Origin of the sequence: Streptomyces aureoversilis (assembly GCF_042657885.1) — a bacterium.
Taxonomy (GTDB): Bacteria; Actinomycetota; Actinomycetes; order Streptomycetales; family Streptomycetaceae; genus Streptomyces; species Streptomyces aureoversilis.
On sequence record NZ_JBHSKJ010000018.1, the window covers coordinates 1 to 56,493 of the forward strand.

Sequence of the window (56,493 nt, forward strand, 5' to 3'; positions counted from 1 at the left end):
CCTTCAGCGCCAGGTGCAGCATGACGATCGAGTCCTTGCCGCCGGAGAACAGCAGCACCGGCCGCTCGAACTCCCCCGCCACCTCACGGAAGACGTGCACCGCCTCCGACTCCAGCACCTCCAGGTGCGACAGGTCCCGCGGAAGGCCGCTCGCACACGTGTCCCCGGAGGGGTTCTGAGGTTCCATGCCGTCCATCCTGCCCGCGCTCATCCCTCGGCGAGCACGACCACGTGGTCCTCTTCGCCGAGGGTGAGGGCGGCGGCCTTGGGCGGGTTGAGGAAGACCCCGTAGAAGGGCGGCCGGTCGCTCAGCGCGCGGAGCCGGTAGCCGATGGCGGTCTCCCCGCACTGCCGGGCCGCCTCGATGACCGTCGTGAAGTTCGCCTCCGCACCCGGGCGCAGGTAGCGGGGCGCGGGCTTGAGGTAGATCTCGGAGCCGGCGGGGTCGAAGAGGTCGGCGAGCACGTCGTGGAGGTCGGGGTTCTCGGCCAGCTGGGTCAGCAGCAGGCAGACGAGCTTGGTGCTGACGATGAAGTCGTCGGCCTTGGTGACCTGGGCCACCTCGCGGTTGCCGTCGTCGTTCATCTCCGTGACGATCGAGTACGGGTCGCCCAGGCGGACCTCGATGTCGCGCAGGTGGAGCAGGGTGACCAGGGTGCGGTCGTCGGCGAGGTCGGGCGGGACGCTCTCGTCCGAGAGGACGATGACGTGCTGGTAGCCGCCCGGGCCGAGGGACTCCAGCGACCTCCTGCTGATGGGGTCGCAGGGCCGGTGACGGACCGTGAGGTTCTCCCGTGGGGTGCCGAGCGCCTCCACGGGCCAGCGCGGTGCGGCGATGTCGAGGACGGAGCCGGGCCGGACGAACTGGTCCAGCAGGCTGACGATCTTCGGGGCGCGGGAGTTCCAGCCGATGAGCAGGGTCCGGTCGGGGGCGGGCGCAGGGCCCGGGAGACAGGAGATGGCCGTGCGGACGACGGGGGCGCAGGTGTCGGCGAGACGGATGAGCAGGTCGTCCTCGGCGACGACGGCCACGCTGTCCCCGTCCTGGATCACGGTGTCCATCGGGGGGTTGACCAGCACCTCGCCGCCGGGCCTGCGCAGGCCGATGGGGATGCCGAGCTCGTAGGCGTGCAGCGCCTCGCCGTAGGTCGTGCCGGTCAGCGCCGGTTCGGGCCGCAGGTAGATCTCGTTGCCGACGAAGCTGAGCAGTTCGTCGCAGACCGCGGAGAGCCCCGCCTGCCGGTGCGACTGGACGACGAGCCGGACGGCGAAGTCCTCGGCGTCGACGACCAGGCCGGTCTCCCCCGCCGCGAGCCGCGCCACGGACAGGTTGTCCGAGTTCTGCACGGCCGCCACGACGTGGGGCCGGGAGCCGCGCCAGGTGCGGTTGTTCAGCAACAGCAGCACCTTGATGACGCTGGTGTCGCTGTCGTCCCCGCCGGGCGGCAGCACCATGACCGACCGGGCGGTGTCGGGGCTCACGAGCTCCAGGTCGGCCCGCTTGAGGGGGTTGCCGGAGCGGCAGATGACGTGCGTGCGGCCCGTGGCGGGGACGCGGGTGCGGATCTGGTCCTCCATCGTGACCTTGTCGCGGTCGGCGAGGATCACCACGCACGAGCGGCGCTTGCTCTGGTTGGCCTCGACCAGCTCGGCGACCACCGTGAAGACCTGTTCCGACCAGCCCAGGATGATGGTGTGCCCGCGCTCGACGAGCCGCGAGCGGCCCTTGCGCAGCTGCTGGAGGCGGATGTCCAGGCCGGTGGTCAGGACGCCGATGAGCGCGCTGACGATGAAGATGCCGCCGATGGTCACCAGCAGCATCAGGACCAGGAACGCCGGTCCCCCGGTGTCCCCGCCCATCGTGCCCGGGTCGAGGGTGCGCAGCATGCTCATCCAGGCCACGCCGGCCCAGCCGCCGTTGGCCTCGGTGTCCTCGTCGGTCCACAGCACCACCAGGACGGTGGTCGAGGCGATCAGCAGGAGCGAGGCCAGGGCGAGCCAGCCGATGAGGGCGGGGGTCCCGCGGTCCATGGTGGCGTCGAACCAGTACCGCAGCCGTTCCCGCAGCGTCGCGCGCGTCATGTCCCGCTCCCCCTCGCTCCGGACGGATCATCCCAGGCGGAGGACGTCCCGGTGGCAGAATGGGCGCGTGGACCTCCTTCCCCATTTCCACCGTGAGGTACGGGCGTTCGAGGCCGCGGCCCGCCGGACGGCCGCCGCCGGCGGAGCGCCGCCGGTGCCCTCCTGCCCCGGCTGGTCGGTGTCGGACCTGGTGGTGCACCTGGGCAGCGTGCACCGGGGCGTCGCGCACATCGTCGGGGACCGGCTCACGGGCCCGCCGGACGCCGCCGGCCCCGCCTTCTCCGCCGGGCTCCCCGAGGACACCTCGGACTGGCCGCGGCCGGAGAGCGCGCCCAACCACGGGCCGCTGCCGCAGAGCCTGGCCGACTGGTTCGCGGAGGGGGCGGCCGCGCTGGAGGCGCTGTTCCGCAGCCGCGCTCCGGAGGAGCCCGCGTGGACGTGGTCGCGGGAGCAGACCACCGGATTCTGGCTGCGGGTCCAGACCATCGAGGCGGCCGTGCACCGCTGGGACGCGGAGAACGCCCTGGGGACGCCCGGGCCGGTGGACGCCGCGCTCGCGGTGGAGGCCGTGGACCACTCGTTCGAGGTGATGGTGCCGTGGAGCCGCACCCGCACCGCCGCCCCGCCCGGCTCCGGGGAGCGGTACCGCTTCCGGCGGACGGACGGCGCCGGGGTGTGGACGGTGCGCTTCGACGGGGACGACGTCCGGTCGGGCGCCGGCAACGGAACCGGCACCGGCACCGGCACCGGCGAGCAGGAGGCCTGCGACGTCGAAGTGTCCGGTACGGCTTCGGAGCTGATGCTGTTCCTCTGGGGGCGGCTCCCCGCCGGCCGGCTCGCGGTGCGGGGCGACCGGGAGGTCCTGGACCGCTATGCCACGCTGGTTCCCCCGGTCTGAAAGCCGCGTGCGGGCCCCGTGTTCCTTGACCCCGCCCGGTGGTGGCTGATAGACCCCCGGATACCTGAACGAACGCCGGGGCTGCGGGAGTTGGACGATGGAGATCACCGACGATTTCGGTCTTCCGGTCGCCATGATCGGCGCCGGTGAGCTCGCCGCCGCCCCCTGGACCCGGGCCGACCCGAAGTCCGTGGCCGTCGTCCGGATGACCGACCCCCCGCCGGAGCTCCACGGCGAACTGTCCCGCCGCGGCTTCGTGCGCAAGCCGTCGACCGTCACGTGGCGGGCGGCCCTCGGCACCGGCGAGGAGGAGTTCCTGCGGCGCCTTCCCCGCAAGTCCCGGCAGCGCATCCACCAGGCGCGCCGGATGATCGCGCGGGACGGCCTGCGGGAGGTCGTCGAGGACCGGATATCGCCCGAGGGCCTCGACCTCTTCCTCGACCTCTACGAGGACCGGGTGGCGCGGATGCCGTACGGCGTGGCCTTCGCCCGCAGGCACCGGGAGACCATCCTGCACGGCCCGGAGAAGTACTTCGCCGTGTTCCTGTACCGGGGGGAGGCCCTGGAGGGCGGCACGCTCGCGCTGGAGTCCCCGGACGAGAGCGCGGTCAGGCTGCGCTGGTCCGCGGTCACCGAGGCGGCGCGGCGGGCGAGCCTCCCGCGCGCCCTCTACTGCGCGACGATGCGGGTGGCCCGCGAGAAGGGCTACGCGTGGGCCACGATGGGCGACGACCCCAACCTCTACGGCCACATCCCCCGCCCGGGGCTGTTCACCTTCAAGGCGAGCATGGCCTTCGAGGCGGTCCCCTCGCAGGACTTCGCGGATCCGGCGGGCTTCGACGAGGCCGATCTGGTGCTGTCGCTGGACGCACTGACGGACCCGGTGCTCATGCTCGGCTACGCGGACGACGGCAACGGCGGGCCGAGCGGGGGCGCGGACCCGGCGGGGCGCGGGCTGCGGGCCTTCCTGGTGAGCGGCTCGCAGGTGGACACCGAGCCGTACACCGCTCCGTTCCTGTCCGGCCCGCCCGTCGTGCGGCGGCTGCCGGGCGGGCTCAGGGGTTGATCCGGCCGCTGCCGCGGGCCCGCGTCGCGTCGCACCAGGCGGGACCGGTGCCGGTGCAGCGCCGGTACGGCGGGGCGGGGACGCCCCGGGCGCGCAGCCGGGCGCCGTCGTCGAGGTGGAAGTCGGGGCGGGGCCGGCTCTCGTCGTAGTAGCGGTGGAAGACGGGGGTGAGCGCGCCCGACATGGGCGGGACGATCCACGACCAGTCCGCCGGGCAGCTGCGGCCGGCAAGCTCCTCCCTGGCCAGGTGGCGCAGGAAGCGGGCGGATTCGGTGTGGTGGTCGGCGATGGTCACCCCGGCGGCGTCGAAGGAGTGCAGGACCGCGCGGTTGACCTCGACGAGCGCCTGGTCGCGCCAGAGGGTGCGGGTGCTGGAGGTGTCCAGGCCGAGCCTGCGGCCGACCTCCGGCAGGATGTCGTACCGGTCGGTGTCGCAGAGGTTGCGGACGCCGATCTCGGTGCCCATGTACCAGCCGTTGAAGGGGGCGGCGGAGTAGGAGATCCCGCCGATGCGCAGCCGCATGTGGGAGATGGCGGGGACGGCGTGCCAGCGCAGGCCGAGCTCCGCGAACCAGGGCAGGGCGGGGTGGCTCAGAGGGACCTCCAGCACGTCGTCCGGCGGGAGTTCGAACATCTGTAAGGCGTTCCCCCTGGTCTGGATGATCAGGGGCAGCACGTCGAAGCGGCCGCCGGCGCCCTCCCAGCCCAGCCGGGCCGCCAGTTCGGCCAGCCCGAACCCGCTGGGGTCGCCGGTGTAGCCGCCTTCGAAGCGCAGGTAGCCGGCGTAGCGCACGAGCTGCTCGTTCCATATGAGGACGGGCGGGCCCTCGGCGTCGTCCTGCGGGAAGACGGTGACGACCGGTCTGATCCGCCCGGCGTTGGTGGCCGTCCGTAAGTGGGCGAGGCACTCGGCGGCGACGTCCGCGGCGTTCGTGACGTGCCGGCGGTCGCGGACGCGCAGGCTCTGCCAGTAGAGCCTGCCGATGCAGCGGGCGGAGTTGCGCCAGGCGACCTTGGCGCCGAAGACGAGCTCTTCGGGGGTGTGGCGGTAGGTGCCGGTCTCGGCTATCTGCCGGCGTATCGCGATCAGCCGGGTGTGGAGGGCGGTGTCGTCCAGCCCGGACTCGTCGTGGAACTGCCGGACGAAACGTTCTGCTTCCCCCTGGTCCACCGCGGCCCGCGGGTGCCGCCCGTTTCGCTGATCGGTCGTCATCGAGCCCCCACCTTGCGCCGGCCGCGGCCGGCTCCGGCCCGGACGGCCGGGAAAAAGACCTTCGGACATGCGCGCCGGGACATCGTATGCGGCGGCCCCGCGGCGGCCAAGGAGTCTGCGGAAAGGCCTCCGCGCCGCCCCATCACCATGTCCGATGACCGCCAGACAGGCGGGCGCGGCGTGGGAACAATGACCACGTGCTCGACTTCGACAGCTACTACCGGGCCATGGCCAGCCGCGACGCGCGGTTCGACGGGTCCTTCTACGTCGCGGTGACCACCACCGGCGTCTACTGCCGCCCGGTGTGCGGTTCGCGGACGCCGAAGCCGGAGAACGTGCGCTTCTTCCGGATCGCCGCGGCCGCCGAGGCCGCGGGTTTCCGGGCGTGCCGCAGGTGCCGGCCCGAAGCGGCGCCCTCCTCCCCCGAGTGGAACGTGCGCGGCGACCTGGTGGCGCGGGCGCTGCGGCTCATCGCGGGCGGCGCGGTCGACGAGATCGGGGTGGCCGGGGTGGCCCGGCAGCTGGCGGTGAGCGAGCGCCACCTGCACCGGCAGCTGGTCGCGGAGGTCGGGGTCGGCCCCCTCGCCCTGGCGCTGAACCGCCGCACCCAGGTGGCCCGGCTGCTGATCGAGTCCAGTGCGCTGCTGCTGTCGGAAGTGGCCCTCGCCGCGGGCTACTCCAGCGTCCGGCAGTTCAACGACGGGATGCGCGCGGCCTTCGGCTGCTCGCCCACGGAGCTGCGCAGGGCCTGCGGGGCCCGGGCGGACCAGCGGGCGGGAGAGCGGGCCCCCGGCCGGTCCGGGCCGCTGGTGCTGCGCCTGCGCTACCGGCCGCCCTTCGACGGCGCGGGCATGCTGGCGTGGCTGCGGGAGCGGGCCGTGCCCGGCGTCGAGGAGACCGAGGGCAACCGCTACCGCCGTACGCTGCGCCTGCCGCGGGGCAGCGGCACCGCCGAACTCGACCTCACCGTCGCACCGGCCGCACGCGGCCGGACCGGGCAGCAGCACGTGACGCTGCGGCTCACGCTCGCCGACCTGCGCGACGTGACGGCCGCCGTACGGCGCTGCCGCGACCTGCTCGACCTCGACGCCGACCCCGCGGCGATCGGGGACGCCCTGCGCCCCGACCCGTGGATCGGCCCGCTGGTGCGGGCCGCGCCGGGGCTGCGGATGCCCGGGTGCGCGCACGGCTTCGAACCGGCGCTGCGGGTGGTCCTCGAACAGTTCGCCTCCCTGGCGGAGGTGCGCGCGGTCTGCACGCGGATGGCCGCGCACTGCGGCGAGCCGGTCACGGCGGCCGGCGAGGGCCGTCCCTGCCGGCTCTTCCCCTCCGCCGAGGCGCTGGCGGACGCCGACCCGGCCGCGTTCGGCCTCGCCGGGAGACCGGCGGCCGCCGTGCGGGCTCTCGCCGGTGCGGTGGCCGCGGAGAAGCTGTCCCTCGAACGGGACGCCGACCGGGAGGAGACCGCGGCGCGGCTGCGCGAGCTGCCCGGTGTGAGCGGGTGGGCCGTGCAGCGCATCGCGATGCACGCCCTGGGCGACCCCGACGCGTTCGCGCCGCAGGACCCGCAGGTGCGGGCCGCCGCGAAGGCCCTCGGCCTGGCCGGGGCCCGCGATACCGGCCGCCTGGCGGAGCACGCCCGCGCCTGGCAGCCGTGGCGCTCGTACGCGGCACTGCACCTGCGGGAGGCGGCGCCCCGGTAAGGGGCGCGGGGCGGTGTCGATCTGCGGCTCCGCCACGCGGGCGCGACCGGCCACGGACGGCCCGCAGCCGACTTCGCACACCGATTCGTACTTCCGGCGGAGCCTCGAGGAGATCGATGGAAGCTCACGGCATGCGCAGCTCGACGCTGCCCACACCGCTCGGCCCCTTCAGCCTGCTGACCGTCGGGGACGGAATCCTCGCCGCGGGGTTCACGGCTGAACCGAACGGCCTGCTGGCCGAGCTGCCCGCCCCGTGGCGCGACCGCGAGCCGGTGCCGGCGGAGGTGCCCGAGCCGTACGCGGCCGCGCTCGCCGCCTACTTCGGCGGCGAGGTCGAGGCGATCGACGCGCTGCCCGTCGTGCAGAGCGGCAGCGGCTTCCGGACGGCGGCCTGGCGGGAGATGCGCCGGGTGCGGCCCGGTACGACGGTCAGCTACCAGGAGCTGGCGGCGTCCGCGGGGAGGCCGGGTGCGGCGCGGGCCGCGGGCGCCGCGTGCGCGTACAACCTGGTGCCGCTGGTCGTCCCCTGTCACCGCGTCCGCCGCTCGGACGGCTCGCTCGGTGGCTATTACTACGGCCTCGCGGTCAAGCGGTGGCTGCTCGATCACGAGAAGGGTGCGGGCAGCCGGTGAACGCGTACTGGCGGGTGCTGAGGTCGGGGGACTTCGGGCGGCTGTGGCTGGGCGCGTCCGTGTCGCTGCTCGGCGACGGGATGACGTTCCTCGCGCTGGCGTGGCTGGTGCTCGACGAGGGCGGCACCGGGCGGCTGGGGCTGCTGGGGGTCTGCTTCACGGCGCCGGTCGTCGTGGGCGGCCTGCTCGTGGGGCCGCTGCTCGACCGGTTCGACAAGCGGACCCTGCTGATCGCGGACAGTGTGTTCCGGGCGGCGTGCGTGGCGTCGGTTCCCCTCGCGGCGGCCGCCGGCGGGGTGCCGGTGTGGCTGCCGTTCCTGGTGGCGGTGGTCTACGGCCTGCTCAAGATGGTGCCGCTCGCCGGTTTCCCCGCCGCGATCCCGCAGCTCGTCGGGGACCGCGACCTCGACACCGCGAACGCCCTGGAATCGCTGAGCTTCAGCGTGGCGACCGTCGTCGGACCGGCGGCGGCCGGCGTCCTGGTGGGGGCGATCGGCGCCCCCCAGGTGCTGCTCGTCGACGCGGCGTCCTATCTGGTCTTCGCGGCGCTGGTGGCGACCGTGCGCCGGCCGCTGTCGCCTCCCTCGCGGGCGGGGCGGCAGGCGGGGAAGCGGGCGCCGAAGGCGTCGCTGAGGAGCGTCGCGCGCGACCGGGTGATCGTTGCCACGACGGTCGCCTTCATGCTCTTCAACATCGCCGACGGGATGCTGATCCTGGTCGTCGGGCCGTGGCTGGCGAAGAACGAGCTGCACGGCGGCGCCCCGGTCCTGGGCGCGCTGACGGCGGCCCTGGCGGCCGGGGAGGTCCTCGGCGCGGCGGTGGCCGGCGGGGGCCGCCTCGGGCCCGCGTCGGTCCGGCTGATCGGGCTGGTCCAGACGGGGGCCGCGCTCGCCTTCCTCGCCGTGCTCGGAGCGCCCCTGGAACTCGTGGTCGGCGCCGGGTTCTTCGCGGTCGGCCTGCTGAGTGCGCCCATGACCGTATGGGCGCAGTCGCTGCGGATGCGGCGCATCCCGCCGGAGCTGCACGGGCGGGCGTTCGCCGGGCTGCGCACGCTGATGACGGGCACGGCGCCGCTCGGGGCGGTGGTCGCCGCCCCGCTGCTGGCGGGCGGCAACCTGACCGCCGCGGCCGTGACGATGGCCTGCTGCGCCGGGCTGCCGGGCCTCTATCTGCTGCTGTCCTCCACCGGCGACGGCCCCGTGCCCGCCGCTGCGACCGGGCCGGTGCCGGAGCGGGCCGACACCCGCTGAGGTGTCGCGCGCACCACCGTGTGCACCGGCGGACGGCGCCCGAGGAAGCCGCGCAGGGCGAACTCCCAGCCGTAGGCGCCCGCCAGGGGGAAGACCACGAGGTCCCCGGCGCGCAGCCGGCCGACCCGGATGCCGCGGGCGAGGATGTCCTCGGGCGTGCACAGGGGCCCGGCGAGGGCGACGGTGGTGTCGGTCAGGACGGGGCGGGGGCACGCGTACGGCCAGCGGTCGACGTCCACGACGGCGGCGTCGAGGGCGACTTCCAGGAGGGCGGGCAGCATGAAGTGGTTGATGCCGCCGGCGAGGACGGCGAACCGGCTGCCGGCCACCTCCTTCACGTCCGTCACCTGGGCCGCGTAGTAGCCGCTGTCCGCGACGAGCCAGCGCCCGGGTTCGAGGACCACGCGGACGCCCGGCGGAGGCGGGGCGGCGCGCAGCCGGGCGGCGAACCTGCCGAGGTCGAAGGGTGCCCCGCCGCGCGGAGCGACGCCGAGGCCGCCGCCCGCGTCGAGCACGCGCAGGGCGAAGCCGTGCTCGCGGGCGGCCCGTACGGCCCAGCGCAGCCGTGCCTGCACGTGGGCGGCGTGGGCGTCGGCGTCGAGGTTGTTGGACACCACGTGGAAGTGGTAGCCGACGAGGTCGAGTCCGGGCAGGGCGCGGGCGACGGCGGCCGCCTCCGGCAGTGCGTCCTCGCCGATGCCGAACTGGGTGGCGTGGCCGTCCATGCGCAGCGCGCCCTGCAGCGGTCCGGTGGCCGCGTTGACGCGGAGCACGACCGGGATGCGGCGGCCGGCCCGGTCGGCCGCGGCGGCGATCCGGTGGAGTTCGAGGGTGCTCTCGGCGCTGACGAAGTCCACGCCCGTCCGGGCCAGGGCCGTGAGCATGGCGTCGGTCTTGCCGGGCCCGGTGGCGATCAGGGCCCGTGCCGAGGCTGCGCGGGCCGCCGCGGCCTCGCCCTCGGAGGAGACGTCGAATCCGTCGGTTCCGGGGGCGAGCGCTTCGAGCACGGCCGGGAAGGAGTTGGCCTTCACGGCGTAGAAGACCTCCGCCCAGTCCGGGAGGCGGGCGCGCAGCAGCGCCGCCCTGCGGCCCGCCGCGGCCGGGTCGTGCACGTACGCGCACAGCGGCTCCGGCCCTGCCTCCTCCGCGAGCCGGCGCAGCCGTTCGGCGACGGGGCCGGGCAGGGCCGAGGAGGGCAGGGCCGGGCGGGCGCCGGTGCCCGGCGACCACTGCTGGGCGGGCCAGGGGACGGCCGCGGAGGGCTGCGCCGCGGGCTGGGTGGCGGCCATCAGAAGTACGTCTCCAGGGGGCCGGTGCGCCGGATGTCCAGGGTGGCGCAGTGGAAGGCGCCGCCGAAGGCCGTGTAGTGCTCGAACGTGCAGGGGACGGGGTCGAACCCCCACTGCTCGAAGGCCTTCAGGAGCGGTGTCTGGGACCGTTCGACGACCACGTGGTCCGGGTCGAGCATGAGCACGTTCAGGCTGCTCCACGCGCTCATCAGCCCCCGCTGCATGACCGGCGTGACGACCGGCTCCGGGGGGATGAGCACGTCCCAGGACCGGAAGACGGAAGGGAGCCCTTCCGGGTCGATGAACTCGGGGTTGACCAGGACCTTTCCGGGGGCCAGGGGCAGCAGGGAGGTGTCGATGTGCATGGCCCTCGGGTAGCGCGAGACGACCTCGTGGACGCGGTACCCCGGCCCGAGGTGCCGGCGCAGCCACTCCAGGCCGAGGGCGTTGGTGACGTGGCTGCGCTCCATGAACAGGTCCCGTCCGCAGCGCATGACGTCGGCCGCGTCGAAAACCGGTTCGGCCTCGGTGACCAGGTACGTCATCTCCTGATCCGGGGGCGGGATCTCGTAGCCGGGGCGGTACTGCGCGTCGAGGAGGCGGGGCTTGGGGGCGGCGGTCCAGCGGGCGCCGCGCTCGAAGTACTCGGTGAGCAGGCCGCGGTAGGGCCAGGTCTCGAAGTACCGGTTGCGGTCGGCCATCGGCACTTCGATGATCTCGTCCCCGACGACGAGCAGGAGGTCGCGCGGGTTCGCGGCGGAGATGCCGTTGGCGACCGCCCAGGCGGGGGTGGCGAACGGGCGGGAGGTGTCGGGCGGGTCGGGGCGGCGCACGGTGACGTGGGCGTCGTGGAGGATGCCGATGAGCTCCTCCAGGCCGCGCTGCGCCTCCTCCACCACGTCCCGGGGCATGCGGGTGCCGGCGGCGGCGCTGAGGTGCTCCTGTGCGGCGGGCGGTACGGAGATGCGGTCGAGCACCTCCCACGACGACGTCATCGCGCCGTCGACCCTGCCGACGACGACTTCCTCCAGCGGGTCCCATTCGTTGTGCGAGGAGACCACGGGCATGAGGGGGATTCCTTCCGTGAGGGGCGGCGGGAGGACGAGGACCGGGCTAGCGGGTCATGCAGTTCTCGTCGCTCTCGCGGCCGCCCCGGTAGGCGATCTCCCCCTTGATGACCTTGCGGTAGAAGCTCCAGTACGAGGTTTCGGTGACGAGGATCTTCTCCTGCATGGCGGCGTGCAGCTGCGGCACGTTCACCATGGGGACGCCCTGGTGGTAGTGGTGCGCGGTGTGCAGGTTGTTGTAGTTGGTGAGCCAGCGGGCGAAGCGCGAGGCGTGGATGGTCCGGGTGTTGCTCAGGACGTTGTCGTCGGTCTGGGTGTTCAGGCCGAAGTGCTCGGGCATCTCGATCAGGAAGTGCGCCGCCTCGCTCACGAGGAGGGCGGGGGCGAACCAGGCCAGGACGACGAACCAGTCGCGGGTCAGCACGCCGGCCGCGACCGCGCCGGCCAGCAGGACGAGCAGCAGGGCGTACTCGTTCTGGACGGCCCGTCCGGCGCGCGGCCGCTCGACGCCGGGGATGGGGCGCCGGGCGGCGCCGCGGCCCAGGTTGCGCAGGACGTCGGCGTAGCGGCCGGGGTGGAACGCGGCGAGGGCGAAGCCGTGCACGCTGTCGAGGCCGTGGAAGCGGTAGTTGAAGAACTCCTGGTTGCGGGGGGTGCCGAGGAAGGCGTGGTGCCGGAGGTGCTCGTACTTGTAGTGGGAGTACGAGCTGAACATGAACACCCCGCAGACGAATCCCCAGGTCCGGTTCGCCCACCGGGCGTGGAAGGCGTGCTCGTGGAGGCACTCGTGCTGGAGCTCCACCAGGTAGGCGTACATCACGCCGAGGACGAGGACGGCGGCCGCGCAGGTGACGGGGTTGCGGAATTCCAGCAGGGCCGTCCAGCAGACCACGATCACGGCGAAGGCGACGGCGACCTTGGCCAGGAAGCGGCGCGGGCGGCGTTCGAAGTACGACGCCGGCAGGCCGCGCCGGGTGTCGGCGCCGCGGACCGGCGCCAGGGCCACGTCGTGGGAGCCGTCGAGGTTGAGCTGTTCGCCTTCGTGGGGAGCCGTGCGGGACATGGCTGTTCCTCCTTCTTCTGTCTTCTGCTTCTTCCGGTTGCCGGGGGTGCGGGCGCTCCGCGGGTTACGGATGCGCGGGAACGATCAGCCGGCCGGCCGTCAGCGCCGTGGTCACGCAGGGGGCCTGTGCGTAGGACTCCCGGCCGATCGGGTCGCGGGCGAGGGCCGGACGGGCCGGGGAACAGGCGGCACCGGCCTCCCGCAGGAGTGCGGCGGGCGCGCCCCTCACCCGCAGGAGTCCGCTCCCCCGGGCCTCCTCCCCGCCGTCCACCAGGCAGTACGCCGCGAGCCAGTCGGGGCGGCCGTCGGCGGAGCGGCCGCAGGGGGTGAGGGAGTCGAGGAGGAGGGCGCGCCCGGGGAAGGCCGTACGGGGGAAGTGGCCGCCCGGTGTGGCCGGGGGTCGGGTGCCGGTGCCGAAGGTGCCGTGCGGCACCAGCCAGCGGTCCGGTTCGGCCAGCAGCTCGCACGCCCGGCAGAGGTCGGCGTGCCGGCGGCCGGTCGCGGTGACGAGCCCGCGGAGGGGGAAGTCGTGCGGCGGGTAGGGGGAGGAGCATCCGCTGCCGGGCCCGCCGGCCGTGCCGTCCTCCTCCTGTGCGGCGGCGGTCAGCGCCAGCAGCGCGGCGGGGCCGAGGACGACGGGGTCGCCCGGGCGGATGTCGCCGGGGGCCGCGGCGGCCGCCCAGGGCAGGGAGCGGGGCGGGCCCGTCCCGTCCTTGAGGTGGAGCACGCGGTCACGGTCGCGGACGAGGAGGTACGTACGCGTGGACAGGGCCACGCGGCTGCCGTCGCACGTGACGTCCGTCGTGACGCGGCCGGTCTCCACGAGCAGGCCGTCCTCGCCGAGCGCGGGTGCGGCGCGGTCGCGGAGCGCGCGGTGGACGGCCCGGGCGCGGCGCCCCGGCTCCTCGGCGGTGCGGGCCGCCCCGGTCGAGGACAGCCGCCACGTTCCGGGCTCGTCGGAGGCGGCGGTCATGGCCAGCCGGGTGCGCGTCTCGCCGGCGCCGGCGTCCAGGCGCACGATGTCGTGGCTGCGGGTGACGGTGACGGCGGGGGTCACGGCGTGCACCGCAGGCGGGAGAGACGGAGGGCAGGCGCGCACATGCCGACGTCGAACAGCAGCTGGCCGTCCTTCCCGCACAGGGCGTTGTCGCCGAACTCGGTGTGGGCGCCCGTCTCCACGACGCGGGTGAGGACGTCGGCGCGCTCGCGCAGGCGGCCGCGGACGTACTCGCCCGTGCGGCGGCCGGAGCGGATCCGCTCGCCGAGCACCAGGCGGGCCTCGAGGGTGGCGCCGGTGCGGATGCCGTCCGCGAGCCGGTGGACGAGGAGCCCGTGGCCGGCGTTCTCGACGAGCACGTCCGTCCCGGCGTCACCGGGCCGGCAGACGACGTTCGACATGCGGGGCAGCGGCCGGTGCAGCACCGATGCGGCGCGGCTGTTGGCGGTGGGCATCGCCGCCTCGGCGGCGGCGCTGGAGAGGCTGTGCAACTGGCGTACGAGCCTGCCCTCGTGCACGATCCGCTGCCGGCCGAGGCGGACGACGCCTTCGTCGTCGGTGTCGTAGTGGGCCGGGCCGCCCTCGGCGAGGGGATCGTCGTCCAGGGTGATCAGCTCGCCGGCCACGCGGCAGCCGAGCCGGTGGGCGAGGGCGGGCGTGCCGCCGGGGGAAGCCTCGGCGAAGTGGCCCGCGGCCTCGTGCAGCAGGACGCCCGCGGGCTGGGGCATGAGCACCGCCGCGCACTCCCCCGGCTCCGCGTCGCGGGCCGCGTCGACGGCGGCCAGCAGCCGGGCGGCGGACTCGCACCACGCCGGGTCGGTGAGCCGGGGCAGCGCCGGGCCGCGGCCGCTGCGCCCGACGGGGACCTCGTGCCCGCCGGGCGTGAGCAGGTCGCCGGTCAGCGACCAGACGCGGCGCGCCTGGGGGGCGCCGGTGCCGTGGGCCGTCCCCGCGACGACCCGGACCGAGGAGACCTGCGAGAACTGCAGGGCGGCGCGGCCCCCGAAGCGGTCGCGGAGGGCGGTGAGGGCGGCCAGGACCTCGCCGTGGTCCTCCGGCGGCTCCGGATCGGGGAGTTCGATGCGCCAGGGGCCGGGCGGGTCACCGGAGAAGATGCGCGTGCCGCGGCCCGGGCCCCGGTCGTGGCGGCCCATGCGGGTGGCCAGGAGGCGGGCCGACGTCCCGCGGGGGCCGGCCGTCACCACGCCGCCGAGGGCCGCTTCGCAGGCGACGGTCTCCCCCGCGGGGGCGTCAGCGGGCATCGGTGTCGCCGTTGACCGGCGCCTCCAGCAGCAGGCCCATCCCGGCCAGCGAGCGGACCAGCTCCAGGCCGCGGCGGAGCGTGGTGTCCGGGTCGCCGGGGTCCTCGGGGAAGACCTCGGCGATGAGCTGCCGCGCGGTGCGCCGGCCGTCGGCGCGCTCCAGCAGGTCGCGGGCGCTGCGGCCCAGCTGGATGGTCTCGATCCGGTCGTGGGCGCTCTTGCGGGTGACCACGTAGCTGCTGCCGTTCGCGCCCGTACCCTCCTGGGCGGCGGGTGCCCCGGCCGGGCCGCGCAGCATCCGGTGCAGGTCGTGCGGGAACTCTGCGCTGAGGAAGTCCCCGGCGCGGAGGGCGGATTCGGGGCCGACGTTGGGCGCGGCGGGGCGCGGGGGCGGCTCGGGCAGGTCGGCCGCGGCCAGCCGCATCATCTCGTAGCGCACGAGGGACGCGGCCGGCGAGTCCTCGATGCCGAGCCGGACGGTCTCCTCCTGGGCGAAGACCAGCAGGTCCCGTGCCTCGCTCTGGTGGCGGAAGCGGGTCCCCGGCGAGTGCTCGGCGTTGTACTCCTCGATCCAGGCCACCCAGCGCTCGTACCAGTCCATGGGCGAGTCGTAGTACGGCAGGAGCCGCGGCCACAGGGACGCGAGGACGACGACGTGGCCCGAGAGCTCCTCGGCCGCGTCGATCAGTGCGTCGCCCACGTCCGGGCAGGCGAAGCGGTAGTCGGTGCAGAAGAGGTCCTTGTGCTCGCGCCGGTACTGCTGGACCTGTCCCATGAGCCGGTCGGTGACGGGGATGTCGTAGTACTCGGCGGGGCGGTTGAGGGTGGGCGCGTACTGCTTGTACATGGGCGACTGGTGCAGCGGGACGAGCGTGAAGAGCTGGCTGCGGCCCTGGCCCTCCTCCAGGAACTGGAAGAAGCGGGTGAGGGTCTCGGACATGGTCTCGCGGGTCTCGGTCGGGTAGCCGACGATGAAGCCGGTGACGGGGCGGATGCCCGCGGCCTTCGTCGCCCGGACGACTTCCAGGGACCGTTCGAGGTCGAGGTTCTTCTTGATCCAGCGCTGCATCTTCGGCGAGCCGCTCTCGATGCCGTAGTAGATCTCCTCGCAGCCCGCCGCGCCCATCTTGTCGAGGAGCTCGGCGTCGATGAGGTCGGTCCTGGTGCTGCAGCCCCAGGTGACGCCGAGGTCGCGGGCGATCAGGGCGTCGCAGAACTTGTGGGCCCAGGGGCGGTCGCAGGTGAAGATGTCGTGCGAGAAGTTCACGCTGGTGCGGCCGAACACGTCGCGGACGTACTCCAGCTGCCGGATGATGTCGTCGATGGGACGCATGCGGAACTTGCGCTCCCAGAAGGGTGCGGTGGCGCAGAAGGAGCAGCGGAAGGGGCAGCCGCGGCCGACGTCCAGGTACAGGCGGGCGCCCTTGGACATGTCGTAGGCGTAGTAGGCGGGCCAGGGCAGGTCGGCGAGGTCCTGGAACAGCGGCCGTTCGGCGTTGACGACGGCCTCGCCGCCCTTGCGGTGGGTGAGGCCGCGGATCCCCGAGGGGTCCCCGCCGGCGTGCAGCGTCTCCAGGAGCTCGTTGAAGGTCGCCTCGCCCTCGCCCCGCACGATGAAGTCGGCCCAGGGGAAGCGGCCGAGGAACTCGGCGCTGACGGGGGTGACGGCCGGGCCGCCGAGGCAGATCAGGGTGTCCGGGGAGCGCCTGCGCAGGGCCTGCCCGAGGAGGACGGTGTGGACGAGCGAGTCCGCGTCGGTCATCAGGCCGACCAGGGAGTCGCCGGCCGCGAGTACGGACTGGGCGAGGCTGTCGTAGAGGGCGTCGTCGTTGGGGACGGCGCCGTCGAGCAGCAGCTGATTGGTCTCGACGACCTCGATCGCGGCGGGCGCTCCGGCCGTGTCGGCGGCGGCCTTGAGGGACAGCAGGCCGACGGGGACGAAGTTCTGCATGGGCGGCGGGTCGCCGGGCCGGGTCCGCAGGGACATCCCGCCGTGGTTGAGGTGCGGGCTCGTGGCGAGCGCGACCTTCATCATGAGCGCTCCCCCGGCACGGTGCTGCGGGCCGGAGCCGGAGCCGGGGCCGAGGGGCCGGCGTCCCGGGCGCCGGGCCCGGCCCGTTCGCCGCGGCGCAGTTCGACGCGCGGCTCGGCCATGATCCGGGCGCGGAAGAGCTCTTCCCTGCGCAGGATGCTCTGCAGCTGGAAGTCGCTGGTGCCGCAGCCGTCGAAGGTGCCGTTGAGGATGCTGGACTGGCTCGGGCAGCGCCCGGTGCAGAAGTACTTGTCGTCGTTGATGGGGCAGCCTTCGCAGGTGTCGCGGTAGTTGTCCCAGGTGATCTTCCGGATGAGCCAGTCCTCGCTCTCCCAGATGTCGGCGAACGGGGTGAGCTGGACGTTCCCGCCGCACAGCACCTTGTTCCCGGCGCAGGTGCTGCACGGGAAGACGTCCCCGGCGGAGTTCACGTAGCAGACGCCGCGCGCGCTCATGCAGCGGCGCGTGGCGAAGACCATGGTGTAGAGGAAGTCGAGCACCTTGCCCGCGCACAGGCCGAGGGTGCGGTCCTTCTCGCGGCCCCACTCCTCCTCGTCGATCCAGAACCGGGCGGTGCGCTCGACGTCGTGCATCGAGCTCGCGAGGTCCTTGTGGAGGGCGCCGCGGCCCATCGGGATGAACGGCACGCTGCGCAGGCTGACGTCGTTCTCCTTCGCCCAGTCGATGATGACGGGGAGGTCGTCGACGTTCTCATGGGTCGTGGTGGTCATGATGCTGGTGTTGAATCCGCGGTCCCGGAGTTCGGCGAGCCGGCGGGTGACGTAGGCGAATTCGCCTTCGTTGCGGTATTTCCCCTGTCCGTGCAGGCCGTCGATGCTCATGCTGATGATGACGTCGTCCTGCGGTATCCGGGAGAGGATGCGTTCGCTGAGCGTCGTGCCGTTCGTGGCGATGCCGATGACGAATCCCAGGTCGTACGCGCGCTGCACGATCTCGCAGAAATCGGGGTGCATCGTGGGCTCGCCGCCGGTCACGATCAGCGAGAACACGCCCATGGCCGCCCATTCGTCGAGCAGCCGCATGATGAGCTCGGTGGGCAATTCGGAGCTGCGCGCCCGGCCGCCCTCGACGAAGCAGTGCGGGCAGCGGAGATTGCAGGAGCGGGTGATCTCCAGCCACACCATGGCGGGCGCACGGAAATGGAAGTCCGTCTCCACGGAGAGTCTTTCGACGAGGTGGGCCGTGCATCGTTCGGGTGGTTCGCCCGCGCGCAGCAGGGCTTCGGCGCCCTCGTCGTACATGGCCACCGAACCGTCCGGGAATGCGGCCAGCCAGCCGAAGTCCTCCCGGCGGTAGCGAATGACCGGCCGGGTCCTCGGCGGCAGCCGCCGGGCGTATTCGGGCGTGCAGGACGAAACGTGCTGCAGCAACGTACCCCTCCATCGTCTCCGTCGTCGTCCGTCTCCGTCGCGCGCGGGACGGACGTGAACCGCCGGGGCCCTCGCCGGTGAGCACGAGAGCCCCGGCGGTCGTCGGGTGCTCCGGTTCCCCGCTGCTACTTGGGGGTACCGACGGTGCTGGCCGTGGTGGCCGTGCGCTCTTCGATGACGGAGATCTCCTCGACGGCGCGCTCGGGCGAGTCGGGTACGGACGGCATGTCCTGGGGCGAGACGTGCAGGTGGGCGATGCGCAGGTCGCCGCGCGCCCCGCGGGTCACCACGAGGGTCTCGCGCAGGTACTGCTGTTCCTCGCCGAGGGCCACCCGGCAGTGCAGGCTGACGAGGGCCGTGTCGCCGAGGATCCGGATCTCGGGCGAGAGCAGCTGGCTGCGCCGGGCCGTGCCGGCGGCGAGGGTGAACACCCGCTGGAATTCCTCACGGCTGTCGATGCGGGTGGGCGACGACAGAATGAAGAAGGTGGCGTCGGGGGCGAACAGGTCGAAGTACCCCTGGTCGCTGCGGTCATATGCCGACCGGTACTCCTCGAGGAGCTGCTGGACGGCTTCCCTGGTGATGGCGCCCGCGGTCACCGTGGGCACGAAATCTATGGTCATTGAGCGATTCCCTTGTTTTTCGGCTGCTCCGGCTGCGTCGACTGCATGAGGGACCGGAAAGGGACGTCGTGCGGGAGCACCCCCAGCGGAGCTGAGGGAGGGTACCTGCGGAGAATTTCTCATCTCGCCCTTGCATCAGATCGCAAGGCTCACCCAGTCGCTCGCTTGTTCGCTGGTACCCGACTATCATCGAGGGTGAGTTGGCTGTCAATACCCGCGAACTCCTGCATAAAAGTGCCCAGTTGACGGGTCCGCTCGCGGCCGCGATCAGCGGTTTTCGGCGCGGAATCCGTTATTCGAGCCGGATGTGAATTCGGGAGTCCTGTTCCGAATAGAGGACGGCCGGCCCCGGAGCCCCGCGCCACGGCGGCACGGGCCTGGCGTCACGGACGATTCGATCAGCCTCCGGACGGGCTCGGGCCGCAGGCCGGGCGGCTTGCACATGGCGCCACGGCGGTGTGAGGATGGCGCCATGGAACTCATGCGGTATGTCGACAATCTGCGCCAGGAACTCCTGGTCGCAGCCGAGGCGGGCGACGCGGAGACCCGCGAGGTCGCCGAGCGCCTCGTCGCGCCGCTCTCCTCCGCCGTCCGGCTCGTCCTGCTCGACGCCCTGTCCGCCGCCGCCGACGAGATCACCAGCGATCTGGCGCCGGGCTCGGTCGAGGTCCGGCTGCGCGGGCTCGACCCGAGCTTCGTCGTCACCCTGCCCCCCGCCGACCACGGCCCCGGCGAGGCCGAGGGCGGCTTCGAGCACCCGCACGCCGGTGCCGCGCCCTCGCTGCCCACCCCGCTGCCGGTGCCGGCGGGCGGGGAGGACGGCGCCACGTCCCGCATCAACTTCCGGCCGCCCGAGCACCTGAAGGCGCGGATCGAGGAGGCCGCCGGGCGCGAGGGCCTGTCGGTCAACGCCTGGCTGGTCCGGGCGGTGTCCGCGATGCTCGACTTCGACGAGCAGGCCCGGCGCCCCGAGCGGCGCGCGCCGCGGGGAGGCCAGCACTACACGGGCTGGGTGACCTGACCGGGCCGGTACCGGAGCCCGGTACCGGAGCATCGCCACCCTTCCGACCAGCGGGGACAACACCATGCCTGTTTTCGAGACGCCGCAGCCCATCTCCGTCTCCGTCGACCTCCAGGTCGGGGATGTCCGCCTCCAGGCGGACGAGCGCACCGACACGGTCGTCGAGGTGCGCCCGAGCGATCCGGGCAGCACGGCGGACACGAAGGCCGCCGAGGACACCCGCGTCGAATACGCGGGGGGCCGGCTGCTCGTCAAGGGCCCGAGGTCGCGCGCCTTCTTCGGCAGGACCGGATCCGTCGACGTGGCGATCGGCCTGCCGTCGGACTCGGCGGTCGAGGGCACGGGGCAGATGACCGCCTTCCGCTGCAGCGGGCGGCTGGGCGAGTGCCGGATCAGGACGTCGGCGGGTGACATCCGGGTCCAGGAGACCGGCCCGCTCACCGCCACCACCTCCCTCGGCGACGTCACGGCGGACCGGGTGCACGGCACGGCCACGATCACGACAGGGACCGGCGCGGTACGGGCCGGCGAACTGGCGGGGCCGGCGGTGATCAAGAACTCCAACGGCGACAGCCGGGTCGGCGAGGCGGCCGGGGACCTGCGGGTGCGGTCGGCCAGCGGCAGCGTCTCGGTCGGCACGGCGCACGCGGCCCTGGAGGCCAAGACCGCCCACGGGGACATCCGCGTCGGCGAGGTCGTGCGCGGCTCGACCGTGCTCGCCACGTCGAGCGGCCAGATCGAGATCGGCATCCGCCCCGGCACGGCCGCGCGCCTCGACGTCCGGACGAAGTTCGGCAACGTGCACAACCTCCTGACGGCCTCCGACGGACCCGGACGGTCCGTGGAGACGGCCGAGGTGTACGCGACCACGTCGGTCGGCGACGTGACCATCCGCCGGGCCGGGGGCGCCTGACGCGGCCGGGGTTCCGGCCGGCGGACGCCCGCCGAGGAGCCCGGGAGGGTCACGCCCCGCTTCCGCCCTCAGCCGGACCTCAGTCGGTCAGGGCCCGCACCACGGTCCGTATGCCGCGCCACACCCAGCCCAGCGCACCGACCTCGATCGCGGTGTCCGCGGCGTCGACGGCCATCTCGGCCCGGTCCGAACGCCGGCAAGGCGGGCACGTACGCCGCCGGAAACGGCCGTCCCTTCCACAGCGCCTGCACGCGCCCCTGCGGTTCCACATGAGCATGATCATCCCATGACCGGCCGCGGGAGACGGACGCGGAGCGGGGCGGGGGCGGGATGCACCGGGCCGGGCAGTGCCGTGGCTGCGACCACTGCCCGGCCCGGAGGCCTCAGCCCTGCGGTACGAGTGCGGAGCGCTCGTGCTCCTGCTCGTGCTCGCAGGCGTCGTCGATTCCGTAGGTGTCCCACGCGGGGAACGGGTCGGCGGCCGGGAGGCTTTCGCCGTCCCGCATGAGGCAGCCGGCCAGAGCTGCCCGGAGTTCCTCGCCGCGCAGGCCGGTGCCGATGAAGACCAGTTCCTGGCCCTGCGCACTGTCCGCGTCCCGGGCCCCTGAGGGTTCGAAGCGGGCGACGGAGCCGGCCTGCGACCACAGGCCGGTCACCCGGGAGCGGCCGGCCAGCCAGAAGAAGCCCTTGGACCGCAGGATCCGGCCGTAGGCCCCGCTGTCGAGGCCTCCGGTGACGAACTCCCACAGGCGGCCGGGGTGGAACGGCGCGTCGGAGCGGAAGACCGTGCTGGAGATGCCGTACTCCTCGGTCTCCGGGACGTGGTCGCCGTTGAGTTCCATGACCCAGCCCGGGGCCTGCTGTGCCCGCTCCAGGTCGAACAGCCCGGTCCCGAGGACGTCGCCGAGGGCCACGCGTCCGCGGGTGGCGGTCACGATCCGGGCCGGCGGGTTGAGCCGGACGAGGGCGGCCCGCAGCCGTTCGGCGCTCTCCGCATCGACGAGGTCGAGTTTGTTGAGCACGATGACGTCGGCGAACTCGATCTGGTCCATCAGCAGGTCGCTGACGGTGCGCTCGTCGTCCTCGTACTGGTCGAGCCCGCGCTCGGCGAGCCCGTCCCCTCCTTCCAGTTCCGGAAGGAAGTTGGCGGCGTCGACGACCGTCACCATGGTGTCGAGGCGCGCCAGGTCGCCGAGGGTGGCGCCGTCGTCACGGGGGAAGGCGAAGGTCGCCGCCACGGGCATCGGTTCGGAGATGCCGCTGGACTCGATCAGGAGATGGTCGAACCGGTCCTCGCGGGCGAGGCGGTCGACCTCCTCCAGCAGGTCGTCGCGCAGGGTGCAGCAGATGCACCCGTTGGTCATCTCGACCAGGCGCTCCTCGGTCCGCGACAGGGCGGCCTCGCCGCCGCGCACGAGCGCGGCGTCGATGTTGACCTCGCTCATGTCGTTGACGATGACCGCGACGCGCAGGCCCTCGCGGTTGCTCAGCACGTGGTTGAGCAGGGTGGTCTTGCCCGCTCCGAGGAAGCCGGACAGGACGGTGACGGGCAGTCGTCCGCGCATGCCCCGTCAGCCTTCGGGGTGCAGCAGGCCGCGCTCGTAGGCCTTGACCAGGCGCTGCGGCACCAGGTGGGTGACGCCGTCGACGGTGACCGGCACGAGGTGCGGCGCGGCCGCCTTCCACTGGGCGCGGCGGTGGCGGGTGTTGCTGCGGGACATCTTCCGCTTGGGGACGGCCATGGGTTCGGGATCCTCTCCGGGTCGGTGCGGAACCGACGCTATATGAAAATGGATCCCATTACCAATTGAAGTACGTGCGGACGGGTGGGCCCCGCCGATCGACGGGCTCGTGCCGAGGGCCGGCCGGCACCCGCCGACCGGCCCCTGTGTCATCCGGGTGCGCTGCATCCGCACCCGAGGGCCTGCCTCATCCGCCGCCGTGGCACGCGCATGAGCATGAGCAGCCCGGTCCGCATGTGCAGTCGGCACTGTTCGCCGGGGCGGGCTCGTGAAGGGTCATGGCCGGCTGTCCTCCTTCGACGCGCGGTTACCTCGTTCCAGCGAACACCCGCCCGGGGCCGGCGACAAGAGGGGTGCACGGTCCGGCGAACCTTGCCGCATTCACATCGCATGCCCGCAGCCCCATATCTGCCATCGCGTCACATACCACCGCATCGGCCATTGCGCCGGCCGCTCCCCTGCTGGGAGCCTGAGAGCGCCACATCGGGCCTTTTTGGAAAAGAAGGTGCCAATCATGAGGGTTCTGGAGCAAACCATCTCCCGGTACGACCCGAAGTTCGATGTGGCAGCGGCACGGCTGGGACTCGGCCGGGACGGGAACGTCTACCTGGCCTCCCCCGGCAACGGCCGCGCGCTGCGCACCGCCCGGGACGGTTCGGCGCCGCGCGCGGGCCGGGTCGGATACGCGGTCCTGGCCGTCACGGCCAATGCGGCAGGGGTGATCGCCACCGCGGAGGCTCACTTCCCGCACCGCATCGCCTTCTGGGACGCCGGGTTCGCGCCCCTGGGCCACATCGACGACTTCACCACCGGCGACGCGGAAGGCTATGCCGCTCCGTCGGCGGTCGAGGCGGGCGAGTCCGGCGACTTCTACGGCATCGACCAGTACGAACTGCGGGTGCTCCGGCTGAACCCCCGTGGCGTGGTGGCGGTGCACGGCCTCGAACGGCTCGGCGCCTCGGCGGACCGCGGCGCGGTGGGCCTGCGGGTGGCGGAGGGACGGTCCCGGCTCTACACGCTCTGGCCGTCGGGGGTGGTGTGGGCGTCCGCGTTCGACGGCACGCCACTGTGGAGCGTCCGGGTCGGTCCCGCCGGGCCCGACCGCCGCGGGCTGTTCGACCTGGCCGACGACGGCCGTCTCCACGTGCTCCCCGCCGGGCGCGAGGTCAGGATCTTCGGCCTGGACGGCACCCCCGCCGGTTCGCTCACCCTGGAGCTGCCGGACAGCCGGTACGCGGCGACGGAACTGCGCCTGCGGGGCGACGAGATCCTGCTGAGACGGTCCGATCCGGCCACGCTGTTCGAGGTGTACGACCGGCGGACCGGCGCCCTGCTCCGGCGGGTGGCCGCCGACGTCGAGAAGCTCGTGGTCAGCTACGCGACGGAGGTGTGGACGGCGGGCACGCCGGTGCCGCTGACGATCACCCATGAGCGGGGCAGGTGGGCCGGAGACCCGCGGTTCAGGGTGTGGCTGCGCCCGCTGGGGGTCCCGGAGTTCACCGAGCTGCCGGTCTCCGGCGGCGCGGTCTCGCCGCCGCCCGGAGCCCGTGGTCTCCACCACCTGCGGGTGTCGCCCGACGTCGGCGGCCGCTACAGCGACTACGTCGTGGACGGCGTGGTCGAGATCCGCGCGCCCGGGGCGGGCGGTGCGAGCGGGACGCTGTCGGTCCTGACCCCGCTGAACCGCTTCTACTACGGCCGCGGCGAGGCCGTCCCCGTCACCGTTCTCGCACGGACGGCCGCCGGGGCGCAGCCGCCCGCGACCGTACGGCTGAAGGTCCTGCGCGAAGGCCGTGAGGTCACGACCCGCGAGGTCACGCTGCGCAGCGGCAAGGGGGAGCTGACGTTCGACGCGGCGTCCACCGGGGCGTGGGAGCCCGGCCGGTACGTGCTCGACGCCGGCCTTCCCGGCTTCACCGTCGCGCCGCAGTACCTCGAGATCGGCCCGGGCCTCGCCGAGAAGCCGGCATTCCACGTCGTGCAGCACGGCGACATCTACGCGTTCTCCTTCCCGGCCGACCCGCGCCGGGCGGTCCTGGACCAGGCCCTGTCCGACCTTCCGCGGTTCGCCGACGTGCCGGACACGACCGCAGCGCACCTGGCCCGCGCCCGCGCGCTCGGCCTGAACCTCTTCGTCGACCGCCTCGGCATCGACTTCGCCGCCCGCTTCGTACCGCTGCCGGCCGACCCGGAGACCGTCGCGCGGCTGACCGCCGACCCGGTGGCGGTCGCGCCGGAGAAGGCCGTGTTCGAGGACCCGAGCCGCCGGACGATCGCCGGGTACGGCGCGTACGGCATGCAGGAGCAGGCGATCCTGCTCTACAACGACGCCCTGCTGCCGTTCGACACCCCCCGCAACCACGAACCCCGGACCCAGGAACAGAAGGACGCCGCCCTCAGGGCGACCACCGCCGCGCTGCTGCCCTACGCGGCGTTCCGCGGGTGGAGCTGGGCGGCGAACTGGTGGGTGGTCAAGGTGGGGGCGGACGCCGCGCGGAGTCCCGCGGAGAGGGCCGCGTACCTGGCGGCGCTGGAGACGGCGCGGGCCACGGGGGCGTGGTCCGCCGTGCTCGACACCGTCACCGACCGGAGCTTCGCCCTCAAGGCCGATGCCGCGGCCCACTTCCGCACCGTGCTGCACACGGTGTCCACCGGCAGGATCAGTGCGATGACCGCGCCTTACCGCGCGATCCACAGCCCGCCGCAGATCATCTTCGGCCCGGCCGACGAGGTCGACCTGCATCACCAGGCGGAGCAGATCCAGCCGCCGCAGGTCACCGGGCACGCGGTCGACTTCTGCCGCAGGCCGGGCAAGCCCGTGTGGGGCCACCCCGAGCTGTGGAACGACGACGGCACCGGCGGCATGTTCCTGCCGACCCTGCTGCAGCAGGTCATGCGCGGCGCGAACGGCACCGGCATGACCGGGGACGCGGGCGCCCAGCACCTCGGGGGCCGCGCCCTCGCCGACGAGCGCAACGGAGGGACGGGACCGCAGCCCGGGGACCCCCGCTCCGGGGGTGCGGGCAGGACGTCGGTCCTGCGGGCCGCGTTCGACATGATCGCCCGGCTCGGGCCGGCGATCGCCGCCGCGGAGAACGCGAACCGCGTCGCGATCGTGGTGTCCACCCGGATGCAGCGCCTGGAGGTGGACGAGGGGAAGGTGTTCACCGGCTACTTCGCCGGGCTCTTCGAGGCCTACAACGCCTGCCTGTACGCGCACCGGCCGGCGTCGTTCGTCTTCGCCGAGGACGGCAGCGCCGACGCCCTGCGCAGGTACGGCGCGGTGCTCGTCGTCGGTCAGCGCGTCGCCCTGGACCCGCCGCTGGAGACGGCGCTGCGCAGCGCCGGGGTGCCGGTCTTCTTCGACGGCACGTGCCGCGCCGATCTGCTCGCCGGCTTCACGCCCCTCGGCGTCTCCTTCGACCGGGTCGGCCACGACGAGGCGCCGCAGAACGACGACGCGGCCTACTACCGCTTCCGCCGGTACTTCCTCGGCCACGCCGGCGTGCTGCGCCGGGCCCTGGCCGCCGTGCCGCCGGTCGCCGAGTGCGACAACCCGGAGGTCCTGCTGAGCGAGTGGACCGCCGGGGGCGTCCGCTACGTCTGGGCCGTCAACAACACCATGCTCGACTGGGAGCCGGGCCCGGCCTGGCGGGTGGGCCTGCTGTCGTCCCACCGGATCCCGGTGACGGTCAAGCTGAAGCTGGACGTCCCGCTGCTGCACAAGGTCGTCGACCTGCTCACCGGCAGGACCGTCTCCCCGCTCGGCGGCGAGTTCACCGCCGACCTGCGCAGCGTGCCCGCACGCCTGTACGCCGTCGTGCCGCTGGTGCACGGGCCGCTGCCGTCCGCGCCCGAGGAGTCCTTCGGCCCGCACGTGCGCGACATCGCGGTGTCGTCCGACGGCCGGACCGCCGCGCTCACCGCGTTCAACTGGGACCACAACCTGTACGGCGTCGACCTCGCCACCGGCCGGACGAGCTGGCGGCAGAAGGCCGGGCACTTCTTCGGCTTCGGCCCCACGGCCGTGGCCGGCGGGTTCGCCGTGCAGGGCTTCGACGTGCTCAGCGCCGAGGGCTACCACCTCTACCTCCTGGACGCGGCCGGGGCGCCGCAGCGCCGCTTCGCCCTGTTCGGCCTCCCGAAGCGGGCCACCGACTGGGCGCGGGGCGAGTGGGGCTACGACACGGGGCTGAACAACTTCGCGGTGGCGCCGGACGGGTCGTGGGTCGCCACGTCCGGCGACCTCGGGCTCGCGGTGTGGGACGGCGCGGGGAACCGGAAGTGGGCGCACGAATGGTGGGCGGACCGGCGCGCCCCGCTGCGGCTGCTCGCCGTCGACGCCACGACGCTGGTCGCCTTCGGCCAGGGCACGATCACCGGTCTCTCGGCCGCGGACGGCGCCACCCTGTGGTCGATGAAGGTCACCAGCGGGTCGGAGGCGTTCGGGGGCGGGGTGGTCAGCGGGGACCGGCGTACGGTCGTCATCCCGTCGGACGCCGGGAGCGGCCGCCTGTTCGTGATCCGCGGCGGGGTGCTCGTCCGTACGGTTCCGGTCGCCGCCGAGGAGGTCTCCGTCTCCGCCGACGGGTCGTTCATCGCCGTCACCTCGGGCAGGCAGCTCAAGGCGGTCGACGCCGGCGGGGGCCTGCTGTGGACGTACACCGGCGACGACCTCCTGCGGCGCCCCCGCGTCGCACCGGACGGGACGCGCATCGCCGTGGGCAGCGAGCTCGGCACCCTGGCCGTGCTGAGCCGCGACGGCACCGTCCTGGCGGCGCACGATCTCAAGGCGCTGCCCGTACCGGCCTGGCTGCCCGGCGGCGACCTGCTGGCGGCCACCTGGTCGGGGACCGTGATCCGCTACGGGACCGATCTGCGGCCGCGGTGGCAGAGCAGGCTCGCCCCTGCCGAGACCGACGTCCGCCCGAAGCTGCGCGCACCGGACCCGGTGCCGGTGGTGCGCAGGACCGGCTGGGGCAACGCGGCGCGTCCGCCCCTGCCGCTGACGCCCAACCTGCTCGCGGACACGCACGCGCTGATCCGCGCCGAGCTGACCGACCCGGTGCGGGTCGTCGGCCTGGCGGCGCAGAACCCCACCGGCATCCTCCACGACGGCAGGCCGGACCCGCCCGCCGAGCCGTGGCTGCCCTGGTCGGTGGTCAACCTGGTGGACAGCGGATGGCACGGCAAGTTCCTGCTGACCGTCGACACCTTCCGCACCCAGGTGGAGCTCACCGGCGTCACCTTCGCCGAGGACCCCGCGCACCCCGAGTCGTGGCTGCGCGACGTGCGGCTCCAGTGGTGGGAAGCCGAGAGCGAGCTGTGGCGCGACGGTCCCCTGCTGCTGTCCGACGAAGCGGTGCACAGCCACGTGCTTGGCCGGCCGCTGCAGGCCGCGCGGTTCCGGTTCGTCACCACGGGCGGGGGCGCCTGGCCCGCGGGCAACCTCCGCCTCGGCGAGCTGGTCCTCCACGGCCGGGCGCTGGGCAACTCGCACCGGGACGTGCTGAACCGGCGGTCCCGCGCGGTCCTCTTCGACGAACGGGTGGGCGACCTGCGGGCCGCCCTGCAGCACGGCCACAATCCCGCGTTCGCCTTCCAGCAGGGCGGCGCGTACTCCGGCGCCACGTGCCTGAGGCTGAACGGGCCGGGCGAGGCTCACCCGCTCTTCATGGGCGCCACGTTCGGCCACGCGGTCCCCGACTGGAACTTCGAGATCGCGGAGAACCCCGGGCCGGGCCAGTACCGCTATGCCCGGTTCGCCTGGAGGACCGCCGGTCCGCGGACCACCGGGATCGGGCTGCGGATCGGGCCCGCCTGGCCGAGCCCCGCGGTCGTGGTGTCCGCCGGGGATTCCGCATGGCGCCCCGACTCGGTGCTCGTCGAGCACAGGGTCGCGGCGCTGCCCACCGCGTGGACGACCGTGCGCCTGGACCTGTGGGCGCTGGCCGGCGGGAGGCTGCCGCGGGTCACCAGCCTCAGCCTGCGCAGCAACGGCGGCGGCGCGCTCTTCGACCAGCTGCTGCTCGGCCGTACCCCGGCCGACCTCCCCTAGGAGACCGCCCGGGTCACGGCCTGCGGCGGGGCTTTCCGCGCTTGGCGCCGCCCTTGGAGCCGGCCGCGCCGCCCCGGGAGGGCTTGCCGCCCGACTTTCCGGCCGCGGGCTTGCGCTGCGCGCCGCCCGTACCGGGGCGCTTCTGCTTCGGCTGTGCCTTGCCCTGGGCCTTGGCCTTGTCCTTGTCCTGCGGCTGACCCGCCTGGGGCAGGGGACGGCCGCGCGAGCTGTTGACCGTCCGCCCGCGGACGATCCCGATGAAGTGCTCCACCAGGTCGGTGGTCGCCTCCTGCGGCCACGACAGGGCGACGCGGGACTCGGGTGCGTCCGAGAGCGGCCGGTAGGTGAGGTCCTTGCGGTGGTGCAGGCGGGCGAGCGACTGCGGCACGACCAGCACGCCCACGCCCGCCGCCACCAGCTCGACGGCGTCCGCCGTCGTGGCGGGGCGCTCGATCGCGGGCTGCCCGGGCAGCGTCTCCCAGCCGAGGACGTCGTCGAGGGGATGCAGCACGATCTCGTCGGCCAGATCCGCCGGGGAGACCTCGTCGACCGCCGCCGCGACGTGATCCTTCGGGATCACGACCACGGTCGTCTCGGTGTAGAGGGGGATCGCGCTGAGGTCCTGCCGGTCCACCGGCAGCCGTACGAAGCCCGCGTCGGCGTCGCCGCGCCGCAGCGCCTCGCACGCTTCGGCGGCGGGCACCGCCACGAGCGTCAGTGGGACTTCGGGCAGCCGCTCGTTCCAGATCCGCACCCACTTGGTGGGTGTCACTCCAGGGACATACGCGAGCCGGAACGAAGGGGAATCTTCCGAGCCTGTCACCCCGCCAGGTTACCGGTCGTGGTCAGAGGTAGCTCACATGCTCGATACCCTTGACAGCATGACGTCGCACAAGACCGCCCAGACCATGAAGCCCGCGACCGCGGCGAAGAAGCTGGGTGTGTACCTCCAGGCCACCCCCGCCGAGTTCCAGGAGGGTGTCGTCTCGCGCAGCGAGCTCAACGCACTGCAGGCCGATCCGCCCCAGTGGCTGCAGGACCTGCGCCGCAACGGCCCGCACCCCCGCCCCGTGGTGGCGGCGAAGCTCGGCGTCTCCATCGCCGGCCTGGCCCGCGGCGGGGTCACCGAGCCCCTCACGACGGAGCAGATCGACGCGCTGAAGGACGAGCAGCCCGAGTGGCTGCGGCGCGAGCGCGCCACCCAGGCCGAGGTCCGCAAGGAGGCCGTGCGCATCAAGGAGAAGAACGCGGCGCGCGACGGCCAGGCCGAGGGCCCGCAGGACTGACCCCTCCGTGACCTTGGTCACCCGCTCCCGGTGAACCGCCAGCGGGTCTGGCCGTAGGGCTCCCCCTTGCCGAAGCCGAAGGCCGTGCGGGGGGCCACCGCGAAGACCAGGGCCTCGCCGGCGCCGTGGACGAACACGCCGTTCGCCACGTCGAAGTGCCACTCCGTGCCGTACTTCGCCTCCCACACGCCGGCGAGCCGCCGCAGCCGCCGCTCCTCGCTCACCCGCACGGCCTCCCCCTCGACGACCAGGTCGCAGCCCTCCCGGAGGGTGTTGCAGCCGGTCGTGAGGGCGACGTGCGGGTTGCTCCGCAGGTTCTTCGCCTTGCGTTCCTCCGCGCCGGTGCAGAAGTGCAGCGCGCCGTCCTCCCATACGCCGATCAGGGGAGTGACGTGCGGGCGCCCGTCGGGGCGTACGGTCGTCAGCCAGTACACCTCCGCCCGGGCCAGTGCGGTGACGGCGTCGCTCCAGTCCGCTGCCGTCGCTTGCGCACTGCTGTAGCGCTCGTCCAGCGCGGCGAGGGGTTCCGTGTCGGGCATGGGCGTCTCCTCCTGGAGCCGATCGTGCCCTTCCGGCGAGGACCCCGCATCCGGTCGGCCGCCGCAGCGCCGCAGAGGAGATCAGCGGCGCAGGTCGCGGGAGAGGTCGATCAGGTCGGTCGCCAACGTGGTCACGACCTGCTCGCGGAACTCGTCCGGAGTCAGCTTCACCGGGGTGTCGGGGCCGGCGTGCCCGGTGATCACGCCCGACGGCGCCTCGGCCTTCGCGGCCTGCCTCTCGGATATGCCGTCGAGGGAGTGCGCGACGGCTCCGGACACCGCGCTCTGCATCGACTTGGCCACGCTGAGGTCGTCGACGCAGAAACCCACGTAGGCCGCGATCACCTTGCCCGAGTCGTCCACCACGCGGATTCCCTTGGCGATGGCGTTCCCTCCGCTCACCGTCAGCGTCGGAACGCCGTCCTCCGACTGCGTCAGCGAGAGCGTGCCACGCTCGACCGCCGGATTGGCCATGGCATCGCTCGAGCCGCCGGGCACCTCTGCCGCACTGTGGTCCGCCATGATGCTTCCCTTCTCCGGAGTGCCGGGATGCGCTCTCCCTGACTACCCCCGGAGCCGGGCGCCGATACGCGAGGCGTAGAACCGTTCGGTCGGGCTACGCGTACTGATATGACTACTTCTCACCTCATCGATCCCGAAGGGCCGAGGGCCGGTGTCCGGCCCGTCCCCGAGGTCCAGCAGGCACATCGCCGGCTCGACAGGAAGGCGGCCGGGCCGGGCCGGCAGACGCAGTACACGCGCGGCGCCCTGACCGCGTACCTCTGGGCCCTGGGCCGGGGACAGGTGTCACCCGTCACCGGCGGCCGCTCGGAGGGGGCCCCGGACCTGGCGGCCCTGACGGCCGAAGCGGACGCCGCACAAGCGCAGCTGGAGGACTTCACGCAGCGGACGGTGCCCAGGGACTACGTCCACGGGGTGCTCGACACCCTGGCCTGGGTATGCGGCCACAGCGAGGCCCGTCCCTGAACCGGGGCCGGGCGGCCCCTCTCACCGGCCGGCAGGCACCGGTCCACCGGAAGACGCCCCGGCCCGGAACGTCCGGCGGTAGGCCGTCGGCGACACCCCCGTCTCGGCGGTCAGGTGCTGGCGCAGGGAGGCGGCGGTGCCGAAGCCCGCTTCCGCCGCCACGCGGTCCACCGTCAGGTCCGTGGTCTCCAGAAGCCGGCGCGCGTGCCGCAGGCGCTGCTGCTGCAGCCACTGTCCCGGCGGCATGCCCACCTCGTCGCGGAAGCGCCGGCAGAACGTGCGGACGCTCATGCGCGCGTGCGCGGCCAGTCCGGCCAGGGTGAGGGGGCGGTCGAGCTGTTCGAGGGCCCACGCGCGGGTCGCCGCCGTGGTGGCGTCCGCAGCGTCCGGAACCGGGCGTTCGATGTACTGCGCCTGTCCTCCTTCGCGCCACGGCGGGACGACGCACAGCCGCGCGACCCGGTTGGCGATCTCGCTGCCGTGGTCCTGCCGCAGGAGGTGCAGGCACGCGTCGATGCCGGCGGCGACCCCCGCCGCGGTGAGCACCCGCCCCTCGTCGACGAAGAGCACGTTCGCGTCGACCTTGACCCGGGGAAACGCCCGCTGGAAGTGGTCGGCCTCGTTCCAGTGGGTGGTCGCGGGGCGGCCGTCGAGCAGGCCCGCGGCCGCGAGGACGTACGACGCCGTGCAGATCGACACGATGCGGGCGCCCGGCGGCAGGAGGGCGAACGCCGCGGCCACCTCGTCGGGGAACCAGTCCCTCTCCTCCGCGGGGCCGCAGGTGAAGGGGGGAATGACCACGGTGTCCGCCGTCCGCAGCGCGTCGGCGCCGTGCTCCACGGCGATCGCGAAGTCCGCGCTCGTCCTGACGGGGCCGCCGTCGACGCTGCAGGTGACGACCTCGTACAGCGGCTCGCCCGCGGAGCCTGTCGCGGTACCGAAGATGCGGACCGGAATGCTCAGCTCGAAGGGGTAGACCCCTTCCAGCGCCAGGACGACGACACGGTGCATGGCAACATCCTTTCAGATAATGGCAATCTTGCCACTCGTTGCACCCCTGCCACCTGCGGAAATCTTGCTCCCACGAGGACGGCACGCTGAGAGGCCGGCCACCACCCGGCGGGAGATGTGATGACGAGGACCATGCGTGCGATCGGCCAGGAGACCTTCGGCGGCCCGGAGACCCTCCGGATCGTCGAGGCGGAGCGCCCGGAGCCCGGTCCCGCCGAGGTCCTCGTGCGCGTGCACGCCGCCGGGGTCAACCCCACCGACTCCTGGCACCGGGCCACGGGCGGGCTCGCGGGCGGCGCCGCACCGGTCCGGCTGGGCTGGGACGTCTCGGGGGTCGTCGAGGCCACCGGGCCGGGCGTGACCGTGTTCCGGCCGGGCGACGAGGTGTTCGGGCTGCCCCGCCATCCGCTCCCCGCGGGCACGTACGCGGAGTACGTGACGTCGCCCGCCCGGCACCTGGTCCGCAAGCCGGCCGGCCTCTCCCACGTGGAGGCCGCGGCCCTGCCGCTGGCGGGGCTGACCGCGTGGCAGGCGCTCGTGGACGTCGCCGGCGTCCGCCCCGGGCAGCGCGTCCTGGTCCACGCGGCGGCCGGAGGCGTCGGCCACCTCGCCGTCCAGATCGCCAAGTCCCGCGGCGCGCACGTCATCGGCACCGCCCGCGCGGCCAAGCACGACCTGCTCCGCGAGCTGGGCGCCGACGAACTCGTCGACTACACGCGGGCCGAGTTCGCCGCGGAGGTCTCCGGTGTCGACGTGGTCGTCGACACCATCGGCGGCGACTACGGCCCGCGCTCGCTGCGGACGCTGCGCCCGGGCGGCATCGTCGTCTCCCTCGCCTCCCCCGCCGAGGCCGCACTCGCCCGGGAGGCGGCCCCGCTCGGGCTCCGTGCCTCCTTCATGATCGTGGAGGCCGACCGGGCGGGCATGCAGGAGATCGCCGCACTGGCCGGCGCGGGCCGGCTGCGCCCGCTGATCGACACGACGCTGCCCCTCGAACGGGCCGCCGAGGCACACGGGATCGGCGACAGCGGCCGCACCACGGGAAAGATCGTCCTGACCGTCGCCGGGTGACGGAGGCCTCCCGCCCGCCCCCGGCCCACCTCGCGGGCACCCCTCCGCGATCATGAACCCGAAGACCTACCGAGGAGTATGCGATGACCACCTTCGTACTCGTCCCCGGCGCCTGGCACGGCGCGTGGACCTTCGAACCCCTCGCCCGCAGCCTGCGCCGGGAAGGCCACGAGGCCTACCCGCTCACGCTCACCGGAGTCGGCAGCCGCAAGCACCTGCTCAACGCCTCGGTCAACCTGGACACCCACATACAGGACGTCGTCGGCCTCTTGGAGGACGAGCAGCTCACCGACGTGGTCCTGGTCGGCCACAGCTACGGGGGCATGGTCATCACGGGCGCGGCCGACCGGCTCCCGGACAAGGTGGCGGGCCTGGTCTACGTCGACGCCGTCGTGCCGCGGGACGGGGACTCCAGCTGGTCGCTGGTCACCGACAACGAACGGGAGTGGTACCTCGGCGGGGTCGGCGGGAACGGCTACACGAGCGCGCCCCTGCCCTTCTTCGACCCGCGCGCCACCCCGCACCCGCTGGCGTCCCTGATGCAGGCGATCAAGCTGGACGGCGGGCTCGAACGCTTCCGGAGCAAGGACTACGTGTACGCCACCGGCTGGCCCGGCAGCTCCCCGTTCACGCCCGTGTACGAGCGGCTGCGGCGCGACCCCGCGTGGCGGGTGCACGCCGTGGACTCCGGGCACAACGTGATGCAGGGAGCCCCCGACGAGCTCCTGAAGATCCTGCTGTCGGCCGCCGGCAACGCCCGCGCGTAGAGCGCGCGTTCCGGGGCGGGCCCACCCGCCCGGACCGGATGCGTGGGCGCCCATGAGGGATGCATGGACACGCCATGTACGCTCCCAGCCATGCGATTTTCGGCGAGTGCCCTCCTCTTCGACAGCGATGAAACGCTGGTCTCCTCCCTGCAGTCGGTCAGGCGCGTCTGGAGCAGCTGGGTCGAGTCGTACGGCATGACGCTGGAGGAGGCCATGGCGCGCGTGGAGGTGCACGGGCGGCCGGCGGCCGAGATCGCCGCAGCTCTCCTGCCCGCCGGTCAGGTCGCCGAAGGACTCCGGCGCCTGGCCGATGCGGAGGTGGCCGACGCGCTCGCCGGTGGTGTGGTGCCCGTGCCCGGGGCTGCCGGACTGCTGGCCTCGCTGCCCCAGGACCGCTGGGCCGTGGTGACGTCCAGCGGCAGGCGCGTGGCCGAGACCCGGCTCAACCAGGTGGGCATCCACCCCAAGTTCCTCGTCACGTCGGACGACGACCTCACCCACTACAAGCCCCACCCGGAGCCCTTCCTCCTGGCGGCCGAGCGGCTCGGTGTCGACCCGTCCCGGTGCATCGTCGTCGAGGACGCGCCCGCCGGTCTGGCCGCCGGGCGGGCGGCCGGCATGGCGACCATCGCCCTGACGACGACGCACCGCCCGGACGAACTCGACGCGGACGTCACGGTCGCCGACCTGACCGCCGTGTCCGCCCGCGTCGACGAGGCCGGGGAGCTGGAGATCCTCGTCGGCTGAGCGGGCTGCCGGGCGGCCCGCCCGCCTTGCTCTCCCGGCCCGCGCCCACGCGGACCGGGAGAGCCCCGGGGCCGGACTGCCCCTGGCGGCCCCTATGAGACCGTCAGCTCCGCAATGCCCGTACGGGACTTGGCGGCGGCGTCACCGCGTACCACCACCCGTACGTACCGCGCGGATTCCGCCCCGCCACCGGCGGCGTTCCGCCACTGCCGCCCGTCGGCGGACAGCTGGACGTCGTACGAGGCCGGTGCCGGGCCGTTCCAGGCGGGGGTGACCTCGGTGACGCGCACGTGCTTGCCAAGGTCGGTGGTGAGGGTGCCGGACGGCCCGTCCGGGACCCAGGCCGTGGCCGTGTTGCCGTCGACGGCGGCGGCCGCGTACAGGCCGGGCTCCTCGGAGGAGGCGGTGACCGCGGTGCAGCGGGCCAGGTTGCCGGTCGGGACGAGGTCGGGGCGGCGGGTCTTGAGGACGGCCGGGGCGGCCTTGCCGAGGACCTGTTCGCCCTGCGGGGTGTCGAGGGTCATGGGCGCGCCGTCGGTGAGCCGCACGGTGGTGTCGTGGGCGCCGAGCTCGATGTCGTACGTGCGTCCCTGCCAGTGCAGACCGCGCAGGGTGACGCCGCGGCCGAGCTGCGGGGGCAGCATCGGGTCGAGGCGGAGCCGGTCCTCGCGCATGCGCATGCCGGTCAGCCCGTTGGTGAACGTCTGCAGGAAGCCGCCCTTGCCGGTGAGGAAGTCGTGCGCGGGCGAGCCGGCCAGCGGGTCCTCCGCACCCGCCTTGGCGCCGCGCGCCTCCGAGAACTGGGCGAACGGGCCGCGGACGAAGGGCCTGATGGAGCGCTGCAGGTAGGTGTACGTCGAGCAGCCCGGTTCGCCCGCGCCGGCGGCGGCGATGGCGTGGACCGAGTCCGTCATGGCGGGGCCGTCGGGGTCGGTCCGCTGGGCGTAGTAGTCGAGGGTGCTCGCCGCGGCGCCCTCGGGCATGGGCCACTCCAGGGGGTACATCAGCAGCACCGTGTCGGCCTGCTTGATCTTGCTGCCCCGGTAGCCGTCGTACTGCTGGAAGACCTTGCGCTGCGCGTCGTAGGGGATCCGGATGCGGTCGGCGATCGTCTTCCACTCCGCCGGCGCGCGCTCGCCGAGCAGCTGGGCGGCGTGCGCGGCGTTGCGCAGCGCGGTGACGGCTCCGGCGTTGGTGAAGACCGCGTCGTCGACGCCGTTGCTGTACTCGTCGGGGCCGGCGGTGTCCTTGATGGAGTAACTGCCGTCCGTGTTGCGGTGGACCCTCCCGGCCCAGAACTCGGCGATGCCCTTCATCACCGGCCAGCCGCGCTCGCGCAGCCAGGCGGTGTCACCGGTGGCGAGGTAGTACTGCCAAGTGGCGAGGGAGATGTCGGACTGGAGGTGGATCTGGGTGCGGCAGTGCGGCGGGTCCACGCTGTGGCACTCCCGGGCCAGGTCGCCCTTGCTGCCGCTGTTCCAGGGGTAGAAGAGCCCCTGGTAGCCGAGCTTGCGGGCGTTCTCGCGCGCTCCGGGGAGGGTCCGGTACCGGTACTCGACGACGGTCCTGGCCAGTTCGGGGGAGGTGGCCAGCAGGGCCGGGTACATCCAGGTCTCGGCGTCCCAGAACACCAGGCCCGCGTAGTTGTCGCTGGTCAGCCCCGCCGGGGCGATGCTGTTGGCGGCGCCCTCGCGGGTGCTGGACAGCAGCCCGTACCGCGCGGAGCGCACCCACGCCTGCAGGTCGCGCCGGCCGGGCACCTCGATGTCGGAGCGCCACAGCCGGGCCCAGGCGGCGGTGTGGGCGCGCGCCAGGCCGTCCCATCCGCGCCTGGCGGCGCGCTGCGAGGCGTTCGTGGCGTCGTCGCGGGGCGCGCGCGAGGTCAGCGCGGTGTCGACGCCCACGTACTTGGTGAGTTCGTACGCCTGACCTTTGCGGACGGGGAAGGTGAGGGACTGCTGTGCGCTCAAGTCCTCGGCGGCGTCCGCCTGCCGGGTCTTCGCCGGGCGCACGCCGTGCCCGGCGCGCAGGGTGGAGGCGACCGCGCCGTCGGTGTCCGTGCCGTCGGTGCGGAAGGCGACGTCCATGGTCCGGCCGTTCCGGTCGCTCCGCTCGCTCTGGTCGCCATGGTTGCCCCGGCCGGGGTCCGCGGTGCGGTCGCCGCCGCCGGTCTGCCGGATGCGCCGGGCGCCGCGCCCGTCGATCCGGTCGGTCACGGTGGCCTCGCCGCTCCAGCGCGGCGTCATGCTCAGCCGTACGGCGCCCGCGTGCGGGTCGTTGCGGTCGGCGAGCACCTCGTAGACCAGGTCGGTCTTCCGTCCGTCGGCGGCGGTCCAGGTCAGGGCCGTCCGGACGATGCCGCAGTGCAGGAGGAGGCTCTGACGGTATCCGGAGATACGACCCGGATTCGTCGAAGAGTTGAAGGTATCGCCGTGTTCGCCGCCGGTGGCGACGTTGAGCGTGGTCCAGGTGGGCAGGGCCGCGGCGGCCTGCCGGTCCCCGGCGGTCTGCTGGTTGTGCGCATAGAGACCGGAGACGAACGAGCCGTCGTAGCTCGGAGTGAAGAGCGGCCAGCCGGTCTTGGCGCTGCTGTCGGTGTAACCGGACCCGTTGGGCGCGACGCGCTGGCCCAGGTACCCGTTGCCCACGTAGGCGTGGTGGGTGTCACCGGGGTCGATGCGGGTGGTCTCGAGAGTCCAGCCGTCGTCCGTCCGGCAACTGCCGGAGGACGGGGAGACGGAGGTGGGGGGACGGTCGGCGGTGGGGGGCTGTGGCGCTGGCGCGGCGGCCGCGGGCGCTGCCGAGGCGACGAGCGCGCCTGCCAGCAGCAGTACGGACAGGCGGACGGGACGCGTCCGGGCGCCGGGAGAGTACGTCATTGTGCTCCGTCGTTTTGATCTCCTGCGAGAGTCCCGCGACCATAATTTTGTGAACGGTAAACGTCAATACCTTTGGTAACTCGTACGAGTGTTGAAGGCATTGCCGACCTTGCTCAACGTATATCGCCGGAGAGTTGCGCGCGCGGCGACCGCGTCCGGGAACTCCGCCTCCAGCCCCTGTCGCCGGACGCACCGGGCGTGGTAGTCATGAAGATGACTAGTCATCTTCATGACTACCACTTGAGGGGATGACCATGACCACCGCAGACCGCTTCCGTGCCGCCGTCGACGATCGCGACCTCGCGGCGCTCGACGACCTGTTCACCGAGGACATCCGCCTCTACAGCCCGGTGAAGTTCACACCGTTCGAAGGCAAGTCGCAGGTGCTGGGTCTCTTCGGGGTCCTCCTGCGCACCTTCGAGGACTTCCGTTACATAGGCGACTACACGGGCACCGCGCGGACCAGCGGCGACGGCACCTCCGCTCCGTCCGCGGTCCTGCTGTTCCGTGCGACGGCGGGCAGCAAGGAGATCCACGGCATCGACCTGCTGCACTTCGGCGACGACGGGCGGATCAAGGAGTTCACCGTCATGGTCCGGCCCCAGTCCGCCGTCCACGCCCTCGGCGCAGCGGTGCTCGCCGGACTGGTCGCGGACGGGCTCGCCCCGGCACCGGCCGACCGGTAGCCGGTCAGTGGCGCGGGGCCGGGGCCCTGCGCCACAACACCCGCGCCCCGTACGTCAGCTGCACTGCCAGGTGAACATGGCGCGGTCGAAGCGGCGGGCGCGGCCAGGTCCTCGGGGCGTATGAGCCAGTACAGGGCACCGCAGTCGCCCCACATCATCCCGGCGTCGTCGTCCGAGTCGATCTGGGCGAGCAGCGTCCAGCGCAGCGCCTCCTCGCCGATGCGGGGGTCGTTGTTCGGCGGGTTGCCCAGGGCGCCGCGGGCGACTTCGGACTCCACGTCGTCCTGCACCGGGTCGGCGTGGCCTCCGACGAGGTGTCCCGCGCCCGGGACGTCCCACAGGGCCTCCTGGAAGCCCTCGTCCCACAGCGGGTGGTCGTCGGGCATCGGCGCGAACTCCCGGTAGACCACGGGGTGCCAGGAGTAGGGAGCCGTTGCCTCCACGCGTGCCGCCAGCCGTACCTCGGCATAAGGCCGGATGCCCGCGGGGGCCCGGCGCTCGACGAGGGGGACGCCCGCCGGCACGTACAGCACGCGCGCTCCCGTCCAGCTGCCGGGCTCGTGGGGCGCGACCCACGCACGGCCGTCGTCCAGCTGCCCGTCGAAGTAGAAGAAGAACAGGGTGCCGTCCTCCGGCAGGGCGATGTCGAGGGCCGCGGAGGGGAGCGCGGCGCAGTCGAAGGAGGCGATGAAGGTGAGCGGACCGTGCCCCTCCCATACGGGCCACTCCTCGTTCTCGGGGAGCTCCGGCAGCCCGCCGAGCCGGCCGACGACCACGTCCGTCCCCTCGTCCGCTGCCTTGGTCAGCCCCAGGCCCGGCCGCAGCAGGCCGATCCACCGCTCGGCGATGTCGGCGGGCAGGTGTTCACGGGCGACCGCGTGGAGGGTGTCGGTGGTGTTCTGTGTCATGGGGCGATCATGCACGGGACCACTGACAACGGGCCCGGCGGGCATGAGGGGGACGACGGGCCGAGGGGCACTCCCCCTCGCGCTGCCGCGCCGTTCACAGATCCGGGAGGCGTTCAGCCCCGGTCGTACACGTGGAACCCCCTGCCGGTCTTGCGGCCGAGGAGGCCCGCCTGGACCATCCGCTGCAGCAGCGGAGGCGGTGCGTACAGGGGCTCCTTGAACTCCTCGTAGAGGGATTCCGCGATGGAGGCGACGGTGTCCAGGCCGATGAGGTCGGCGAGCTTGAGCGGGCCCGTCGGGTGGGCGCAGCCCAGTTCCATGGCGGCGTCCACGTCGGCGGCGGTGGCGAACCCCGATTCGGCCATGCGGACGGCCGAGAGGAGGTACGGGACGAGCAGCGCGTTGACGACGAAGCCGGCCCGGTCCTTCGAGCGCACGACCGACTTGCCCAGGGCGGCGGCGAAGTCCTCGACGGCGGTGACGGTCTGCGGCGCGGTGTGCAGGGAGGCGACCACCTCCACCAGGGGGAGGACGGGCACGGGGTTGAAGAAGTGCAGGCCCACGACGCGGTCGGCGCGCCGGGTCGCCATGCCGAGGCGCATGACGGGGATGGAGGAGGTGTTGGTGGCGAGGATCGCGCCGGGGTCCTCGACGATCTTGTCCAGTGCGGCGAAGACCTCGGTCTTCACCTCCGGGTTCTCGACCACGGCCTCGATGACGAGGTGGCGGTCGGCCAGCTCGTCGAGGCTGCCGGTGAAGGCGAGGCGGTCCAGGGCGTCCTCGGCGGAGGCCCGGTCCAGCCTGCCCTTCTCGACGGCGCGGGCGAGGGACGCGGTGACGCGGTCGCGTGCGGCGTGCGCGGCGGTCGCGTCCGCCTCGCAGACCACGGTGTCGAGCCCGGCGCGGGCGCAGACCTCGGCGATGCCGGCGCCCATCCGGCCGCCGCCGACCACGCCGATCCGGCGGAGGGATGTGTTCACGACCGCACCTCCGGCCGAGGGGCGGCGTGCCGGACGAGGTGACGGCTATAGGCGTCGGCGGTGAAGAACGCCGGCAGTTCCTTGGCCAGGGCGGTGCGTTCGAAGACGTCGCGGGCCTGCGCGGCGCGTGCGTGCGGCAGCTCCCCGGCCAGGGCCGCGGTCTCCGCGTCGAGGTGGGCGAGCACCGTGGCGCGGTCGACGGCGCCGTGGCGCATCCACTGCCATATCTGGCAGCGGGCGATCTCGGCGGTGGCGGCGTCCTCCATCAGCCCGTGGAGCGCGACGGCTCCGCTGCCGCGCAGCCAGGCGTCGAAGTACCGCAGGGCGACGGCGATGTTCGCGCGGACGCCCTCCTCCGTCGGCGGGCCGCTGAAGCGGCGGACGGCGAGCAGGTCGGCGGCGCTGACGTCGACGTCGTCGCGGGTGCGGTCGATCTGGTGCGGCCGGCCGTCCAGGACCGCGCCGAAGACGTCGCGGCGGACGGGGACGAGGCCGGGGTGGGCGACCCAGGAGCCGTCGAAGCCGTCCTCGGCCTCGCGCTCCTTGTCCAGCCGCACCTTGGCGAGTGCCGCCGCGTTCGCCTCCTCGTCCCGGCCCGGCACGTGCGCGGCCATCCCGCCGATGGCGTGGGCGCCGCGCCGGTGGCAGGTGCGCACCAGCAGCTCGGTGTAGGCGCGCAGGAAAGGGGCCGTCATGGTGACCTTGGCCCGGTCGGGGAGGACGAAGTCGGGGCGGTGCGCGAAGTTCTTGATGACGCTGAAGAGGTAGTCCCAGCGGCCCGCGTTGAGCCCGGCGCTGTGCTCGCGCAGCTCGTGGAGGATCTCCTCCATCTCGAAGGCCGCGGTGATCGTCTCGATGAGGACGGTCGCGCGGACCGTGCCGCGCGGGATGCCCAGCAGTTCCTGGGCGAGGACGAACACGTCGTTCCACAGGCGGGCTTCGTAGCGGTTCTCGAGCTTGGGCAGGTAGAAGTAGGGCCCGTACCCGGCGTCGATCTGCCGCTGTGCGCAGTGGAAGAAGTACAGGCCGAAGTCCACGAGCGCGGCGGGGGCGGGCCGGCCGCCGACGGTGAGGTGCTCCTCGGTGAGGTGCCAGCCCCGCGGGCGCACCATGATGGTCGCGAGCCGGTCGCCGAGCGCGTACCGCTTGCCCTCGGGCGTGGTGAAGTCGATGCGCCGCTCGACGGCGTCGAGCAGGTTCAGCTGGCCGGTGACGACGTTGTCCCAGGTGGGCGAGGTGGCGTCCTCGAAGTCGGCCATCCACACCTGAGCGCCGGAGTTGAGGGCGTTGACGGTCATGCGCCGCTCGGGCGGTCCGGTGATCTCCACCCGGCGGTCGGTCAGGCCCGGTGCGGGCGGTGCGACGCGCCGGACGGGGTCGGTGCGGACGGCGGAGGTGACGAGGGGGAAGTCGAGGGCCGCGCCGGAGGCGAGGAGCAGGGCGCGGCGGCGGCGCTCCCGGAGCAGTTCGGTGCGCCGGCCGGCGAAGGCGGTGACGAGGCGGCCGGTGAAGTCCAGCGCCTCGGGCGTGAGGATCTCGTCGTGGCGGTGGCCGGGCGGGCCGAGGACCTCGACGCGGGCGGTCGGTTCGGTGGTGGGCATGCGGGGTCTCCATCGGCGGAGCGGTGGGGGCGGGACGAGGACGGTCGTCCCGCCCCGCCTGGACGTGAACCGGCGTGCGCACGCGCGTGACGCCGTGGTCCGGCCCGGGGCCGGACCGGGTGGGGCCGGCCAGCGCCCGGCACGGGGCGGGCCGGGTGCTCCTAGTGGAACTGCTCCTCCTCGGTGGAGCCGGTCAGCGCGGTGGTGGAGGAGGCGGGGTTGACGGCGGTCGAGACCAGGTCGAAGTAGCCGGTGCCGACCTCGCGCTGGTGCCTGACCGCGGTGAAGCCGTCGGCCTGGGCCGCGAACTCGCGCTCCTGCAGGTCGACGTAGGCGGTCATGCCGTGCTCCGCGTAGCCGCGGGCGAGGTCGAACATGCCGTGGTTGAGGGAGTGGAAGCCGGCCAGGGTGATGAACTGGAAGCGGTAGCCCATCGCCCCCAGCTCGCGCTGGAACTTGGCGATCCGGTCGTCGTCCAGGGCCGCCTTCCAGTTGAACGAGGGCGAGCAGTTGTAGGCCAGCATCTTGCCGGGGAAGCGGGCGTGGAGGGCCTCGGCGAACTCGCGGGCCTGGGCCAGGTCCGGGGTGCCGGTCTCGACCCAGATGAGGTCGGCGTACGGGGCGTAGGCCAGGCCGCGGGCGATCACGGGCGCCATGCCGTTCTCGACCCGGTAGAAGCCCTCCGCCGTGCGCTCGCCGGTGCAGAACCGTGCGTCGAACTCGTCGACGTCGCTGGTGAGGAGGGTGGCGGCGAGGGCGTCGGTGCGGGCCACGATCAGAGTGGGCACGTCGGCGATGTCGGCGGCGAGGCGGGCCGCGTTGAGGGTGCGGATGTGCTGGGCGGTGGGGACGAGGACCTTGCCGCCGAGGTGGCCGCACTTCTTCTCGGAGGCGAGCTGGTCCTCGTAGTGGATGCCGGCCGCACCGGCCGCGATCATCGCCTTGGTGAGCTCGAAGGCGTTCAGCGGGCCGCCGAAGCCGGCCTCGGCGTCGGCGACGACCGGCGCGAGCCAGTCGACGGCCGTGTCGGTGCCCTCGGCGGTGGCGATCTGGTCGGCGCGCAGCAGGGCGTTGTTGATGCGCCGCACCACCTGCGGCACCGAGTTGGCGGGGTAGAGGCTCTGGTCGGGGTAGGTGTGCCCGGCCTGGTTGGCGTCGGCGGCGACCTGCCAGCCGGACAGGTAGATCGCCTGCAGCCCGGCCCGCACCATCTGCACGGCCTGGCCGCCCGTCAGGGCGCCGAGCGCGTGGATGTAGTCGCGCTCGTGCAGCTGCCGCCACAGGCGCTCGGCGCCGCGGCGGGCCAGCGTGTGCTCCTCGCGGACGCTGCCGGACAGCTGGACGACGTCCTCCGCGCCGTAGGTGCGCTCGATGCCCTTCCAGCGGGGGTCGTTCGCCCACCGCTCCGCCAGTGCTTCCGCCGCCGTCCGTGCCTGCGCCATGGTCGTCTCCCGGTGTCGCGTCCCGGACCGTGTCCTGGATCGCGTCGAAGTTCTGTCAATCCTGCGAAGGGAAGCCGCTTGCCCTGTGATGTCATGGCCCGCCGTGCCGCGGCCGGGCACGCAAAGGCTCTTTCCGCCTTGGGTTCTGCGGGGTGATTCCGGCGCGATTCCGGCTTGTTCCGCCGGGCCGCACCACGACTCTGGCAGTGGCACTGCGTGCCATCAAGCGTGGCCCTCTGCCAAGTCCTGCGAATCTTCTCCGCGCGTTCCGCCAAGTCTGCGAAGGTTCGATTCCCCATCGGAACGCGGACAGGAGTCGAACGGTGAGCAAGACGTATGCGGGTGCCCGGCTGCGCAGGCTGCGCGAGGAGCGGCGGCTCAGCCAGGCCGAGTTCGCCCGCGTCCTGGCCATATCCCCGAGCTACCTGAACCAGATGGAGCACGACTCCCGGCCGCTGACCGTCCCCGTCCTGCTGCGCCTGACCGAGGCGTTCGGCGTCGACCCCGCCTTCTTCTCCGAGACGGGCACCACGCGTGTCCTCGCCGACCTGCGGGAAGCGCTCGCCGACGAGATCGCCGGCGCCCGGGTCTCCCCGTCGGACCTGTCCGAACTCGCCTCGCGCCTGCCCGCGGTCGCCGCCGTCCTGCTCGACCTGGGCCGCCGCAACCAGGCCCTGACCGAGCGCCTGGCGGAGGCCGCGGACGGCCGTGGCGGGAGCGGCGGCACCGGCCCGGCCGCGCCCCGCTCCCCCCACGAGGAGATCCGGGAGTTCTTCTACCGCCGCCGGAACTACCTCCACGACCTCGACGTCGCCGCCGAGGAGCTGGCCGCCGGCCTCGGCATCCGTCCCGGCGGAGTCCTCCCGGCCCTGACCGCGCGCCTCACGCAGCGGCACGCCGTGCAGCTCGCTCCGGACTCCGGCCGCCTGCACCACTACGACCCGGCGCGCCGGACGCTGCACCTCTCCGGCCGGCTGCGCCCCGGCCAGCGGGCCTTCCGGATGGCCACGCAGCTGGCCCTGCTGGAGTTCGCCGACGAGCTGTCCGCGCTCGCCTCGGAGGACTACGACGAGGGCTCCACCACCTGGTCGCTCGCGCGGATCGGCATCGCCAACTACGTGGCCGCCGCGCTGGTCCTGCCGTACGGCGCGTTCCACGCGACGGCCGAGGAGCTGCGCTACGACGTCGAACGGCTCACCGACCACTTCGGCGTCGGCTACGAGACCGTCTGCCACCGGCTCAGCACGCTCCAGCGGCCGCGGTTGCGGGGCGTGCCCTTCTCGTTCGTCCGCGTCGACCGCGCCGGCAACATGTCCAAGCGCCAGTCCGCGACCGGCTTCCACTTCTCCCGCGCGGGCGGCACCTGCCCGCTGTGGAACGTCTACGAGGCCTTCGCCGCGCCCGGCCGCATCCACGTGCAGATCGCCGCCATGCCGGACGGGCAGCGCTACCTGTGGACCGCCCGCACCGTCACCCGCCAGCGCGGCGGCTGGGGCGAGCCCGGCAAGACCTTCGCCATCGGCCTCGGCTGCGAGATCCGGCACGCCGCCCGGCTCGTCTACTCCGACGGCCTCGACCTCGGCAACGCCTCCGCCGCCACCCCCATCGGCATGGGCTGCCGCATCTGCGAACGCCTCGACTGCCCGCAGCGGGCCGTGCCCCCGCTCGGGCGGCCCCTGGCGATCGACGAGAACAGCAGCACGTTCGTGCCGTACCCGGTGGCGGACGAGTGATCAGGCCGGGAAGCGATCAGGCCGGGGGCGGACTTACCAGGACGTCCAACTACATATGTTCGTGACCAAGGCCCGCGGTGCAGGGAAGGCGGTCGGCGTTCTCCTCCGGCACTTCGTGCGTCTTCGGCCAGCCGGAGATCAGGCTCGGTGCCATCCCGGGCATCGGCGGATCGCAACGGCTGACCCGCGCCGTCGCCAAGGCCAAGACCAAGGCCATGGAGCCGTGCCCGACCGGCCGCACCATGGACGCCGACGAGGCCGAGCGCGCCGGCCTCCTGTCGAGGATCGTGCCCGCCGGGCCGGAGTTCACCAACCGGTAGGCGCACGCACTCGCGCTAATGTGCGCATGTGAGTCTTTATGTAGTCGTGGGATTCGGGCCCGCCGGGGCGGCCACCGCCCGGCTGCTGGCCGAAAAGGGCCATGCAGTAAGGGTCGTCACCAAGTCGGGGCGGAGCCCGGAACCCGGCATCGAGCACGTCGCGCTCGACGCCGCGGACGGTGAGCGGCTGGCCGGGGCGACGCAGGGCGCGAGCGCGGTCTTCGGCTGTGCCGCGCCGCCGTACCACCGCTGGGCGAGCGACTGGCCGCCGCTGGCCTCGTCGCTCTGCGCGGCGGCCGAGGCCACCGGGGCCGTCCTGGTCATGCTGGGCAACCTCTACGGCTACGGCCCGGTGGCAGGTCCCCTGACCAAGCAGCTGCCGCTCGCCGCGGCCGGCCCCAAGGGGAAGGCGCGCGCCGCCGTCTGGGAGCAGGCCCGGAAGCTGCACGAGCAGGGCCGCGTCAAGGCGGTCGAGGTACGGGCCTCGGACTTCTTCGGCCCCGGCGTGACCGACGGCGGACACCTCGCCGCGCGGGTCATGCCCCGCCTGCTGCAGGGCAAGCCGGTCTCCGTCCTCGGGGACCCGGACGCCCCGCACAGCTGGACCTATCTGCCCGATGTGGCCCGGGCCCTGGTCGAGGTCGCGGGCGAGGAGCGGGCCTGGGGAAGGGCCTGGCACGCCCCGACGGAACCCGCACTCTCCACCCGCGAGATGACCGCGCGCCTGGCCGCCCGGGCGGGATCGGGCCCGGTCGCGGTACGCAGGCTCTCACCGGCGGTTCTGGGCGTCGCGTCCCTCTTCTCCCCGCTCCTCCGCGAACTGAAAGAGGTCCGCTACCAGTTCGACCGCCCGTTCGTGGTCGATTCGAGCGCCTACGAAGCCGAATTCGCCGTACGAGCCACGCCGCTCGACGAGCAGATCGAGGCGACGGTGACCTGGTGGCGCGAACGCCGCTGATGCGGCGCCCTGCTTCCCGACCCGGCTCCGGCGCCTGCTCGACCTCGTACTCGACGACAACACCACCGGTCAGGGCCTTGAGATCGTCATGCGCGCCCGGGCCCTGCAGGACGCCGAAGTCCACGCCGTCCAGGAGCGGGTGGACCGGTTGCGCATCGACTACCTGTGCGCCTTGTGGCGCGAGCTCGGCGGCCGGCCCGGAATCCGATGTCGAGCCGGCGGCCGGCCGCTCCTCGTCATCGGCGTGCTCAGTCTCGTCGCCGCTCGCCACGGGAGCCCGGTTCGGCGATGACAGGGCTTCCCACCGGGACGAGGGCGCCCACTCCGCCACCGCGGACCGGTCCGGGCGCGGACGTGCCCTGACCGGTCCGGGCGCGGAGGTGCCGTGGCCGCCCCGTGCTACTCCTTCGCCGCCGGGGCCGTGCGCGCGAAGTGACGGGCCGTGGGCACCAGCGCCGCCGCGGCCGGTACGAGGAAGCAGGCGGCGGCGCACACGGCGAGTACGGCCGTGACCCCGAACGCCTCGATGGCGGGGGCGATCAGGGCCAGGCCGGCCGGTGCCAGACCGTAGGACACCAGGAAGTCCAGCGAGGAGACGCGGGCCAGCTTGTCCGGGGCGACCTCGCGCTGGGTGGCCGTGAACCAGGGCACGTTGAACAGCTCGATGCCGATCCCGGCGACGGCGTACGCGGCGACGACCACGACCGGGTGCACGGGCAGCATCAGGCTCAGCGGCGCGACGCCGTACGCGGCCAGCCCCGCGAAGGCGGCCCAGCCCTGGGAACGCGGCCGCCAGCGGGCGATGACCAGGGCCCCGCAGAGCGCGCCCACGGTGTACGCGGTCATGGCCGCGGCCAGCACCCACTCGGTGTCGTAGCGGTCCCGGCTGATCAGGGGCAGGGCGACGCTGGTGGCGGAGTAGCCGAGGGCGATGACGGCGACGAGGGCGGCGAGTCCGGCGAGGAACCAGGGGTGGCGGCGCGCCTCCCGTATCCCCTCCACGAACTCGGCGCGGAAGCCGGCGCGCGGGGCGGGCTCCGCGGCGGGGTTCGCCACAGCGGCCCCCTTGCCCGGGACCAGCGCGGCCACCAGCCAGAGCAGGCCGATGCCGAGCAGCAGCGTCGAGACGTCGAGGAAGGCCGCGAGCAGCGCGGTCAGGGCGGGTCCGGTGAGCGTGGAGCTGCGTACCGCCATGGTCATGGCGGCGTTGGCCTGCTGGCGGTTCTCGGGGGCGACGGTCTCGGCGGTGAGCGCCTGGAACGCCGGGCGGCAGGCACCCTGTCCGGCGCCCGCGAGGGCGGCGGCGGCCGTCATCAGCACGAGCGAGCGGCCGAGGCCGGCGGCGAGGAGGGGCGCGGCGACCGCCGCCGCGAGGGCCGACCAGAGGACGACCGCACGGCGGGAGTGCCGGTCGGCCAGCACGCCGCCGACGGCGACGGCGGCGAGGAAGCCGGCGGTGCGTGCGGCGAGGACCAGGCCGAGGCCGGCGGCGCCGAAGTCGCGGTGGAGCACGGCCAGGCCGAGGACGAACGGCAGGGCCCAGGTCGCGAGGCCGGAGGCGGTGGTGCCCGCCCACAGACGCAGGAACGCGGTGTCGCGGAGGACCGAACGCGGGGGCGGGCCATCGGTCTTGGCCGCTGTCGGCGCGGGTGTGGTCGGCACGGTGTGGTGGCTCCTTGAGGGGCGGGGGTGACGGCTCGGCGAACCGCACCCGGTTTCGTTAATGAAAATGAATACCATTACAGTACCCTTCGAACGCGGCACTCCTGCCCGGGACACGACAACGCCCACGTCTGCCCCTCCCTCCCCTCCCAGACCGGAGAACCCATGCGCCACCCCGCCCGCCTCGGTATCGCCCTGGCCATCGCCCTCGCCACCGCCGGCTGCTCCACGGCAGCCGGCGACGGATCCCGGACGGACGCCAAGCCCGGCACCCGGGCCTCCGCCGACGCGGCCTCCGTCACCAGCTGCGGCCGCCAGGTGTCCGTCGCCAAGCCTCCGAAGCGGGCCGTCGCCCTGGACCAGACCTCGACCGAGACCCTGCTCGCGCTCGGGCTCCAGGACCGGATGGCGGGAACGGCCAATCTCAAGACGAAGATCCCCGCGCAGTACCAAGCCGCGTACGCCAAGGTCCCGGTCATCGCTCCGAAGATCGCCACCGGCGAGCAGCTGCGCGCCGCCACCCCCGACTTCGTCGTCGCCGGGTCCTCGGACCTCTACACCAAGGACCGCGCCGGCACCCGCGAGGAGCTGGCCGGCCTCAAGGTCCCCACTTTCGTCAGCGCCGTGGACTGCCCGCAGCAGAACCCGGCCGGCAAGACCTCCTTCGAGCTGCTCTTCTCCGACTACGAGAACCTGGGCAAGGTCTTCGGCGCCGGGGAGCGGGCCGGCAAGCTGGCCGCCGACCAGCGCGCAGCGGTCGCCAAGGCCGGGGAGAACGCCTCCAAGGTTCCCCAGGGCGAGGACCGGCCCACCGTGGTGTACCTCTACTCCGTCTTCAACGGCATGCCGTACGTGGCGGGCAAGAGCGGCCTGCCCAGCGAGATGAGCCGGATCGTCGGCGCGAAGAACGCCTTCGACGACGTGAACGAGGACTGGCCGGAGGTCTCCTGGGAGGAAGTCGCCAAGCGCGACCCCGACTTCATCGTGATCGGCGACCTGTCCGAGCGCGGACGGCCCGGCGACAGCGCCACCGAGAAGCGTGCCGCGATGGCCGAGCACCCGGTGATCTCCAAGCTCGCGGCGGTCCGCGACGACAAGATCCTCGAGGTGCCGGGAATCGAGCTGGACCCGTCCGTGCGCTCGGTGCACGCCCTGGAGCTGCTGGCCAAGGGCATGAAGGACCTCGGGTATGTCCGCTGACCCGGTAGCCCGGGCGGGGTCGGTGGATCTCCTGCTTCCGGCGGCCCGCGGGCGGGTGGTGACGGAGGGCTCCGTCACCACGCGGACCCTGCCACCCGGACCGGGCGGGCCGAGCGGCCGGTCCACCGCGGCCCGGGCGGTCCTCTTCCTCCTCGCCGCGCTCGCCCTGGCGGGCTCGGTCGCGGCGGCCGTACGCACCGGCACCGCCGACGTCGGCTGGACCGACCTCGCCCGCGTCCTCGGCCCCCGTCTCGGCCTGGACATGGAGCCGTTGCCCCCGCTGGTGGACTCCCTCATCTGGGACCTGCGGCTGCCGCGCGTGCTGATGGCGGCCCTCGTGGGCGCCTCGCTCGCCGTGTGCGGCGCGGTGCTCCAGGCCGTCACCCGCAACGCGCTCGCCGACCCCTACCTGCTCGGCGTCTCCTCGGGCGCGTCGGCGGGAGCCGTCGCCGTGATCGTCCTGCCTTTGAGCGGGCTGGGCGCGAGCGCGCTCGGGGTCACCGGCGGCGCGCTCGCCGGCGCGCTGCTCTCCTTCGGGCTGCTCCTGTTGCTGCTGCGGCGCAAAGGGCTGGACTCGGTCCGCATCGTCCTCACCGGCGTGGTCGTCGGCCAGCTCTTCACCGCGCTGACCTCGCTCGTCCTGATGGCCTCGGCGGACGCGGACACCACGCGCGCCGTCACCCACTGGCTGCTGGGCTCGATGGCGCCGGCGCGCTGGAACACCGTCGTGGTCTGCGCGATCGTCACCCCACTGGGGCTGGTGGCGGCGTGGCTCTGCTCGAACGCCCTCGACGGGCTCGCGTTCGGCACCGATACCGCCGCCTCCCTCGGGATCGGCGTACGGCGCACGCGGACACTGCTGCTCGTGGTCACGGCCGCGCTGACCGCGGTGGCAGTGGCCACCGTCGGCGCCATCGGATTCGTCGGGCTGATCGTCCCTCACGGGGTGCGGTTCCTCGTCGGGCCGCTGCACCGGGTTCTCCTGCCGTACACGGCGCTGGCCGGTGCGGTGTTCCTGGTGTGGACGGACGCGCTGGCGCGGATCGCCTTCGCGCCCCGCGAGGTTCCCGTGGGCGTGATCACCGCGCTGCTCGGCGTGCCGCTCTTCCTCCTCGTCCTGCGCAAGAGGGGTGAGCTGTGAGGATCAGCGCCGAAGAGCTGAGCTGGTCGGTGGCGGGCACGCCGGTCGTACGCGATGTCAGCGCCGACATCGCCCCCGGCGAGACGGTCGGGCTGCTCGGCCCCAACGGCTCGGGCAAGTCCTCGCTGCTGCGCTGCCTGGCCGGCCTGCGGGCCCCCGACGCGGGCACGGTCCGCTACGACGGCGAGTCCGTACGGGACTGGAGCGCGCGCCGGATCGCCCGCCATGTCGCCTTCGTCGAACAGGACTCGGGCGCGGACAGCGATCTGCGGGTCGCCGACGTCGTGGGCCTGGGGCGGACCCCGTTCCGGGACCGCTGGCGCGGACCGGGAGCCGGCGACCGGGCGGTGGTCGCCGCCGCGCTGGAGCGCGTCGGACTCACCGCGCTCGCCGGCCGCTCCTGGAAGGCCCTGTCGGGAGGCGAGCGGCAGCGCGCCCACATCGCCCGCGCGCTGGCCCAGCAGCCGTACGGGCTCCTGCTCGACGAGCCCACCAACCACCTCGACGTCAAGCACCAGCTGGAACTGATGGAGCTGCTGACCGGTACCGGTCAGACGGTCCTGGTCGCACTGCACGACCTGTCGCTCGCCGCCCGGTACTGCGACCGGCTGCTGCTCCTGCACCACGGCCGCCTGATCGCCTCCGGCACCCCCGCCGCGGTCCTGACCGCCGAGCGGCTCGCCGAGGTCTTCGAGGTGGACGCCGAGCTCACCACCGACACTCTGGGGCACCCCGTGGTCACGTACCGCGGGCCGCTCGGCACGCCGACCGCGGCCACAACGCCCCAACCCTCTCTGTGAATCCCGTGAAATCCCTGTGAATAGGAATCCCATGAACCGGACGTCCCCCGCCCCTTCCACCACGCCGACCGTCGACGCGCTCGTAGAGGCCGTCCTCGCGGGCGAACACGGCCCGCTCCCCTCCGGACTCGTCGCGACCAGCGTGTTCTGGATCCACCACGGCACCCGCCTGGCCGGCGGCGACACCACCTACCTCAACCAGTACGTCCTGGTCCGCCTCGGCGGCTCCTTCGGCGGCTGTGCCTTCGAGGCCGGCGAGATCGACCCGTCGATCTGCCGCGACTCCTCCGGCACCCCGCTCGACGTCCTGCTGCGCGAGGCCCCGCGCCCGCTGCGGATCGCCGCCCTCGACGCCTACCTCTCCGAGACCCGGCCCCACCGCCTGGCCGCCGAGGAGGGCGACGCCGAAGCCGTCACCCTCCCCGCCGGTACCCCGGAGGTCCGCGCGAAGGCCCGCGACGCGGCCGTCGCCGGCCTGCTGGACATCGAGGAGGGTGCGAAGGTCGGCCTCATCGGCGTCGTCAACCCGTTGATCGCGGCGATACGCGAGCGCGGCGGCGAGCCCCTGCCCTGCGACCTCAACCTCAAGGCCACCCAGTGGGGCGACCCCGTCACCGACGACATGCACGAGGTGCTGGACCGCGCCGATGCCGTGGTGGCCACCGGAATGACGTTGAGCAACGGTTCGTTCGACACCGTCCTGGAGCGCTGCCGGTCCCGGGGCATCCCGCTGATCGTCTACGCGCAGACCGGCAGCGCCGTCGCCCGCGCGTTCCTCGGCTCGGGTGTGACCGCCCTGTCCGCGGAGCCGTTCCCCTTCTCCCAGTTCAGCGCCGAGGAGACGGGCCTGTACCGCTACCGGGCGGTGGGCGGCGCGTGATTCCCGCCGCCCACCCGGCGGGACCCGGTGCCGGTGACCTCCCCACCGGCACCGGGTACGCGTCCTGCCACCACGGCGAGATCCTCCAGGGCGTCTTCCTCGACGGCGACGGGCGCCGGTGCGCGGGCCTCGTCACCCTCCCCATGGCCGGCCCCGGCAGCAGCGCCGAGTTCGTCCGCCGGCCCGGCACGGCGCCCGAGGCGCTCACCGTCGTACCCGCCGACCGCACGAAGGCGGCGCGGGCCGCGGCCCTCGCGGTGGCGGAGTGCGCGGAGCGGGCCGGTCAGCCGCCCTGCGGCGGGGAGTTGCGGCTCACCGGTGACATACCGGTGGGCCTGGGCATGGGCAGCTCCACCAGCGACGTGATCGCCGCCGTGCGCGCGGTCGCCGACTCGTACAGGATGCGTCCGGCCCCCGACACGGTCGCCCGGCTGGCCGTGCGCGCGGAGTCGGCCTGCGATCCGCTGATGCTGGACGGCCGCCCGGTGCTGTTCGCCCAGCGGGAGGGCCGGGTCCTGGAGGTCCTCGGCCCCGTCCTGCCGCCGCTGGTCGTGGTGGGCTGCGCCCTCGGCGGGGGCGCGCCGGTGGACACCCTGGCCCTGCCCGTGTGCGAGCCCGCCGAGGCCGACGCCGGCGACGTACGGGCCTGCGAGCGGCTGCGTACGCGGCTGCGCCGGGCGCTGGCCACCGGCGACGTCCAGCTGCTCGGCCAGGTCGCCACCGCCAGCGCGCGGCGCGGCCAGCAGGTGCTCGGCCACCCGGAGTTCGACGCGCTGACCGGCATCGCCCGCCGGGTCGGGGCTGCGGGTGTTCAGATCGCGCACAGCGGCGCCGTGGCGGGCGTGCTGTTCGACCCGGTCGCGCCGGGCATGCGGCACCGCGTCCGCAGCTGCCTGCGGGCCCTGGACTCCCACGGCATCCCCGCCACCCGGACCTTCACGACCTTCACCACCACCAAGGAGATCCTGGATGGACCAGCACATCGCGGAGGCGATCGGCCGGCCGGACCTGATACGCCTCGACGACCGGCTCGTCTGCCTGCGCTTTGAGACGATGAAGGTGGTCTCCGCCCTCGCGGCGGTGCGCCACCTGCTCGACACCGGAGCCGTCCGCCGCGGGGACACCCTGCTCGACAGCTCCAGCGGCATCTACGCGTACGCCCTCGCGCTGGCCTGCCACCGGCACGGCATGCGCTGTCACATCGTCGGCTCGACGACGGTGGACCACACGCTGCGCACCCAGCTCGCCGTGCTCGGGGCGACGCTGGAGCAGATGGAACCGTGCAGCGATCTGAAGCTCGACCAGAAGCGGCGCGTCGAGCGGATCCACGAGATCCTCGCCGGACACCCCGAGTACCACTGGATGCGGCAGTACCACGACGACATCCACTACCTCGGCTACCGCGCGATCGCCGACCGGATCCGGGAGGCGACCGGCGCGGACGGGCTCACCGTCGTCGGCGGGGTCGGCTCGGGGGCCTCCACCGGAGCCCTCGCCCGCTACCTGCGCGCGGCCCCGGCGGGACCGGCGGACGTCGAACTCGTCGGCGTCCAGCCGTACGGCAGCGTCACCTTCGGCGCCGAGCACGTCTCCGACCCCGAGATCATTATCGCCGGGATCGGCAGCTCCATCCCCTTCGGGAACGTCTCGCACGAGCTGTACGACACCCTCCACTGGATCTCCTTCGACGCGGCACTGGCCGGCAGCGTCGACCTGCTGCGCCGGCACGCGGTCTTCGCGGGCCTGTCGACCGGCGCCGGCTACCTCGCCGCCCGCCACGAACGCGAGCGCTCCCCCGGGCGGACGGTCCTCTTCATCGCCCCCGACACCGGCCACCGTTACGTCGACACCGTCTACGCCCGGCACCGCGAGGCCGCGCCGATCGCGGACCTCGCCCCGCGAGAGGTGTCCGACCGGAACGGGCTCGCCCTGCCGTGGTCCCGTATGCGCTGGAACCGCGCCCCGGCGCCGGCCCCGGCCATGGTGTAGGTGCCGGACGGGTGACCGGTCGCCGCCGGGCAGCGGCCCCGGACGCCCCGGCCCGGGATCCGGAGCCGGCGCTCACCGGACCAGGGCCGGGGAGAACTCCCGTCCGGCGGCGGCCGCGAGCTGCTCGGCCAGGGGGTGCGCGCCCCGTTCGGGCAGCGCGAGGGACACCTGGACCGCGGGGGCGTTCCGGACCGGCACGTACACCACCGACGGGTGGCTGTTGCGCCGGGTGGCCAGCTCCGGCACCGTGCCGACGCCCCGGCCCGCGGCGACGGCCTCGAGCCACTCGTCGTGGTTGCTGCACACGGCGCCGACCCGGGGGCGGTGATGGGGCGGCCAGAGGTCCGGGGAGGTCGTTCCGCTCACCGTGTTGCGGACCAGCGGCCAGTCGGCGAGTTCCGCCCAGTCCACGTGGTCGCGGCGGGCCAGCGGCGAGTTGCGCGCGACGGCCGCCACCCGGGTCTCCTCCCACAGCGGGAGCGCGGCGACGGGCAGGTCGCGGGGGATGCGGCGCAGCAGGGCGACGTTGGTGTGCCCGCTGTGCAGGCCGGCCGTGGCCGTGTCGTCGCGCACGAATTCGAAGTCGACGCCGGCCTCCTTCGCGAACCGCGTGACGAACCGGGAGAACTGCTCGGGCAGCAGCCAGCAGAAGCCGATCCGCAGGACCGAGGACGAGTGCAGCCGGCTGATCGCCCGGTCCAGCTGGACGTACGCCTCCCGGAGGTCGGCGTGGAACGTCCTGCCCTCCGGGGTGAGGCTGAGGTGGCGGGTGGAGCGGTTCAGGAGCCGGGCGTTGAGTGCGGTCTCCAGGCGCTGGACGGCACGGGAGACGGTGGGCTGGGTCACGTGGAGGCGCCGGGCGGCGCCGGTGAAGCTGCCCGTCTCGACGACCGCTATGAAGCACCGGAACTGGGAAAGGTCGACGTCTGTATTCCCGACGGCCGGAAGCACCTGTTCACGCATCGTCAAAGCCCCCTCATACGCTCCTGGGACACGGATCCACCAGGACGCAACACAAAGGGGAGCCTGCGTGACGGCGCCGGGAAAACCGGTCGCTCATCCGGTTCTCTCGCTGAATAACCGTGCGGCACCCGCGTGCACCATTGCACGCCCGCCGCTCCCCCGTTCTTACGGTCAGTACGCACCGGAAACCTAGCACCCGGACTATGCCGGCGCGGCACCGGTTGATCACGCAACCGGCGCCGCACCGACCCACATCGGCTCCGGCCGCCCCGGCCACTTGGGATTCCCTTTGCCGATTCCATACTTTTGACGCCCCTCTTACGCCCGGTCGAGCCGTACCGGCACCATAAACACCGCACTCCGTCAAGTTTTCACAAAGGGCGGGGCGTTTATGACGCTCATCACAGGCGAAAGATTTGAGCCGGGAGGCTTGATCCCAACCCCCCTGTGCAGGGAAGTCGTCCTCGGAGAGGCCCGGACGGAGCGAGGGCGCACGGCACGGAGCAGGCGTGCGGCGCATGCATCGATACGCGTGCCGAATAAATCATGCGCGGCAGTAATTTCCCTTGGCGATCAAGCACTGCCTAGGGTTCGATACATGCTCAGCGCAAGGGCTTTCCCGGCCGGTTGGAATCCCTTTCCGGTGGTTCCTGCATGCGCTGATTCCCCTGTTCCCCCTCATGTATTCACCCAGGAGGGAAAACCCATGTCTCCCGCCATCCAGAACACGCTGGACATCGAAGCCGAACTGCAGGTGAAGTATCACGTCTCCATCGCCAGGGACGTGCTTTCCCCGGACAACCCGCTGCTCCTCGAAACCGTTGACCGCAGCACCTCGTCCGGAAAGCAGCTCGTGATACTCGACGCGGCGCTGTCCGCGTTTCTCCTCGACCGCGTCAAGGCGTACTTCGCCGCCCACGACGTGGCCGTCGAGGTGATCGAGGTCGACTCGGGAGAGGTCAACAAGAACCTCGACACGTGCCTCGGCATCGTCGATGCGCTCGAGCGGTCGGGCGCGCGCCGGCAGAGCAACCCGCCGATCGCGATCGGCGGTAACGTCCTGATCGACGTCGCGGGCTTCTCCGCCAGCATCTACCGCCGGGGCATTCCCTGGGTCCGGGTGCCCACCACCCTCCTGGGCATGATCGACGGCAGCGTCTCCGCCAAGACGGCCGTGAACCACCAGGGCAACCGCAACCGCCTGGGCACCTTCCACCCCGCGATGCGGACGATCGTCGACACCGGCCTCCTCGCCTCGCTGCCCCGGCGGCACCTCGTCAACGGGTGCGGCGAGATCCTCAAGATGGCCATGATCAAGGACAGCCGCCTGTTCTCCCTGCTGGAGGAGCACGGTCCCGACCTGGTCGCCTCGCACTTCCGTACGGAGCCCGCGGAGGAGGTCATCACGCGGGCCATCGACGGCATGCAGTCCGAGCTGCGCCAGAACCTCTGGGAGAAGGACCTGCGCCGCATCGTCGACTACGGCCACACCTTCAGCCCCCCGATCGAGATGGCCGTCGTCCCCGAGCTGCTGCACGGCGAGGCGGTGGCGATCGACTGCCTGTTCACCGCGCTGCTCTCGTACGTCCGGGGCTGGCTCAGCGGCACCGACGTCCAGCGGGTGGCCCGCACCATGCACCG

46 protein-coding genes and 3 pseudogenes (1 of these 49 only partly in view) are annotated in these 56,493 nt (G+C 73.3%); 25 read left to right on the forward strand and 24 right to left on the reverse strand.

Annotated features, from left to right (window positions below; translation table 11 throughout):
• Positions 1-187 (reverse strand): annotated as a pseudogene (locus tag ACFPP6_RS27130) (sulfate adenylyltransferase subunit CysD); the annotation flags it as partial.
• Positions 188-207: 20 nt separating this feature from the next.
• Positions 208-2,082: a CASTOR/POLLUX-related putative ion channel gene (locus ACFPP6_RS27135; RefSeq protein WP_382047540.1), complete on the reverse strand. Its 1,875-nt coding sequence runs from the start codon at positions 2,080-2,082 to the stop codon at positions 208-210.
• Between the two features lie 67 nt (positions 2,083-2,149).
• On the opposite strand from ACFPP6_RS27135, the gene ACFPP6_RS27140 reads away from it, so the two are divergent.
• Both ACFPP6_RS27140 and ACFPP6_RS27145 read left to right on the forward strand, forming a co-directional pair.
• The gene (locus ACFPP6_RS27140) at positions 2,150-2,980 is read left to right on the forward strand and encodes a maleylpyruvate isomerase family mycothiol-dependent enzyme (RefSeq protein ID WP_382047543.1); all 831 of its coding nucleotides are present in this window, start codon (positions 2,150-2,152) and stop codon (positions 2,978-2,980) included.
• A 97-nt stretch (positions 2,981-3,077) separates the two neighbouring features.
• Complete coding sequence (locus ACFPP6_RS27145; protein ID WP_382047545.1) at positions 3,078-4,046, forward strand: hypothetical protein; 969 nt, start codon at positions 3,078-3,080, stop codon at positions 4,044-4,046.
• Here ACFPP6_RS27145 and ACFPP6_RS27150 read toward each other — a convergent pair.
• Positions 4,036-5,259: a nitric oxide synthase oxygenase gene (locus ACFPP6_RS27150; protein ID WP_382047548.1), complete on the reverse strand. Its 1,224-nt coding sequence runs from the start codon at positions 5,257-5,259 to the stop codon at positions 4,036-4,038. The two genes, ACFPP6_RS27145 and ACFPP6_RS27150, sit on opposite strands and share 11 nt — an antisense overlap.
• Positions 5,260-5,456: 197 nt before the next feature.
• Between ACFPP6_RS27150 and ACFPP6_RS27155 the strand changes: the two genes are divergently transcribed.
• The 3 genes from ACFPP6_RS27155 to ACFPP6_RS27165 all read left to right on the forward strand — a co-directional run bounded on the left by ACFPP6_RS27155 (position 5,457) and on the right by ACFPP6_RS27165 (position 8,844).
• On the forward strand, positions 5,457-6,962 hold the full coding sequence (locus ACFPP6_RS27155) for a bifunctional transcriptional activator/DNA repair enzyme AdaA (protein ID WP_382047551.1): 1,506 nt from the start codon (positions 5,457-5,459) through the stop codon (positions 6,960-6,962).
• A gap of 131 nt (positions 6,963-7,093) precedes the next feature.
• Positions 7,094-7,594 (forward strand): methylated-DNA--[protein]-cysteine S-methyltransferase, encoded by a 501-nt coding sequence (locus ACFPP6_RS27160; protein ID WP_382047554.1) that lies wholly within the window; start codon positions 7,094-7,096, stop codon positions 7,592-7,594.
• Complete coding sequence (locus tag ACFPP6_RS27165; protein WP_382047557.1) at positions 7,591-8,844, forward strand: MFS transporter; 1,254 nt, start codon at positions 7,591-7,593, stop codon at positions 8,842-8,844. The genes ACFPP6_RS27160 and ACFPP6_RS27165 overlap by 4 nt, the downstream gene beginning before the upstream one ends.
• Here ACFPP6_RS27165 and ACFPP6_RS27170 read toward each other — a convergent pair.
• The 8 genes from ACFPP6_RS27170 to ACFPP6_RS27205 form a co-directional block, all read right to left on the reverse strand.
• Positions 8,760-10,133, reverse strand: a complete 1,374-nt coding sequence (locus tag ACFPP6_RS27170; protein ID WP_382047560.1) for an alanine racemase — start codon at positions 10,131-10,133, stop codon at positions 8,760-8,762. The two genes, ACFPP6_RS27165 and ACFPP6_RS27170, sit on opposite strands and share 85 nt — an antisense overlap.
• Positions 10,133-11,200: an amidinotransferase gene (locus ACFPP6_RS27175; RefSeq protein WP_382047563.1), complete on the reverse strand. Its 1,068-nt coding sequence runs from the start codon at positions 11,198-11,200 to the stop codon at positions 10,133-10,135. Before ACFPP6_RS27175 ends, ACFPP6_RS27170 begins: the two co-directional genes overlap by 1 nt.
• A 46-nt stretch (positions 11,201-11,246) precedes the next feature.
• A complete protein-coding gene (locus ACFPP6_RS27180) occupies positions 11,247-12,263 on the reverse strand; it encodes a fatty acid desaturase family protein (RefSeq protein ID WP_382047565.1) in 1,017 nt (338 codons plus the stop codon).
• A gap of 64 nt (positions 12,264-12,327) precedes the next feature.
• Entirely contained in the window at positions 12,328-13,320 is a 993-nt protein-coding gene (locus ACFPP6_RS27185) for a hypothetical protein (protein WP_382047568.1), read from the reverse strand.
• Positions 13,317-14,522 (reverse strand): metallopeptidase TldD-related protein, encoded by a 1,206-nt coding sequence (locus tag ACFPP6_RS27190; RefSeq protein ID WP_382047571.1) that lies wholly within the window; start codon positions 14,520-14,522, stop codon positions 13,317-13,319. The genes ACFPP6_RS27185 and ACFPP6_RS27190 overlap by 4 nt, the downstream gene beginning before the upstream one ends.
• Positions 14,512-16,557: a radical SAM protein gene (locus ACFPP6_RS27195; RefSeq protein ID WP_382047574.1), complete on the reverse strand. Its 2,046-nt coding sequence runs from the start codon at positions 16,555-16,557 to the stop codon at positions 14,512-14,514. The genes ACFPP6_RS27190 and ACFPP6_RS27195 overlap by 11 nt, the downstream gene beginning before the upstream one ends.
• Positions 16,554-17,945 (reverse strand): radical SAM protein, encoded by a 1,392-nt coding sequence (locus ACFPP6_RS27200; protein WP_382047577.1) that lies wholly within the window; start codon positions 17,943-17,945, stop codon positions 16,554-16,556. The genes ACFPP6_RS27195 and ACFPP6_RS27200 overlap by 4 nt, the downstream gene beginning before the upstream one ends.
• Before the next feature lie 125 nt (positions 17,946-18,070).
• Positions 18,071-18,568, reverse strand: a complete 498-nt coding sequence (locus ACFPP6_RS27205; RefSeq protein WP_058043217.1) for a YybH family protein — start codon at positions 18,566-18,568, stop codon at positions 18,071-18,073.
• Between the two features lie 472 nt (positions 18,569-19,040).
• Between ACFPP6_RS27205 and ACFPP6_RS27210 the strand changes: the two genes are divergently transcribed.
• Together ACFPP6_RS27210 and ACFPP6_RS27215 are read left to right on the forward strand one after the other, a co-directional pair.
• A complete protein-coding gene (locus ACFPP6_RS27210) occupies positions 19,041-19,589 on the forward strand; it encodes a hypothetical protein (RefSeq protein ID WP_382047580.1) in 549 nt (182 codons plus the stop codon).
• A gap of 64 nt (positions 19,590-19,653) precedes the next feature.
• On the forward strand, positions 19,654-20,502 hold the full coding sequence (locus ACFPP6_RS27215) for a DUF4097 family beta strand repeat-containing protein (RefSeq protein ID WP_382047582.1): 849 nt from the start codon (positions 19,654-19,656) through the stop codon (positions 20,500-20,502).
• Between the two features lie 383 nt (positions 20,503-20,885).
• On the opposite strand, the gene ACFPP6_RS27220 is transcribed toward ACFPP6_RS27215, so the two are convergent.
• Both ACFPP6_RS27220 and rpmF read right to left on the reverse strand, forming a co-directional pair.
• Positions 20,886-22,067 (reverse strand): GTP-binding protein, encoded by a 1,182-nt coding sequence (locus ACFPP6_RS27220; protein WP_382047585.1) that lies wholly within the window; start codon positions 22,065-22,067, stop codon positions 20,886-20,888.
• A gap of 6 nt (positions 22,068-22,073) precedes the next feature.
• Complete coding sequence (rpmF, locus tag ACFPP6_RS27225) at positions 22,074-22,244, reverse strand: 50S ribosomal protein L32 (protein ID WP_382047588.1); 171 nt, start codon at positions 22,242-22,244, stop codon at positions 22,074-22,076.
• Positions 22,245-22,758: 514 nt separating this feature from the next.
• Between rpmF and ACFPP6_RS27230 the strand changes: the two genes are divergently transcribed.
• Positions 22,759-28,302, forward strand: a complete 5,544-nt coding sequence (locus ACFPP6_RS27230) for an outer membrane protein assembly factor BamB family protein (protein WP_382047591.1) — start codon at positions 22,759-22,761, stop codon at positions 28,300-28,302.
• A gap of 13 nt (positions 28,303-28,315) precedes the next feature.
• Here ACFPP6_RS27230 and ACFPP6_RS27235 read toward each other — a convergent pair whose 3' ends face one another.
• Complete coding sequence (locus tag ACFPP6_RS27235; protein WP_382047594.1) at positions 28,316-29,125, reverse strand: LysR family substrate-binding domain-containing protein; 810 nt, start codon at positions 29,123-29,125, stop codon at positions 28,316-28,318.
• Positions 29,126-29,183: 58 nt separating this feature from the next.
• Between ACFPP6_RS27235 and ACFPP6_RS27240 the strand changes: the two genes are divergently transcribed.
• Entirely contained in the window at positions 29,184-29,588 is a 405-nt protein-coding gene (locus tag ACFPP6_RS27240) for a DUF5997 family protein (protein ID WP_382047597.1), read from the forward strand.
• Positions 29,589-29,605: 17 nt separating this feature from the next.
• Here ACFPP6_RS27240 and ACFPP6_RS27245 read toward each other — a convergent pair whose 3' ends face one another.
• Both ACFPP6_RS27245 and ACFPP6_RS27250 read right to left on the reverse strand, forming a co-directional pair.
• Entirely contained in the window at positions 29,606-30,127 is a 522-nt protein-coding gene (locus tag ACFPP6_RS27245) for a pyridoxamine 5'-phosphate oxidase family protein (RefSeq protein WP_382047600.1), read from the reverse strand.
• Between the two features lie 81 nt (positions 30,128-30,208).
• Positions 30,209-30,649 carry a hypothetical protein gene (locus ACFPP6_RS27250; protein WP_382047602.1) on the reverse strand — a complete coding sequence of 147 codons (441 nt, stop codon included), beginning with the start codon at positions 30,647-30,649 and terminating at the stop codon, positions 30,209-30,211.
• Between the two features lie 108 nt (positions 30,650-30,757).
• Between ACFPP6_RS27250 and ACFPP6_RS27255 the strand changes: the two genes are divergently transcribed.
• Positions 30,758-31,114, forward strand: a complete 357-nt coding sequence (locus ACFPP6_RS27255; RefSeq protein WP_382047605.1) for a hypothetical protein — start codon at positions 30,758-30,760, stop codon at positions 31,112-31,114.
• A 21-nt stretch (positions 31,115-31,135) separates the two neighbouring features.
• On the opposite strand, the gene ACFPP6_RS27260 is transcribed toward ACFPP6_RS27255, so the two are convergent.
• Entirely contained in the window at positions 31,136-32,125 is a 990-nt protein-coding gene (locus tag ACFPP6_RS27260) for a GlxA family transcriptional regulator (protein WP_382047608.1), read from the reverse strand.
• A gap of 120 nt (positions 32,126-32,245) precedes the next feature.
• Between ACFPP6_RS27260 and ACFPP6_RS27265 the strand changes: the two genes are divergently transcribed.
• The 3 genes from ACFPP6_RS27265 (at position 32,246) to ACFPP6_RS27275 (ending at position 34,710) form a co-directional block, all read left to right on the forward strand.
• Entirely contained in the window at positions 32,246-33,196 is a 951-nt protein-coding gene (locus ACFPP6_RS27265) for an NADP-dependent oxidoreductase (RefSeq protein ID WP_382047611.1), read from the forward strand.
• An 83-nt stretch (positions 33,197-33,279) separates the two neighbouring features.
• Complete coding sequence (locus tag ACFPP6_RS27270) at positions 33,280-33,963, forward strand: alpha/beta fold hydrolase (RefSeq protein WP_382047613.1); 684 nt, start codon at positions 33,280-33,282, stop codon at positions 33,961-33,963.
• A 90-nt stretch (positions 33,964-34,053) separates the two neighbouring features.
• Positions 34,054-34,710 carry an HAD-IA family hydrolase gene (locus tag ACFPP6_RS27275; RefSeq protein ID WP_382047616.1) on the forward strand — a complete coding sequence of 219 codons (657 nt, stop codon included), beginning with the start codon at positions 34,054-34,056 and terminating at the stop codon, positions 34,708-34,710.
• A gap of 92 nt (positions 34,711-34,802) precedes the next feature.
• Here the strand turns inward: ACFPP6_RS27275 and ACFPP6_RS27280 are convergent, their stop codons facing one another.
• Positions 34,803-37,589 (reverse strand): discoidin domain-containing protein, encoded by a 2,787-nt coding sequence (locus ACFPP6_RS27280; RefSeq protein ID WP_382047619.1) that lies wholly within the window; start codon positions 37,587-37,589, stop codon positions 34,803-34,805.
• Between the two features lie 254 nt (positions 37,590-37,843).
• Here ACFPP6_RS27280 and ACFPP6_RS27285 point away from each other — a divergent pair, with 254 nt between their 5' ends.
• On the forward strand, positions 37,844-38,275 hold the full coding sequence (locus ACFPP6_RS27285) for a nuclear transport factor 2 family protein (RefSeq protein WP_382047622.1): 432 nt from the start codon (positions 37,844-37,846) through the stop codon (positions 38,273-38,275).
• 158 nt (positions 38,276-38,433) lie between these two features.
• Here ACFPP6_RS27285 and ACFPP6_RS27290 read toward each other — a convergent pair.
• From ACFPP6_RS27290 to aceA, 4 genes and pseudogenes are all read right to left on the reverse strand, one after another.
• Positions 38,434-39,228: pseudogene (locus ACFPP6_RS27290) on the reverse strand (DUF1963 domain-containing protein); the annotation flags it as partial.
• A 68-nt stretch (positions 39,229-39,296) separates the two neighbouring features.
• On the reverse strand, positions 39,297-40,163 hold the full coding sequence (locus ACFPP6_RS27295) for a 3-hydroxybutyryl-CoA dehydrogenase (RefSeq protein WP_382047625.1): 867 nt from the start codon (positions 40,161-40,163) through the stop codon (positions 39,297-39,299).
• Positions 40,160-41,764 carry a malate synthase A gene (gene aceB / locus ACFPP6_RS27300; RefSeq protein WP_382047627.1) on the reverse strand — a complete coding sequence of 535 codons (1,605 nt, stop codon included), beginning with the start codon at positions 41,762-41,764 and terminating at the stop codon, positions 40,160-40,162. Before aceB ends, ACFPP6_RS27295 begins: the two co-directional genes overlap by 4 nt.
• A 161-nt stretch (positions 41,765-41,925) precedes the next feature.
• Positions 41,926-43,206 (reverse strand): isocitrate lyase, encoded by a 1,281-nt coding sequence (gene aceA, locus ACFPP6_RS27305; protein ID WP_382047630.1) that lies wholly within the window; start codon positions 43,204-43,206, stop codon positions 41,926-41,928.
• Between the two features lie 323 nt (positions 43,207-43,529).
• Between aceA and ACFPP6_RS27310 the strand changes: the two genes are divergently transcribed.
• From ACFPP6_RS27310 to ACFPP6_RS27325, 4 genes and pseudogenes are all read left to right on the forward strand, one after another.
• Positions 43,530-44,939, forward strand: a complete 1,410-nt coding sequence (locus ACFPP6_RS27310) for a short-chain fatty acyl-CoA regulator family protein (protein ID WP_382047632.1) — start codon at positions 43,530-43,532, stop codon at positions 44,937-44,939.
• A 113-nt stretch (positions 44,940-45,052) separates the two neighbouring features.
• Positions 45,053-45,235 (forward strand): annotated as a pseudogene (locus tag ACFPP6_RS27315) (enoyl-CoA hydratase-related protein); the annotation flags it as partial.
• A 52-nt stretch (positions 45,236-45,287) separates the two neighbouring features.
• Positions 45,288-46,217 carry an NAD-dependent epimerase/dehydratase family protein gene (locus tag ACFPP6_RS27320; RefSeq protein WP_382047635.1) on the forward strand — a complete coding sequence of 310 codons (930 nt, stop codon included), beginning with the start codon at positions 45,288-45,290 and terminating at the stop codon, positions 46,215-46,217.
• Between the two features lie 88 nt (positions 46,218-46,305).
• A complete protein-coding gene (locus ACFPP6_RS27325) occupies positions 46,306-46,509 on the forward strand; it encodes a hypothetical protein (RefSeq protein ID WP_382047638.1) in 204 nt (67 codons plus the stop codon).
• 107 nt (positions 46,510-46,616) lie between these two features.
• Here the strand turns inward: ACFPP6_RS27325 and ACFPP6_RS27330 are convergent, their stop codons facing one another.
• Positions 46,617-47,879, reverse strand: a complete 1,263-nt coding sequence (locus ACFPP6_RS27330; RefSeq protein WP_382047641.1) for an MFS transporter — start codon at positions 47,877-47,879, stop codon at positions 46,617-46,619.
• 165 nt (positions 47,880-48,044) lie between these two features.
• Between ACFPP6_RS27330 and ACFPP6_RS27335 the strand changes: the two genes are divergently transcribed.
• Genes ACFPP6_RS27335 through ACFPP6_RS27360 form a run of 6 tightly spaced genes read left to right on the forward strand, consistent with a single transcriptional unit; the run spans position 48,045 to position 53,889 of the window.
• Positions 48,045-49,079, forward strand: a complete 1,035-nt coding sequence (locus ACFPP6_RS27335) for an ABC transporter substrate-binding protein (RefSeq protein ID WP_382047644.1) — start codon at positions 48,045-48,047, stop codon at positions 49,077-49,079.
• Positions 49,069-50,220, forward strand: coding sequence for a FecCD family ABC transporter permease (locus tag ACFPP6_RS27340; RefSeq protein WP_382047647.1), 1,152 nt, complete (start codon positions 49,069-49,071; stop codon positions 50,218-50,220). Before ACFPP6_RS27335 ends, ACFPP6_RS27340 begins: the two co-directional genes overlap by 11 nt.
• Positions 50,217-51,020: an ABC transporter ATP-binding protein gene (locus ACFPP6_RS27345; protein ID WP_382047650.1), complete on the forward strand. Its 804-nt coding sequence runs from the start codon at positions 50,217-50,219 to the stop codon at positions 51,018-51,020. The genes ACFPP6_RS27340 and ACFPP6_RS27345 overlap by 4 nt, the downstream gene beginning before the upstream one ends.
• A gap of 31 nt (positions 51,021-51,051) precedes the next feature.
• On the forward strand, positions 51,052-51,900 hold the full coding sequence (locus ACFPP6_RS27350; protein WP_382047653.1) for a Rossmann-like domain-containing protein: 849 nt from the start codon (positions 51,052-51,054) through the stop codon (positions 51,898-51,900).
• Positions 51,897-52,949 (forward strand): GHMP family kinase ATP-binding protein, encoded by a 1,053-nt coding sequence (locus tag ACFPP6_RS27355; RefSeq protein ID WP_382047656.1) that lies wholly within the window; start codon positions 51,897-51,899, stop codon positions 52,947-52,949. The genes ACFPP6_RS27350 and ACFPP6_RS27355 overlap by 4 nt, the downstream gene beginning before the upstream one ends.
• Positions 52,870-53,889 (forward strand): pyridoxal-phosphate dependent enzyme, encoded by a 1,020-nt coding sequence (locus tag ACFPP6_RS27360; RefSeq protein ID WP_382047658.1) that lies wholly within the window; start codon positions 52,870-52,872, stop codon positions 53,887-53,889. The genes ACFPP6_RS27355 and ACFPP6_RS27360 overlap by 80 nt, the downstream gene beginning before the upstream one ends.
• A gap of 72 nt (positions 53,890-53,961) precedes the next feature.
• On the opposite strand, the gene ACFPP6_RS27365 is transcribed toward ACFPP6_RS27360, so the two are convergent.
• Positions 53,962-54,852, reverse strand: a complete 891-nt coding sequence (locus tag ACFPP6_RS27365; RefSeq protein WP_382047661.1) for a LysR family transcriptional regulator — start codon at positions 54,850-54,852, stop codon at positions 53,962-53,964.
• 706 nt (positions 54,853-55,558) lie between these two features.
• On the opposite strand from ACFPP6_RS27365, the gene ACFPP6_RS27370 reads away from it, so the two are divergent.
• Positions 55,559-56,493 carry the 5' portion of a sedoheptulose 7-phosphate cyclase gene (locus ACFPP6_RS27370; RefSeq protein ID WP_382047664.1) on the forward strand. Its footprint extends 238 nt past the window's final position, so 935 of the gene's 1,173 nt are visible here — the first part of the coding sequence; the start codon lies at positions 55,559-55,561; its stop codon lies off the right edge, out of view.

Bases quoted from the DNA above. Each gene is read 5' to 3' on its own strand.
- ACFPP6_RS27135 (WP_382047540.1), bottom strand. From the start codon at position 2,082: ATGACGCGCGCGACGCTGCGGGAACGGCTGCGGTACTGGTTCGACGCC.
- ACFPP6_RS27265 (WP_382047611.1), top strand. From the start codon at position 32,246: ATGACGAGGACCATGCGTGCGATCGGCCAGGAGACCTTCGGCGGCCCG.
- ACFPP6_RS27195 (WP_382047574.1), bottom strand. From the start codon at position 16,557: ATGATGAAGGTCGCGCTCGCCACGAGCCCGCACCTCAACCACGGCGGG.
- ACFPP6_RS27220 (WP_382047585.1), bottom strand. From the start codon at position 22,067: ATGCGCGGACGACTGCCCGTCACCGTCCTGTCCGGCTTCCTCGGAGCG.
- ACFPP6_RS27325 (WP_382047638.1), top strand. From the start codon at position 46,306: ATGCGCGCCCGGGCCCTGCAGGACGCCGAAGTCCACGCCGTCCAGGAG.
- ACFPP6_RS27280 (WP_382047619.1), bottom strand. From the start codon at position 37,589: ATGACGTACTCTCCCGGCGCCCGGACGCGTCCCGTCCGCCTGTCCGTA.
- ACFPP6_RS27175 (WP_382047563.1), bottom strand. From the start codon at position 11,200: ATGCCCGTGGTCTCCTCGCACAACGAATGGGACCCGCTGGAGGAAGTC.
- ACFPP6_RS27160 (WP_382047554.1), top strand. From the start codon at position 7,094: ATGCGCAGCTCGACGCTGCCCACACCGCTCGGCCCCTTCAGCCTGCTG.
- ACFPP6_RS27270 (WP_382047613.1), top strand. From the start codon at position 33,280: ATGACCACCTTCGTACTCGTCCCCGGCGCCTGGCACGGCGCGTGGACC.
- ACFPP6_RS27240 (WP_382047597.1), top strand. From the start codon at position 29,184: ATGACGTCGCACAAGACCGCCCAGACCATGAAGCCCGCGACCGCGGCG.
- ACFPP6_RS27180 (WP_382047565.1), bottom strand. From the start codon at position 12,263: ATGTCCCGCACGGCTCCCCACGAAGGCGAACAGCTCAACCTCGACGGC.
- ACFPP6_RS27360 (WP_382047658.1), top strand. From the start codon at position 52,870: ATGGACCAGCACATCGCGGAGGCGATCGGCCGGCCGGACCTGATACGC.
- ACFPP6_RS27260 (WP_382047608.1), bottom strand. From the start codon at position 32,125: ATGCACCGTGTCGTCGTCCTGGCGCTGGAAGGGGTCTACCCCTTCGAG.
- ACFPP6_RS27340 (WP_382047647.1), top strand. From the start codon at position 49,069: ATGTCCGCTGACCCGGTAGCCCGGGCGGGGTCGGTGGATCTCCTGCTT.
- rpmF (WP_382047588.1), bottom strand. From the start codon at position 22,244: ATGGCCGTCCCCAAGCGGAAGATGTCCCGCAGCAACACCCGCCACCGC.
- ACFPP6_RS27250 (WP_382047602.1), bottom strand. From the start codon at position 30,649: ATGGCGGACCACAGTGCGGCAGAGGTGCCCGGCGGCTCGAGCGATGCC.
- ACFPP6_RS27285 (WP_382047622.1), top strand. From the start codon at position 37,844: ATGACCACCGCAGACCGCTTCCGTGCCGCCGTCGACGATCGCGACCTC.
- ACFPP6_RS27335 (WP_382047644.1), top strand. From the start codon at position 48,045: ATGCGCCACCCCGCCCGCCTCGGTATCGCCCTGGCCATCGCCCTCGCC.
- ACFPP6_RS27145 (WP_382047545.1), top strand. From the start codon at position 3,078: ATGGAGATCACCGACGATTTCGGTCTTCCGGTCGCCATGATCGGCGCC.
- aceB (WP_382047627.1), bottom strand. From the start codon at position 41,764: ATGCCCACCACCGAACCGACCGCCCGCGTCGAGGTCCTCGGCCCGCCC.
- ACFPP6_RS27170 (WP_382047560.1), bottom strand. From the start codon at position 10,133: ATGGCCGCCACCCAGCCCGCGGCGCAGCCCTCCGCGGCCGTCCCCTGG.
- ACFPP6_RS27245 (WP_382047600.1), bottom strand. From the start codon at position 30,127: ATGCCCGACACGGAACCCCTCGCCGCGCTGGACGAGCGCTACAGCAGT.
- ACFPP6_RS27215 (WP_382047582.1), top strand. From the start codon at position 19,654: ATGCCTGTTTTCGAGACGCCGCAGCCCATCTCCGTCTCCGTCGACCTC.
- aceA (WP_382047630.1), bottom strand. From the start codon at position 43,206: ATGGCGCAGGCACGGACGGCGGCGGAAGCACTGGCGGAGCGGTGGGCG.
- ACFPP6_RS27350 (WP_382047653.1), top strand. From the start codon at position 51,052: ATGAACCGGACGTCCCCCGCCCCTTCCACCACGCCGACCGTCGACGCG.
- ACFPP6_RS27190 (WP_382047571.1), bottom strand. From the start codon at position 14,522: ATGCCCGCTGACGCCCCCGCGGGGGAGACCGTCGCCTGCGAAGCGGCC.
- ACFPP6_RS27150 (WP_382047548.1), bottom strand. From the start codon at position 5,259: ATGACGACCGATCAGCGAAACGGGCGGCACCCGCGGGCCGCGGTGGAC.
- ACFPP6_RS27205 (WP_058043217.1), bottom strand. From the start codon at position 18,568: ATGACCATAGATTTCGTGCCCACGGTGACCGCGGGCGCCATCACCAGG.
- ACFPP6_RS27230 (WP_382047591.1), top strand. From the start codon at position 22,759: ATGAGGGTTCTGGAGCAAACCATCTCCCGGTACGACCCGAAGTTCGAT.
- ACFPP6_RS27275 (WP_382047616.1), top strand. From the start codon at position 34,054: ATGCGATTTTCGGCGAGTGCCCTCCTCTTCGACAGCGATGAAACGCTG.
- ACFPP6_RS27255 (WP_382047605.1), top strand. From the start codon at position 30,758: ATGACTACTTCTCACCTCATCGATCCCGAAGGGCCGAGGGCCGGTGTC.
- ACFPP6_RS27210 (WP_382047580.1), top strand. From the start codon at position 19,041: ATGGAACTCATGCGGTATGTCGACAATCTGCGCCAGGAACTCCTGGTC.
- ACFPP6_RS27365 (WP_382047661.1), bottom strand. From the start codon at position 54,852: ATGCGTGAACAGGTGCTTCCGGCCGTCGGGAATACAGACGTCGACCTT.